This is a genomic window from Falsiroseomonas ponticola (assembly GCF_016805305.1).
In the GTDB taxonomy this organism is placed as follows: domain Bacteria; phylum Pseudomonadota; class Alphaproteobacteria; order Acetobacterales; family Acetobacteraceae; genus Falsiroseomonas; species Falsiroseomonas ponticola.
The window spans coordinates 1-52,294 of sequence record NZ_JAERQN010000018.1 but is presented as its reverse complement, the minus strand read 5'-3'; the positions used below and the strand labels follow the sequence as shown (position 1 = coordinate 52,294).

Genomic DNA, 52,294 nt, shown 5'->3' with positions numbered 1-52,294 from the left:
GCCTGCAGCAGCATGCCGCAGAGCTGGTTGGCGCCGCCGAGGCCGGAATGGGCGAGGTTCAGCCGGTCCCCCTGCTCCCGGATCGCGGCGATCAGGCCGGCCAGGTCATGCGCGGGGAAGTCGGGGCGGGCGATCAGCGTCATCGCCGCATCGGTCGCGATGCCGAGCGGGGCGAAGCCTTCCGTCACGCTGTAGGGCAGGCGGCGGTAGAGCGTCGCGCTGGCGGCGTGGCCGATATGGTGCATCAGCAGCGTGTGCCCGTCCGGCCGCGCCTGCGCGACCCGGGCCGCGGCGATGGTGCCGCCGGCGCCGGTCGTGTTCTCCACCACCACGGGCTGGCCGAGGTCGCGCGCCATGCCTTCCGCGACCAGGCGGCTGATGACGTCGGTCGGGCCGCCGGCGGCGAAGGGGACGGTGATGGTGATGGCGCGGCTGGGGAAGGCGGGCTGGGCCAGGGCGGGGGTGGCGAGGAGCGTGCCCAGGACGGCGCGGCGGGTGATGGTCATTGGCTTGTTTCCTCCGGGAGTGACAGCGAAGGCTTGGGTCAGGGCGCGCGGACTCCCACCCCGACCCGCCTTCGGCGTTGGTGCAGCGCCCCACCCCCCCGCAAGCGCGGGGGAGGGAGCGGCAGGGTCAGAGGTTGGCGCCCTTGATGGCGGCGATGACGGCTTCCGTGACCTCCGCCGTGTTCGCGGTGCCGCCGACGTCGCGGGTGCGGATGCCGGCGGCGCAGACGCGCTCCACCGCCTCCATCAGCAGGCGGCCGGCGACGGGCTCGCCGAGATGCTCCAGCATCATCGTCGCGGTCCAGAAGGTGGCGACGGGGTTGGCGACGCCCTTGCCCGCGATGTCGAAGGCGGAGCCGTGGATGGGCTCGAACATCGAGGGGAAGCGGCGGGACGGGTCGAGGTTGGCGGTGGGCGCCACGCCGAGCGAGCCGGCGACGGCGCCGGCCAGGTCGCTGAGGATATCGGCGTGCAGGTTGGTGGCGACGACGGTGTCGATGCTGCGCGGCCGCTGGATCATGCGCGCGGCCATCGCATCCACCAGCTCCTTCTCCCACGTCACCTCGGGGAAGTCCTTCGCCACCTCGGCGGCGATCTCGTCCCAGAAGACCATGCCGTGCTTCTGGGCGTTGGACTTCGTCACCACCGTCAGCAGGCGGCGCGGGCGCGCCTTCGCGATCTCGAAGGCCGTGCGCATGATCCGGGTGACGCCGGCGCGGGTGAAGATCGCGGTCTCCGTCGCGATCTCCTCGGGGTGGCCGCGATGGGCGCGGCCGCCATGGCCGGCATATTCGCCCTCGCTGTTCTCGCGCACGATGACCCAGTCGATGTCCCCGGGCTCCACGGCGCGGAGCGGGCTGGTGAGGCCGGGCAGGACGCGGGTCGGGCGGATATTGGCGTATTGGTCGAAGCCCTGGCAGATGCGCAGGCGCAGGCCCCAGAGGGTGATGTCGTCCGGCAGATCCTTGTCGCCGACCGCGCCGAAATAGATGGCGTCGAAGCGCTTCAGCGTCTCCAGCCCATCCTCCGGCATCATGCGGCCATTGGCGCGGTAGTAGTCGCTGCCCCAGTCGAAGCTCTCGACCTGCAGCGTGAAGTCGCCGCAGCGTTCGGCCAGCGCGCGCAGCACGGCGAGGCCGGCGGGGATGACTTCCTGGCCGATGCCGTCGGCGGGGATGGCGGCGATCCTGTGGGTGCGCATGGCTGTGGAGCCCTATCCGTTGGTGGTATGGATGGTGGGATGGATACTGCGTCGAGACAGGACCGGGTGCGGCCGGCCGCACCCTCCCCCGCCCGGCAGAGCCTGGCCGATGCCGCCTATGCCGCGCTGAAGGCGAGCATCCTGGAAGGGCTGCTGCCGCCGGGGCATGAGGCGGTGGAACAGGCGATCGCCGACCAGCTCGGCATGAGCCGGACGCCGGTGCATGAAGCCGTGCTGCGGCTGCAGCACGAAGGCATGGTCCGCATCCTGCCGCGGCGCGGCGTGATGGTGCTGCCGATCGACCCCGAGGACCTGCGCCAGACCTACCAGGTGCTGATCGCGCTGGAGGGCGAGGCCGCGGCGCTGCTGGCCGCGCGGGGCGATGCCGCGGCCGCCACGCTGGCCGCGATGCGGGAGGCGACGGATGTGATGGTGGCGGCGCTGGAGGGCGGCGACCGCGCCGGCTGGGCCGCGGCGGATGACCGCTTCCACCGCGCCCTGCTGGCGGGCTGCGGGAACCCGAAGCTGGCGCGGCTGGCGGAGACCGCGGCCGACCAGGCGCAGCGCGCCCGCGCCGCGACGGCGGGGCGGCGCGGCGAGCCGGAGACATCCGGCATCGAGCATGAGGCGATCATGGCGGCGCTGGCGGCGGGGCAGCCGGAGGCGGCGCGGACGGCACTCGCCCGGCACCGCGCCCGCGCCAGCGCGGATATCCTGCGGGCGCTGGGGCGCTGAACGACGCTGGACGGGGTGGGGTGGACGCCTCATCTTGCATGCGTTCTTCCATACCACGAAGAATTCCACAAGCGCGCCGGTGCCGGCCGCGGTTGATCGCCGCCGCCGGCCCGTCATGATGCGCGCATAGCCGGGGAGGCAGCATGACGGCCTGGAACGACCAAGACGCCCGCGCGGGACTCGGGAAGCTGTTCGCGGCGGCGGTGGCGAGTGCCGATCCGCGGGTGGTGCTGGCCCGGCACCTGCCGGAACCGCCCCGGGATGGGCGGGTGGTGGTGGTCGGCGCCGGCAAATCGGCCGCGGTGATGGCGGCGGCGGTGGAGGCGGCCTGGCCGGCGGTGCCGCTCTCCGGCGTCGTCGTCACGCGCTACGCCCATGGCTATCCGACGCGGCGCATCGAGGTGCTGGAGGCATCGCACCCCGTGCCGGATGCGGCGGGCGCCGCCGGCGCGAGGCGGGTGCTGGAGGCGGTGGCCGGGCTGACGGAGCGGGACCTGGTGCTGTTCCTGGTCTCGGGAGGCGGATCGTCGCTGACGACCTTGCCGGCGCCGGGGCTGACGCTCGAGGATCTGATGGCGGTGAACCGGGCGCTGCTCGCCTCCGGCGCCACCATCAACGAGATGAACTGCATCCGCCGGCACCTCTCCGCCTTCTCCGGCGGGCGGCTGGCCGTGGCGGCGCATCCGGCGCGGGTCGTGACGCTGGCGATCAGCGACGTGCCGGGGGACGACCCGACCGTGATCGCGAGCGGCCCGACGGTGCCGGACCCCTCGACGTTCGGGGAAGCGCGGGCGCTGGTGGCGCATTACGGCATGGCGCTGCCCGACGCCGTCGTCGCGCATCTGGCGCGGGGGACGGAGGAAAGCCCGAAGCCGGGGGATCCGCGCCTCGGCACGGTCGATTACCGCTTCATCGCGACGCCGCGCATGGCGCTGGAGGCGGCGGCGGAGGCGGCGCGGGGGATGGGGCTGGCGCCGCTGATCCTGGGCGATGCGCTGGAGGGCGAGGCGCGGGAGCTGGGCAAGGCGATCGCGGGCATCGCGCTCTCGGCCCGCGCGCATGGCCATCCCCTGCCCGGCCCCTGCGTGCTGCTCTCCGGCGGCGAGACGACGGTGACGATCGGGCGGGAAGGCCATGGCCGCGGCGGGCGGAATGCGGAGGCGCTGCTGGGCTGCGCCGTGGCGCTGGCGGGCGCGCCGGGCATCTGGGCGCTGATGGGCGACACGGACGGGATCGACGGGTCGGAGAGCAATGCGGGCGCGATCGCCACGCCCGATACGCTGGCCCGCGCCCGCGCCAGGGGGCTGGACCCGCGGGCGGTGCTGGCGCGGCATGACAGCTACAGCCTCTTCGCGGCGCTCGGTGACCTGCTGGAACCCGGGCCGACACTCACGAATGTCAATGATTTCAGGGCGGTGCTGGTGGCATGAGCTTCGCGACGATCCCCCTGCCGGCGGCGCCGGACGTGCTGGCGCCTGATGGGTCGGAGGTGCGGCTGCTGGTCCGCGCCGCCGGCGGCACCATGGCGCATTTCAAGCTGAACCCCGGCGAGGTCTCCATCGCGGTGACGCACCGCACGGTGGAGGAGCTGTGGTTCGTCATCGCCGGGCGCGGCGAGATGTGGCGCCGGGATGCGACGCGGGAGGAGGTGACGCCGCTGAGGCCCGGGGTCAGCCTCAGCATCCCGCTGGGGACGGAATTCCAGTTCCGCGCGGCGGAGGACGAGGCCTTCGAGGCGGTGGCGATCACCATGCCGCCCTGGCCGGGGCCGGATGAGGCGGTGCATGTGGCGGGGAAGTGGGCGCCGAAGGTGCCGGGGTAGCGGTCCGATCCATCGGTTGAATGACCGGCATCAACCGGACCAATTGACCGATTGATCCGCATCAAGCCGCCGGGTTGATGGCCGGCGCATGCTGTCCGCCATGGAAGGCGCCCCCCCTTGCCGGGGCGCCGCGCAGCCCGAGGAGGCCACCATGGCGTTCCAGAAATCCGATTTCGACGTGACCGATCCCGCCATTGCCGTGCGGCTGATGGCCGGCCTGTTCTACGTGCCGCATGCGCTGTTCAAGCTGAACGGGCTGGAGGGTGCGGCCGGGCTGTTCGGGCGCATCGGCTTCCACCCGCCGCTGGCCTGGGTGTGGCTGGCGATCGCGGCGGAACTGGCCTGCGCGGTGGCGCTGACCCTCAATATCCAGGTGAAGTGGATGGGCCTGGTCTCGGCCTTCGTCATGCTGCTGGCGGGCTATGCGGTCGTGATGACCAAGGGGCCGGCCTGGCTGTGGAATTTCGGGGGCGTCGAATACATCGCCTTCTGGGGCGTCGCCTCCCTCGCGCTGGCCGCGCAGGCCTGGAAGCGCGAATACGCGGCCTATGGGCGGGTCTTCCTGCTGTGGCCGAGCCTGGAGCGGGGCGTGGTCAGGGCCTGACGCGACAAGGGCCGGGGGAGCGATCCCCCGGCCGCGCATGGTGGCCTGGACGTCGCCGCGGGGGCAGGGCAGCCTCGCCCGATCACGATACGAGGTCGTTCCGATGATCCGCTGGTCCCGGCTGCGCGGGCTGGTGCTTTCGCCGCGCCGGGAGTGGGCCGCCATCGCCGCGGCAGAATCGCCTTCCCTCTCGCGCAGCCTGGCGCTGATGGTGCTGCCGTGGCTGCTGGTCCTGGCCTATGGCGCGATGCTGGGCGGGCCGCTCCTGCCGGTGCTGGAACAGTCCCCGGTGTTCATGCAACGGCCGGATGGCAGCCAGGTGCAGATCGGCGTGATGACCAGGGGGCGGACGGGGGGATTGCTCACCAGCCTCGGCGGCATCGCGGGGACACTGGCCTGGGTGGCGCTGCAACGCGCGATGATCCTGCGGAGCGCCACGCGGCACCTGGCCGCGCCGGATGGCGTGGCGGCGCTGAAGCTCACGCTCCATGCCTTCGTGCCGGTCTGGATCGCGCTCGTGCTGGTGCCGTTGACGCCGCTGCTGTTCCTGCCGGCGGCGATCCATGCGGTGGTGCTGACCTATCTGGGGGCGCCCATGCTGCTGCCGCCGCATCAGGGGCAGGAGAAGAGGTTCGGGAGGTCGGTCGCCTTCGGCACGGTCCTGTTCGGGCTGGTGACCATCGGCGGCGCCGTGGCCGCCGCGCTGGGGCTGGCCAGCGTGGTCCTGGGCTAGAAGGCTGCTGGGCTGGAAGGCGGGGCGGGGCCGAAGCCCCGCCCCCAGTCACGTCAGCGCAGCACGATCTCGACGCGGCGGTTCTGCGGCTCCCGCACCCCGTCGGCCGTCGCGACCAGCGGGCGGCTCTCGCCGAAGGCCTGGACGCTGATGTTGCCGCGGGCGACGCCCTGGCGCTCCAGCTCGCTCGCCACCGCCGCCGCGCGACGCTCGGACAGGCGCTGGTTGTACTGCGGCGTGCCGGCGCGGTCGGCGTGGCCGGCCACCTCGATCCGCGTGGTCTGCACGCGCGTGGAGTTCTGCGCGGCGTCCGCGATGATCTGGCGGGCACGGTCCGTCAGGTCGGCGCGGTCGAAGTCGAAGAACACCAGGTAGGTGCGCGCGGGCGCCGGCGCCTGCACGACGGGCGCGGCCGGGGCCACGACCGGGGGCGGCGGCGGCGTCTGGCCGAAGGCGTAGCGGATGCCGAGCAGGATGGAGTGGTTGTAGTTCTCGCTGCGCGTGTCGCCGCGGGAGACCGTGAAGGAACCACCGCCGCTGCTGGTATCGAGCTTGTGCTCCAGCGTGCCCATGAAGCGGTATTCCGCCGTGAAGGCCAGGCCCGGGGCCCAGGCGGTCAGCGGCACGGAGGCGCCGGCGATGGCCTGGTAGGCGAAGCGGCCATCGGTGCCGTCGGTGCGGACCTGGCCGCCCAGCACGTTGGCGCGGACATTGTCGAATTCCCGCCAGACATAGCCGGCGCCGACGCCGACATAGGGCTGGAAGGAGAAGCCGCCGAAGTTCAGGCCGAGGTCGAAATCATACAGCGCATTGGCCATCACGCCGTAGCTGCGGGCCTTGCCGGTGGCGTTGGTGGTGCCGCCGAAGCCGCTGATCTGGTCGACCTCGTTCTCGCGGTAGCTGCCCTCGATCTCGGCCCGCACGCCGTTGCCGAAGCCGTAGCCGAGGCTGACCACGCCGACCCAGCCCATGTCGAAGGAGATGTCGCCCCGCGTGCTGCGGCCGCTGGCGGCCAGCGACTGGCCGAGCTGGCCGGTGGCCGAGAGGTCGGCATCCTGCAGCCAGTTCACGCCGGCGCCGGCGCCGATGTAGAGGCCGTTCACCTGCTGCGCCTGGGCGGCCGTGATCGGCAGCGCCAGCAGCGTGGTGGCGAGGAGGGTGTTTCTGAGGCTCATCACTGTATCTCCGAGGGAAGGCCGGACGGGCTGGCCAGCGGCCTTGCGGGCCACCGTGTCCGCTGGTCCCAACGCGGTTCCCGGGAAAAGTCGCCAAGGCGAAAAATGATTCGGGGGGCCTGTGGCGGATTGGCCACACCCCAGGGTGGCCCCTTTGTAACACCCGCCAACACCCCCCGCCGAGACTTAACGATACTAAGCTACAATCCGAAACTGGCGCCGTTGGCTTAGATGACTTAAGGTAAGCCCATGCGCGACCCAGCCCTCGAAGCCCTGCTGACCCAGCGGGGCGCCGTCACCCGTATCGCAACCGCCCTCGGCATCTCCACCGCCGCCGTTTCCCAGTGGAAGCGCGTGCCGGATGACCGCGTTGCCGAAGTGGCGCGTGCCCTTGGCGTGCCGCCCACCACCATCCGGTCCGACGTGCCGGAGGTGCTGCCCGATACCCCACGCCGCGAAGGATATGCCCGAGTCATGGCCCAACGGATTCCGCTGCGGCGCCGGCGGCGCACCAAGATCATCGCGACCCTCGGGCCGGCCTCCTCCTCCGCCGAGGTGATCGAGCGGCTGTTCCGCGCCGGCGCCGACGTGTTCCGCCTCAACTTCTCCCACGGCTCCCATGCCGACCATGCGGAGCGCATCGCCATCATCCGGGCGCTGGAGCAGAAGGTGGACCGGCCGATCGGCATCCTGGCCGATGTCCAGGGCCCGAAGCTGCGCGTCGGCAAGTTCCAGGGCGGGCGGGTGCAGCTGCAGACGGGGCAGAAATTCCGCCTCGACCTCAGCCCCAACCCCGGCGATGTCCGCCGCGTGCAGCTGCCGCATCCCGAGATCATCGCCGCGGCCGGCATCGGCACCACCCTGCTGCTGGATGACGGCAAGCTGCGCCTGCGCGTCCTGCACAAGCGGGAGGACCACCTGGAGACGGAGGTCGTGGTCGGCGGCGCGCTGTCCGACCGCAAAGGCGTGAACGTGCCCGACGTGGTGCTGCCCATCCCCGCGCTGACGGAGAAGGACCGCGCGGACCTCGACTTCGTGCTGGAGCAGGGGGTCGAATATATCGGCCTCAGCTTCGTGCAGCGGCCGGAGGACGTGATCGAGGCCAAGCAGATCGCGGCCGGCCGCGCCTGGATCATGGTGAAGATGGAGAAGCCGCAGGCGGTCGAGAACCTCGACGCCATCGTGGCGCTGGCGGATTGCGTGATGGTGGCGCGCGGCGACCTCGGCGTGGAATGCCCGCCGGAGGAGGTGCCGCTGATCCAGAAGCGCATCGTCCGCACCGCCCGCGCCGCCGGCAAGCCGGTGGTGGTGGCGACCCAGATGCTGGAGAGCATGATCACCGCGCCCTCGCCCACCCGGGCGGAGGCCTCGGACGTCGCGACCGCGGTGTTCGACGGGGCGGATGCGGTGATGCTGTCAGCCGAGACGGCGGCCGGGCAGTTCCCCTTCGAGGCCGTGAACATCATGGACCGCATCATCGCGCGCGTCGAAGGCGATCCGGGCTGGCGGACGCTGACCGATGCGGAACGCCCGGCGCCCGAGAAGACCAGCGCCGGCGCCATCGCCGCGGCCGCCCGCCAGGTGGCGCAGACCATCGAGGCGGAGGTGATCGCGACCTTCACCTCCACCGGCTCCACCACGCTGCGCGTGGCGCGGGAGAGGCCGTCCTGCCCGATCCTCGGCCTGACCTCCTCGCTCCAGACCTCGCGCCGCATGGCGGTGGTGTGGGGGGTGCATCCGCTGGCCTCGGTGGAGCCGCATTCGATGACGGACATGGTCGCCAAGGCGATCCGCGCCGCCAGCCAGGAAGGCTTCGCCAAGCATGGGGACGAGGTGGTGGTGACGGCGGGCGTGCCCTTCGGCACGCCGGGCACGACCAATGCGCTGCGGGTCGCGATCGTCAAATAGGCCGACTTGACGCCAGCGGGCGGCGCGCCTTCCCTGCGCTCCGCCTGCCAGGAGCCATGACGATGAACGCCCGCCGCCTTGCCCTCGCGCTGCCGATCCTCGCCGCCATGGCCAGCCCCGCGGCGGCCCAGCGGGCGGGTGTCTATGACGTGACGGGGACCAACCTGGATGGCACGCCCTATACCGGCGTCGCGCAGATCCGGGCGGCGGGGCTTTCCTCCTTCTTCATCGCCTGGCGGATCTCGGGCCAGGTGGTGGAGGGGGTGGGCTTCGCCTCCGGCCGGACCATCTCGGTCGCCTATGGGCTGGCGTCCCGCCCGGGGCTTGGCATCTACACGCTGAACCCGGATGGCAGCATGGACGGGGAATGGACCATCGTGGGCGCCCCGGCCAATGCGCGGGAGAGGCTGGTGCCGCGGGAGCCCGCGCCCCCGGCGGCACCGCCGGCCGCCGCGCCCGCCGCGCCCCCGGCGCCCGCGCCGAACTGAGCTACCCCGCCTTCGCCCGGCGTTCGCCGGCCAGCAGCGCCGCCTTGCGGGGCACGCCCCAGCGATAGCCCGTCAGGTCCCCGCTGGCACCGATGACGCGGTGGCAGGGCACCGCCAGCGCCACCGGGTTCTGCGCGCAGGCCCGTGCCACCGCGCGCGTCGCGGCGGGCTGGCCCATGGCGGCGGCCAGGCCGGAATAGGTGCGGGTCTCGCCGAGCGGGATCGCGACCAGCGCTTCCCACACCCGCCGCTGGAATGCCGTGCCGCGCAGGTCGAGCGGCAGGGCAAGGGCGGCCTTCGGTTCCTCGATGAAGGCGGTGACCTGGCGGATGGCCTCGGCCAGGGCCTCGGGCGCTTCCTCGATGCGGGCCTGGGGGAAGCGGGCGCGGAGGTCGCCCTCCAGCGCGCCGGGCGTCTCGTTGAAGCCGATGAAGCAGATGCCGGCGGCCGTGGCGCCGACCAGCAGCGGGCCCATGGCGCTGTCGGCGCGGGCGATGCGGATCACCTCCCCCTGCCCGCCACGCCTGGCGGCGCCGGGGGTCATGCCGAGGTGGCGGGCGGTGTCCTCATAGACCCGCGATTCGCTGCCGAAGCCGGCGCCGGCCACGGCATCGGCCACCCGTTCCCCGGTGGCGAGGGCGGATTGCAGGCGGCGGGCGCGCACGCCTTCCGCGTAGCTGCGCGGCGTGACGCCGGTGATGTCCCGGAACAGCCGGAGGAAATGGTGGCGCGCATAGCCGGCGCGGGCGGCCAGCGCGTCCAGGCTCGGGATCGTCTCCGACTTCTCGATCAGGGCGCAGGCGGCGGCGACGGCATCGGCATGCAGGCGGGCGCGGTCGCCCTTGGGGTCGCAGCGCTTGCAGGCGCGGAAGCCATCGGCCTCCGCCGCCGCGACATCGGCGTAGAAGCGGGCGTTGCGGCGGAGCGGCGGGCGGGAGGGGCAGCCGGGCTTGCAGAAGACGCCCTGGGTGGTGACGGCATAGAGGAAGGGCGCGCCGGCCAGGGCGGGATCACGCGCGAGGACGGCCTGCCAGCGGAGGGCGTCGGGGTCGGGCATGGCGTCGGGCATGGGGGCCTCCGGTGTTCGGTGGCGGGATGTGACGCGATCCGGGGCTGCGGGGCCATCCGCGGGTTGCGGCGGCGTGGCCCGGGCCGCGGCTACAGCGCGTCGCCTTCCGCCCGGCGCGCCAGTTCCCGCCGGCGTTCCGCGCCGCCCGCCATGCGCGGGTGCAGCGCCAGCGCGGCATCCAGGCTGCGCAGCGCGCCGGCCAGGTCGCCCGCTTCCTCCTGCAGCTCCGAGAGCTGGAGCAGCGCGCCGAAATGGCGGGGCTCCAGGCGCAGCGCCTCCCGCAAATCGCCCGCCGCGGCGACGCGATCGCCGAGGCGCGCCTGGGCGCGGGCGCGCAGCAGCCAGGCATCCGCCGCGCCGGGGTCCAGCACCAGGGCGGCGTCGAAATCCTCCAGCGCCTCCGCGGCCTCGTTCCCCTGCAGGTTGCGCAGGCCGCGGCGCAGCAGCAGGCCCGTGGCGGGGGAGACGGCCTGGCTCCAGAGCGCGCGGATGCGGGTTTCCACCAGCTGGCCGCCCTGGGTGTCGGGTGCGGTCTTCAGCGCCTCGAACAGACGGTCGAGCTCCGCGCGCCTGGCCTCGGCCGGGTTCGCGCGGGGCGCGGGCGCGGCGGCGGGCTGCGCCAGGGCCGGCACGGCGAGGAGGAGCAGGGGCAGCGCCAGGCGGAGGACCATGCGGAGAGAATTCGGCATCGGTCCCGCCTTGCGCAAGCCTTCATACCGACGGCCGCTCGCAGCGATCGCTGGTCTTCCTTCTCGCCCCCAAGCGCCGGGCGCGTGGCTTCGCCGCATGGCAGCGGGCCGCATGCGCGGCCTCGGTCGCCTATCGCGACCGCAGGCCACTCAACGCGGCTGATGGTATGGCTTGCCGGCCTGCATCCCGCTGCGTAAAGCCGGAACAACCGCGGAGGAAATCCCACATGACGACACGACGCATGGTGCTCGGCAGCGCCCTCGCCCTGCCCGCCAGCGGCATCGCCAGCGCCCAGCCCGCCTGGCCGGAACGGCCGGTGCGCTTCGTCGTGGCCTTCGCCCCCGGCGGATTCGCGGACCTGATCGGGCGGATGCTGGGCGAATACCTGGCCGAGATCTGGCGCCAACCGGTGGTGGTGGAGAATCGCGGCGGCGCCGGCGGGAACGTGGCCGCGCAGCAGATCGCGCGCGCCGCGGCGGATGGCTACACGGCGCTGGTCACCACCGGCGCCTTCGCCATCAACCCGACGCTCTCCCGCGCGCCCGGCTACCGGCCGGAGGAATTCGCCGTGGCGGGCGTCGTCGCCGGCACGCCGAACCTCTTCGTAGTACGCGCCGACAGCCCCGTGCGCACGCTGCGGGACCTGGTGGAGCTCGGCCGGCGGCGGCCGATCAACTACGGCACCGCGGGCGTCGGCGTGGCGGCGCACCTCTCGGCGGAACTGCTGTTCAAGCGGGAGGGCGGGGTCGATGCGCAGCACATCCCCTTCACCGGCGCCGGGCCCGCCATGCTGGCGCTGCTGGCGGGGACGGTGGACATGGTCGCGACCTCCCTGCCCTCCGCCGTCTCCCAGGTGCAGGGGCGGCAGGCGCGGGGCCTGGCCGTGACCAGCGCCACCCGCAACACGACGATGCTGGACGTGCCGACGGTGGCGGAAGCGGGCTTCCCGCCCATCATCGACGTCGCCTGGGTCGCGGTGCTCTACCCCGCCGCGGTGCCGCCGGCCGTGCTGGCGAAGGTGAACGCCGATATCCGCCGCGTCATGGCCCTGCCCGCCTTCCAGCAGCGGCTGCAAGCCGCGGGGTTCGACCCGATCGGCGGTGACGTCCAGCAGGCGCAGGCCTATGTGGCCGACGAAGTCCGCAACTGGCGCGAGGTGGTGCGCGCCATCAACATCCAGATCGACTGAGCCCATGCTGATCCGAACGCCCGATGGCATCACCCTCTCCGCCGACCTGCTGGGCGACCCCGGCCGGCGGACCGTCTGCCTGGTCCACTCGCTCGGCGCCGATGGCGGCATGTGGGCGGAACAGGTGCCCGTGCTGCTCGCCGCCGGCTACCGCGTGCTGCGCATCGACCTGCGCGGCCATGGCGGCAGCGCCGCGACGTTAGGCGCCTACACGATGCGGCTGCTCGGCGACGACCTGGCCTTCCTGCTGCGGCGCCTCGACCTCGGCCCGGTGGATTATGTCGGGCTGTCGCTGGGCGGCATGAGCGGCCAGGCCCTGGCGCTGGACCACCCCGGCCTGCTGCGCAGCATCACCATCTGCGACGCGCTGCCGGAATCCCTGCCCAACGCGGACGCCATCTGGGGACCGCGGCTCGACGCCGTGCGCGCCGCCGGGTCGGTGCAGCCCGTGGCCCAGGGCACCATCGAACGCTGGCTGACCCCCGCCTTCCAGGCCGCCAACCCCGCCCGCTGGGCGGAGATCCTGGCCACCATCGAAGCCACCCCCGCCGATGGCTATTGCGGCTGCGTCGAAGCCATCATGCGCTTCAGCCACGTCGCCCGCCTGCCGCAGCTGGCGATCCCGACCCTGGTGCTCTGCGGCGAACACGACCACGCCGTGCCCCCCGCCGAAGGCCAACGCATCGCCCGCCTGGTCCCGGACGGCCGTTTCGTCAGCATCCCCGAGGCCCGCCACCTGCCGAACGTCGAGAAGCCCGGCGACTTCAACCGGGTGCTGCTGGACTGGCTGGGGGGGTGATGGCGGGGTTCCGGGGGTGGCTTTGCGAGGGACAGCGCCCCTCGCACATCACTGGCGCAACAACGCCCTCACCGCCCCAAGGCGATCCCAGCCACCCGGACGATGTCGCGGAACTTCGCGAGTTCGGCGGCCAGGAAGGCGCGGGCTTCGGCGGGGGTGTTGGGAGCGGCGGCGTCCACGCCGGCGGTGGCCATGCGGTCGCGCACCTGGGGTTCGGCGAGGGTGGCGTTCACCGCCTCGTTCAGCCGGGCGACCAGCGGCGCGGGCAGGTTCCTGGGGCCGAGCAGCATGTTCCAGGTGGTGACGTCGAAGTCGGCCAGGCCGGATTCGGCGAGGGTCGGGATTTCCGGCATCAGCGGGTGGCGGGTGCGGCCGGTGATGGCGAGGCCGCGGGAGGTGTTGTCCCGCAAATGGGGGGTGGCGGAGGCGAGGACCTCGCAGGACCAGTCCACTTCCCCGGCGGCCATGGCGGCCAGCACCTGGGCGCCGCCGCGGTAGGGGATGTGTTCGGAGCGCAGCGGGGTGGCGCCGCCGGCGCGGGCCATGAAGTATTCGCCCGTGAGGTGCCCGATGCCGCCGGCGCCGGAAGTGGCGAAGGACAGGCGACCGGGCTCCGCCCGCATGGCGGCGATCAGCTCCTGGATGGTGCGGAAGCGCGACCGGCCGGGCACGACGATGACCATCGGCCCGCCGCCCAGGATGGCGATCGAGGAAAAATCCTCCAGCGCGTCGTAGGGGGTGGTCTGCGGCAGGGCGGCGGGGTTGGTGCCGTGGGAGGAGGCGGTCGCGACCAGCAGCGTGTAGCCATCGGGGTTGGCGCGCTTGACCACATCGGCGCCGAGCGAGCCGCCGGCGCCGGCGCGGTTCTCGATCACCAGCCGGGCATTGGGGCCGAGCCTCGGCGCCAGGCGTTCGGCGATGATGCGGGCCGCGATGTCGGTGGAGCCGCCCGGGGTGAAGGGCACGACCAGGGAGACAGGCCGTTCCGGCCAGTTCGTCTGGGCGAGGGCCAGGCGGGGCGTGGCCAGCAGGGTGGTGGCGGCGATCAGGGCGCGGCGGCGCATGGACATCCTCTCGGCGTTGTTGGGCCGGGAGGAAGCGGGGCGCGCCTGGACTGTCAAGCTTGTCCGGCTGGGCGGGACTTCTTCGCCAGCGCGGTGGCGACGGCGGGGGGTGGCTCCCCGCCCGCCATCCAGTCCAGCAGTTCCACCGTATGGACCGTGGGCATGGCGCCGCCGCTGAGCTGCGTCAGGCAGCCGATATTGCCGGCGGCGATCAGGTCCGCGCGGGTGCGGTCGAGGTTGGCGAGCTTGCGGTCGCGCAGCTGCCCCGCGATCTCGGGCTGGAGGATGTTGTAGGTGCCGGCGCTGCCGCAGCAGAGGTGACCCTCCGCCGGTTCCTTCACCGCGAAGCCGGCGCGCTTCAGCAGGTCCTTCGGCGCGGCGGTGATCTTCTGCCCGTGCTGGAGGGAGCAGGCGGCGTGATAGGCAACCGTCAGGCCGGGGGCGGGGCGGGTGGCCGCATAGCCGAACTTCAGCAGGGCCTCGGAGATGTCCATGGCCAGGGCGCTGACGCGGGCGGCGCGTTCGGGCCAGTCGCCGGGCTCCGCGCGGAACATGAAGCCGTAATCCTTCACCGTGGTCCCGCAGCCCGAGGCGTTGATGATGATGCCGTCGAGGTCCCCTGCCCCGGTCCAGGCGGCGATGTTGGCGCGGGCCAGCGCCATGGCAGGGTCGTGGTGGCCCATATGGTGGTCGAGCGCGCCGCAGCAGCCCTGTTCGCGCGTCACCACCACCTCGATCCCCATGCGGGTCAGCAGGCGGATCGTGGCCTCGTTGATGGAGGGGGCGAGCACCTGCTGGGCGCAGCCGGTCAGCAGCGCGACGCGGCCGCGACGCTCCCCCACCGCCTTGTGGATGCCGGGGCGGTCCAGCGCGCTCGGACCGGGCACGCTGGCGGGTGCCAGCTTCAGCATGGCGCGCAGCCGCTGCGCGGTCATGGACGCGCCGGGGACGAAGCGGGCGAAGGGCCGGCCGAGGGAGGCGCCGATCAGCGCCAGGCGGAAGCGCGCGGGGTGGGGCAGCAGGAAGGAGAGCAGGCGGCGCAGCGCGCGCTCCGCCTTCGGCCGTTCGTAGGTTTCCTCGATATGGCGGCGGGCGTGATCGACCAGGTGCATGTAGTTCACGCCGGAGGGGCAGGTCGTCATGCAGGAGAGGCAGGAGAGGCAGCGATCGACATGCTTCACCACCTCCGCCGTGGCGGGGCGGTCATTCTCCAGCATGTCCTTGATCAGGTAGATGCGGCCGCGCGGGCTATCGAGTTCGTCGCCCAGCAGGGCGAAGGTCGGGCAGGTGGCGGTGCAGAAGCCGCAATGGACGCAGGTGCGGAGGATGCGGTTGCTCTCCGCCATGTCCGGGTCGCGCAGTTGGTCGGCGGTGAAGTTCGTCTGCATCCCGGCTTGTCCCCCTATGGCCCAGAAGATGGGGCCTGGCACGCCGCCGGGGAAGCGGGTGGGGCCCGGCGCATGGCATGCGGGTTGCGATTATCGCCTGCCCAGGACGGGCGGCTTGCAACTTGCGACGCAGGATGCCGTTTTCATGACAGTTTTCCATCGACGGAATTCGATCCGCCCCTATATCAAGGTTGGATCGGAGGAACGCAGAATGCGGAACGACCAAGCCCGGCACAGCCCGGTGAGCGCCCAACCCCTGTCCGAATCGCGTATTGCCTGGATGGGCCCCGTCGAGGCGGCCCGGCAGGAGGCCCTGCTGCGCGTGAATGGCGGGGTGAAGGCGGACCGGCGCGAGGGCGACCGGCGGCGCGGCGACCGGCGGGAACCGGCGGCGGGCTGATCCGCCGGGGCCCCGGGCGTCCGGACGGGAATCGTCCGGGCGCGAAGCGGGCCAGGCCCCCCCGAGGCTTGCAGCGCGCGGCGCCATCCGGGCGGCTGCCGCCCGCCAGGGCATTTTCAAGTCGGGCGGAATCGCCCGATGACCCGGACCATGCGTGAAAACTGACGTCCAGACCGGACTCGGCGTCGCTGCCGACGCTGAAGCCGGTCCAGGGCCTTTGGACACGTGGCCCGGGATGCGATCGGCGCGTGGATTTTCGTACCTGCCAGGCGGGGCGGCGATGGGGTTGCACCGTCGCCCTGATCCCGAGCGGAAAGACGCCGCCGAGCGCGCCCGCAGCCAGGTGTCCACAGGCCCTAGGGCCAGCGCGCCTCCGCATCCAGCGGGAAGACGGGGCGCGGCAGGCCGGTGAAGGCGAAGCGGGACAGGACCGGGCTGACCAGGCCGGGGGCATCGACCTCCCAGGTCCGGTCGGGGCCGGCGTGGAGGTCGAAGCCCGCGCGGAAATGGCCGCGGGACTTCACGACGATGGTGCGGGCGGCATCCACATCCACGCCCAGCAATTCCAGCATGGCGGGGTCCTGCAGCTGCCGGCGGAGCGATCCGACGGCGAGCAGCAGGCCGCTGCCCTCCAGTTCCAGCAGCGCGGCGGGGCCGAGGCTGAAGGCGCGGCCGGCCAGGCCACCGCGGCGGCCGATTCCATGGCCATCCGACAGGGCGCGCACGCGGGCGGTGACGCGGAAGGTTTCCGCGAAGGGGGATGGGGTGGCGTTGGCCACGGCCTCCATCCGCGCGCCCGGCCCGGCCGCATGGGCGGCGGCGGCGAGCGCCGGGTCCACCAGCACGCCGAAGACGACGCCCCGGGCGCCGGACGCGTGCAGCGCCGAGAGCAGCGCCGTGGTGTTGCCGCCGCCACCGCCGCCGGGATTATCCGCGACATCGGCCAGGATCAGGCGCGGGCGGGCGGGATCGGCGCCGGTCGCGACGGCCTCCGCCACCGCAGCCTCGATGCTGGTGAGCGTGCGGGAGAGCGCGGCGCGGTCGCGCCAGATGGCAGTGGCCAGCAACTCGGCCGCCGCGCGCGCCTTGGCCCCCTGCCCCGCCCGCGCGGTCGCCCAGACGCAGAGGCCGCATTTCGGGATGTCGGTATAGGCGAAGCCGCCGGTGACGGAGATGCCGAGCAGGTCCGGGTCCGAGTCGCGCATCGCGACCCCCTGCCGGATGGCGTCGGCATAGGGCGACCGCTCGGCGGTCAGCAGCGTGACCGTCGGCGGCGTCAGCGGCAGGCGGATGAAGTGGGTCTCGGGCTTCTGGCGCGTCGCCAGCAGGTGGCGGATGGCGTCGGCGGCCTCCGCCGCGCGCTCCCGCATGTCCACATGCGGGTTGGTGCGATACCCGATGAGGAGGTCCGCCATCGCCACCTGGCGGTCGCTGACATTGCAGTGCAGGTCGCGCGTGCCGACGATGGGCACCTCCGGGCCGAGCCGTTCGCGCAGCAGGGCCAGGATGGCGCCGTCGGTGTCCGCCTCCTCCACCGACCGGCTGGCGCCGTGGCTACCGACATAGACGGCGTCGATCGGGCCGGCGGCGTCGAGGTGCCGGGCCAGGCGGGCCATGAAATCGGGGAAGAGGCCGGGCTCCATCATGCCGCCGGGGGGCGCGCTGATCATGATGAGGGGCACGGGCTGCCAGGGCCCCGTCTCGTCCATGCGGCGGTAGAAGCCGGGCACCTCGGCGGGGGTGGCGGAGACGGCGGCGCGGCCGGCTTCCGTGATCGCCTCCCCCTCCACCCAGGACAGCGCCTCGAAATCCTGCCGGGTGGTGAGGGGGGAGAAGGCGTTGACCTCCAGGTGGAGGCCGCAGATGGCGACCCGCGGGCCGGTCACTGGCCGGCCCGCATGCGGCCGGGGTTGAACAGGCCGGCGGGGTCCAGCGCCGCCTTCACCCGCGCGGCGATGGCGGCCAGCGCCGGCGCTTCCGGCGGGATGACGGCGACGGCGGCGCGCAGCGGTTCGGGGGCGCGGAACAGGGTGTGGCTGCCGCGCGCGGCCTGGGTCGCAGCGACCACCGCCTCATGCGCGGCCTCGGTCGCGGGGCCGGCCACCCAGACCAGGCCGCCGCCCCAATCCAGCAGCGTGCGGGCGCCGAAGGCGGCTGCAAGCGTGGCGACCAGGGCGGGCGCGGCGGAGGGGCGGATGGACAGGCGCCAGATGGCATCCCCGGGCGCGGCGGCGAGCGGTTCAGCATCGCGGACCTGGCGCCAGAGGGTGCGGGATTCCTCGCCCTCCACCAGCGTGACCTGGCCCAGCCTTTCAAGGTCGGCGCGCAGGCGGCCGGCGCGGTAGGTGACCGACTCGCGAAAATCCTCGAGCCGCAGCAGGGCCACCGGGCTGTCCGGCAGCAGCGCGGCGCCGGTGACGCCATAGGGGCTGGTCAGGCCGGCGGAGAGGGCGCGGATGCCGGTGGCGAGGTCCGGCACCGCGACCTTCAGCGTGGCGGTCGCCTCGGTGGCGGGCAGGACCTTCATCGTGACCTCGGTCAGCACGCCGAGCGTGCCGTGGCTGCCGGCGAGCAGCTTGCAGAGGTCGAGGCCCGTGACGTTCTTCAGCACGCGCCCGCCGCTGCGCACCACCTCGCCCCGCCCGTTCACGAAGCGGATGCCGAGCAGGTGGTCGCGCACCGAGCCCGCATTGATCCGCCGCGGGCCGGAGAGGTTGGTGGCGACGGTGCCGCCGATGGTGGCGGGCAGCGTGGTGCCGAAGAGGGCACTGGTGTCGATCGGCTCCGGCGCCAGCATCTGGCCGCGCTCCGCGAGCGTCGCCTCGATCTCCGGTAGGGGCGTGCCGGCGCGGGCGGCCAGCACCATCTCGGTCGGCTTGTAGAGGGTGATGCCGGAGAGGTTGCGGGTGGAGAGCGTCTGCGCGGCCTGGACGGGGCGCAGCAGGCCGCGCTTCGATCCATGGCCCTCGATCGCCAGCGGTCCGGCCGCGGCGCGGATGGCGTCGGCGATGCCGGCTTCGGTATCGGGGGCGGCGATCACTGGGGCAGGGTTTCCAGCGGGAAGACCTTGTGCGGGTTCAGCAGCCAGGCGGGGTCGAAGGCGGTCTTGATGGCGCGCTGCTGGGCCAGCTCATGCGGCTGGAACTGGACAGGCATGAGGTCCCGCTTCTCCACCCCCACGCCATGCTCCCCGGTCAGGCAGCCGCCGACCTCCACGCAGAGCTTCAGGATATCGGCGCCGAAATCCTCCGCGGCGCGGAAGCTGGCGGGGTTGTTGGCGTCGAACATGATCAGCGGATGGAGGTTGCCGTCCCCGGCGTGGAAGACGTTGGCGACCTGCAGGCCGTATTGCGTGCTCATCTCCCCGATCCGCTTGAGCACGAAGGGAAGCTCCCCGGTCGGGATGGTGCCGTCCATGCAGAGATAGTCGGGGGAGATGCGGCCGACCGCGCCGAAGGCGCCCTTGCGCCCCTTCCAGATCGCCATCGATTCTTCCGCCGATGTCGCGACCTTCAGGCTGATGGGGTCGAAGCGCGCGCAGATTTCCTTGATGCGGGCCAGGAGAAAATCCTGCTCGGCGACGCTGCCCTCGACCTCGATGATCAGCATCGCCTCCGCATCCAGCGGATAGCCGGCATGGGCGAAGGCCTCGCAGGCATGGATGCAGGGCTTGTCCATGAATTCCAGCGCCACGGGGATGATGCCGGACCCGATGATGGCGTCCACGGCGGCGCCGGCGATCTCCGTGCCCTTGAAGGCGGCGAGCATGGCCCGCGCCCCCTCGGGGCCGCGCAGGATGCGGACGGTGACCTCGGTGACGATGCCGAGCATGCCCTCGCTGCCCGTCATCAGGCCGAGCCAGTCATAGCCCGCGGTGTCGAGGTGGTCGCCGCCGACCTCCACGATCTCGCCTTCCGGCGTGACGAGCTTCAGGCCCAGCAGGTTGTTGGCGGTGACGCCATACTTCAGGCAATGAGCGCCGCCCGAGTTCATGTTGACGTTGCCGCCGATCATGCAGGCGAGCTGGGAGGAGGGATCGGGCGCGTAGAAGAAGCCCTCATGCTCCACCGCCTTGGTGATGCCGAGGTTGGTGACGCCGGCTTCCACCACCGCGAGCCGGTCGTCGAAATCGATCTCCAGGATGCGGTTCATGCGCATCAGGCCGATCACCACCGCATCCGCCAGCGGCAGCGCGCCGCCGGAGAGGCTGGTGCCGGCGCCGCGGGGCACCACGCGGATGCCCTGCTGGTGGCAGTAGCGCATCACGGCCGCCACCTGCTCCGTCGTCGTCGGCAGCACCACGGCCAGCGGCGGCTGGCGATAGGCGGAGAGGCCGTCGGTCTCATAGGGCTTGAGGCGGGTCTCGTCGCCGATGACGCCTTCGCCGGGCACCAGGGCGCGGAGCGCGGCGATGATCTCATCCCGCCGGGCGAGGATGCCGGCTTTGGGCGGCGGCAGCGCGATCATGGCGACCTCGGTGTCCGGTTGGGGGTCTTCTGGTTGGCAGGAAGATGGCGGTGCCGGCGGCTTGCGGCAAGCTGGCGCGCATGCGTCCCTTACCTCTGCGTAACCGGGTTGATGCGATGAGGATGCCACCACCCAGGAACAGGAGGATCAGGATGGGACGCATGATGACGGCCGCGGCGGCGCTGGTGCTCGGCGTGGCCGGGACGGCGGTGCTGGGCACTCCGGCGGCGGCGCAGCGGGCCGGCTTCTATGCCGTGGAGGGCATGGGCGGCGATGGCAGCCGCTACACCGGCGCGGTGCAGTTCACGCCCACGGGGCCGCAGACCTGGCGCCTGTCCTGGCGCGTGGCCGGGGAGACGATCAACGGCGTCGGCGTGTCCAACGGCAAGACGCTGGCCGTGGCCTATACCCAGGGCGGCACGCTGGGCACGGTGCTGTACGAGATCGGGCCGGACGGTTCGATGCAGGGCATCTGGACGGCCGGGCGCGAGGGCGGGCTGGGCACGGAACGGCTGGTTCCGCGCTGACGGCCCGGCCCGGGACGGCACCGAAGACCGCGCCGGGTTGCCCCGGCCCCGTGGACAACGGAAAGCCGCGCCGGGTTGCCCCGGCCCCGCGGACAACGGAATGCCGCGCCGGGTTGCCCCGGCCCAGCGGACAACGGAAAGCCGCGCCGGGTTGCCCCGGCGCGGCGTTCAGAACCCCACGAAAGCATCCCGGGCGCGAAGGCCCGGGGCGCGCAGCCTCAGCCCTGGCGGGCCTTCAGGCGCGGGTTCTTCTTGTTCAGCACGTAGACGCGGCCCTTGCGGCGAACCAGGAAGCAGTTCTTGTCGCGGGTCTTGGCGGTCTTGAGGCTGTTGCGGATCTTCATGGTCGTGGTCCTGGTGGGGTGCGGCGGGATAGGTGGCGGAGGCCGGACTGTCAACCTGGCGGGGCTCAATCCGCCGCCAGCTTGCCCGCCGACTGTTCCTGCGCGATCAGCTTCAGCCAGCCGTCGCGGGTCTGCGGCAGCTTGCGGCCGAGGATCTGCTCGGCGACCTGGTTGCGCAGCACCTGCGCCGTGCCGCCGGCGATGGCGAACATGCGGGCGTCGCGCAGGTAGCGCTCCATCGGGTTGTCCCTGGAATAGCCGGCGGCGCCCCAGACCTGCAGCGCGCTGTTCGTGACCCTGATCGCCATCTCACTGGCAAAAACCTTGGCCTGGGCGGCGGCGAGGCGGTCGGGGAAGCCGGCGGGGCCGGCGCTGCGGGCGGCGCGGTGGATCAGGGCGCGGGCGGCTTCCAGCTCGATCGACATGTCGGCCAGCATCCAGCCCAGGCCCTGGAATTCCGCGATGGGGCGGCCGAACTGGCGGCGGGCGCCGGCGCGGGCGAGCGCATGGTCATGCGCCCCGGCGGCCAGGCCCAGCGCCACCGTGGCCGCGCCGACGCGCTGGCCGTTATAGGCATCGATCAGCCGGCCGAAGCCGCGCTGCCAGCCGCCGGGCGCGCGCAGCACCATCTCGTCCGCGACCTCGAGGTCCCGGAACTCCAGCTCCGCCTCCGGCATGCCGCAGAGGCCGAGGGAGGGGATGCGGCGCTTCACGACGAGGCCGGCGGGATCGCCTTCCCCGTTGCGGACGACGATGAAGCCGCCGATGCCCTTGAACTCGCCCTCCTCGATGACGCGGGCGAAGATGAGGTGGAGGCGGGAGACGCCGCCGCCGGTGATCCAGGTCTTGGCGCCGTTGATGATCCAGCGGTCGCCGCGCTTCACGGCCGTCGTCGCCATCTCCGTCGCGGCGGAGCCTGCCTCGGGTTCCGTGATGCAGATGGCGGGCTTGTCGCCGGCCAGCACGATGCCGGCGGCGAGCTTGCGCTGCGCCGGGGTGCCATAGGCCATGATGGCGCCGACGGCGCCCATATTCGCCTCCACCGCGATGCGGCCGCAGACGGCGCAGGCCTTGGCGAATTCCTCCACCACCAGCACCGCGTCCATCACGGAGCCGCCCGGCCCGCCCCATTCGCGCGGGATGGTCAGGCCCATGAAGCCGGCCTCGGTCATCCTGCGGACCATCGGCCAGGGGTATTGGCCGCTGCGGTCGGTGTCGGCGGCCTGGGCGGCGGCCTCCTTCGCCAGTTCGCGGGCGCGGTCGCGCAGCGCTGCCTGTTCCTTCGTCAGACCGTCGGCGCTCATCCCTGCAACCTCTCCTCGATCGCCGCGGCGGCGGCGCGGTCCAGCTTCATGGCGCGGGCCAGGCGGTCGAGCCAGTCCCGCTCCGGCGCCGTCACCTCCCCCATCGCGGCCACGGCGGCGGCGTAGAGGCGGGCGCGGAGCATCGGGTCCGTCGCCTCCTTCGCCAAGGCCTCCGGCGCCAGGGGCCGGTCGAAATCGGCCAGGACGAAGTCACGGTCATCCGCCTCCAGCCCGGCGGCGTCCAGCTGGGCGGCGATGGCGCGGCGTTCGGTGGCGTCCACCGTGCCATCGGCCTTGGCGGCGGCGATCATGGCGCGGATGAGGAGCAGGCTCTCCGCATCCTCGGCGCCGGGGCCCTCGGGCTCTGGCGCGGGGGCCGGGCGGTTCCAGGGGGAGGCGCCGGTGCTGGGCATGCGGCGGGGCTCGGCGGGGGCGGACCAGGGGCCCTGCACGTCCCGCACCGGCCGGGGCGCCGGGCGGGCGGCCTCTCGCGGGGCGGGGTCCGGCGCGCGCTGGCTGTTGCGGATCATGGCCTCGATCGCCGTGGCGGCGGCGGTGCCCAGGATGCGGCCCAGCTGGTTGGAGGTGCCGCGGCCGGCCCCGCCGAAGGGCGATGGCGCGGCGCGGCGCCGGCGGCGCGGGGGCGCGGCGGCGCCGCCGAGCAGGGCGCCGAGGACTCGGCCAAGGTCCATCGTTCCATTCTCCCGATTCGCAGCCGGTTATCGCAGCGCGCTGCCGCCAGGCAAGCGCCCGGCGGGCGGGCGGGCGCCGGCCTTTCCATCAGATGGACGCGACGGGGCGGGTGTTCCAGCGCCGCGGCGCCGGGGCCTAGGCTGAAGCCCCACCGCGGAAGGAGTTTTCGCATGATGATGGTCCAAGCGCGGGCGGCGATCCGCCGCCTGGCAGGGCGCTGCGCCGCGGCGGCGGCGCTCGGCCTGGTGATGGGCGCCGGCGCCGTGCTCCCCGCGGTCGCGCAGGCGCCGGGCTCCCCGACCCTGGCCGCCATCCGCGCCCGCGGCCAGGTGGTCTGCGGCGTGCAGTCCAACAACCCGCCCTTCTCCCTGCCGGACAGCCGCGGGGTGTGGCGGGGCATGGATGTCGATTCCTGCCGGGCGCTGGCCGCCGCCATCTTCGGCGATGCGGAGAAGGCGGTGATCCGCCCCGTCACGGGGATGACGCGCTTCCCGGCGGTGCAGAGCGGCGACATCGACGTGCTCTATGGCAGCACGACCTGGACGACGACGCGGGAGACGCAGCTCGGCCTCGTCTTCGCCGCGGCCAACTACTACAGCGGCCAGGGCTTCCTGGTGCGCCGCTCGCTTGGCGTCACGCGGCTGGCGCAGCTGGATGGCGCGACCATCTGCGTGCCGCCGGGATCGACGACGGAGGTGATCCTGCAGGAATGGTTCCGGGCCAACCGGCTTTCCTTCCAGCCCATCCTGATCGACGATCCGAACGAGATCATCCGCGCCTTCCTGTCCGGGCGCTGCGACGTCTACACGCGGGACATGACCGGGCTGTCGGGCTTCCGCATGACGCAGGCCAATCCCGACGACTTCCTGCTGCTGCCCGAGAACATCACCATGGAGCCGCTCGGCGCCTGGATCCGCAAGGGCGACGACCAGTGGCTGGACATCGTGCGCTGGACGCAATTCGCGCTGGTGTGGGCGGAGCAGCAGGGCGTGACGGCGGCCACGGTGGACAATCCCGGGCCCTCCCCTTCCTCCGACGTGCGGCGCCTGCTGGGGGCGGGCGATATCGGGCCGACCATGGGGCTCGACCGGCGCTGGGCGGCGAATGCCATCAAGGCCGTCGGCCATTACGGGGAGGTGTGGGAGCGGAATGCCGCGCCCTATGGCCTGGCGCGCGGCCTCAACCGGCTGTGGGACCAGGGCGGGCTGATGTTCTCGCCGCCGCTGCGCTGAGGCTCCGCCGGGCGCCTCAGCGCCCGAGCAGGCCGCGCAGCAGGTCGGCGGGCTGGGGGATGCCCGGGCGGCGTTCCGGCGCGGCCTGCGGGGCCGCCGCCGGAGGGGCGGCCTGGGGTGCGGCCTGGGGTGCGGGGCGGGCGGCGGGGACCTGCCCTTCCCGCCCGCCGCGCGCCGCGGTCAGCGCCGGGCCGCAATCCGGCAGGGGCGCCGGGCGGGCGGCGTTGTTGCCGCGCGGCGCCAGCGCGCCCAGCACGGCGCCGAGGTCGCCCCCCACCTGCCCGGCCAGGTTGCCGAGCACGGCGGCCAGGTTCTCCGCCCGCACGCCACGATAGGCGGGGCTGGCCAGGGTGCCGCCGAGATCGGCGGAGACCCGCACCTCCGCCCCCGCGGCGCGGACATCGTGCAGCATGCGCAGGCTCAGCGATTCATCGCCGAGGTTGATGCTGCCCGTGCCGGCGACCTTAGCGGCCGGGCTGTCCAGCAGCAGGGTCGAAAGCCGCGCGACGCCGCCTTCCGCATCGGCGCGGATGGCGATGCATTCGATCGGCAGGCGGTTCGGCAGCGGCGGCAGCACGGGCACGCGTTCGCGCAGCGCCGCCTGGACGGGCTGCACCAAAGCGGGCTCCGCATGGCCGCCCAGCATGGCCAGGCCCAGATGGCCGGAGAGCGTGGCGGCGACCTGGCGCAGCCGCATGCCCTGGCCGCGCAGATCGGCATCCAACTCCGCCCGGCCGGACAGGCGGTTGGGCTGCCCCGCCATGGCCTGCAGCGCCGTGAGGTCGAGGCCCGGGGAGCGGGCGACGAGGCGCAGCGCCGGCACCTCCGCCCGCGCATCGGCGGTGAGGTCGAGGGAGAGCGGGCCGGCCGGCGTCTGCGCCGTCAGCGGCGAAAGGCCGCCGCGCCCGGCATCGATCTTCACCGGCGCGACCACCTGCCGCCATTCCTGGCCGTTCAGCGTCAGGGCGGCGATCTCCAGCCGCAGCTCGGCATCCATCACCCGCAGCGCCGCCAGCGGCAGGGCGATGTCGGGGATGAGGCGGCCGTCGGCGGGCGCGGCCGGCGCCGCGGGGGCGGCTGGCGCGGCGGCGGGGGCGGGCGCGGCGGCGGTGGCGGCGCGCAGCGCATCGAGGTCGAGGCGCGGCGAGGCCAGGCGGCCGGTGATGCCGGGGCGTTCCCCCACCACCAGGGTCAGTTCGCCCGTGGCTTCCCCGGCGGAGGAGGCGAGGCGGAGGTCGCGCAGATGCGCGCCGCCGGCGAAGCCCGGGGTGCGCTCCGCCAGGCGGGTGGAGAGCCTGACCTGCCGGATCGGCGGCAGGGCCGTGCCGGCGAGGGGCGAGAGGGTGGCGAGGTCCGCGGCCTCCGCCGTGATGGCGAGGTCCACGCCGGACAGCGCGCGCGGATCGGCGATGCGGCCGGCGAGCGTCGCGGCGGCGCCGGCCGTCTCCAGCCGGATATCGACCGGCAGCGGGCCCGGCGCCTGGCCGGCGAGCTGGGCGGGGGTGCCGAGGCGGCCGGAGAGGCGCAGCGGCTGGTCGGCCAGCCGCGCCTCCGCCTGCAGCGCCAGCGGCGCGTCAGGCCGTTCGGCGGTGAGCGTCGCGCTGGCGAGGCGCAGCCCGGGGCGGAGCGTGGAGAGGTCCGATTCGCCGATGCGGAGATCGAGGCCCGAGAGGGTGGCGAGCGCCCCGCCCGTGCCGGTGGCGGCGGCGGCCAGCGCCACGTCGCGCAGGGGCGGCAGCGGCACGTCCGGCACCAGCGGCGCGAGGCGCGTCAGATCCGCGGCGCGCGCCGTGACCTGCGCCGTCCAGGCCTGGCCGGCGGCCAGCGTGCCGCGCAGCGCGACCTCCGCCCCCAGGCTGGCCAGGCGGAGATCGACGGGCCAGGGCTCCGCCGCGCCCAGGGCCGAGAGGCGGCCGCCCTGGAGGGCCAGGGAGACGGCCTGGCCGCGCAGCGCGACATCGCCCTCCGCCCGCAGCGGCCCGGCGGCAGGGGCGGCGGCTTCGATCCGCGCCAGGGCGAGGGTTTCGCTGCGGCCGCCGGGGCGGGCATCCCGCCAGGCGATGGTGCCGCGTTCCAGCCGCAGCGAATCGATGGCGAGTTGCAGGGGCTGCGCGGGCGCGGCGGGGGTGGCGGGCGCGGAGGGCGCGCCGGGCGCCGCCGGGCGGGCGAAGAGCCAGTTGCTGGCGCCATCGGCGCGCGTTTCCAGCAGCAGGTCGGGTTCTTCCACCACGACCCGCGCAACCTCGACCCGGCGGGACAGCAGCGGCAGCAGGGCGGCCTGCACCTCCACGCGCTTCGCGGTCAGCATGGCGGGGCGGCTGAAGCCTTCCGGGTTGGCCAGCGTGATGTCGCGCAGCTCGACCGTCGGCACCAGCGACAAAGCGAGGCGCATCTCGCCGAGTTCGAAGCGCCGTCCCGTCGCCTGCTCCACGGCGGCGACCAGGCGGGGGCGGAGCTTCTCGGGGTCCAGGAAGACATAGGCCGCGCCGGCCGCCACCACGGGGATGGCGACGACGACGCCCAGCACCACCCAGGGCCAGCGGCGCGTGCGGCGGGGCTGCGGGGCTGATGTGTCGGACACTGGCGGAAACTCCCGGTTTGCCGGCTTCAACGCCCCGGAGCGGAATCGTTCAGGCGGTACGGCGAGGACTATTCAGGCGCCGCGCCGCGGACTGTTCAGGCGCCGCGCCGCGGACTGTTCAGGCGCCGCGCCGCGGCTTGGGCGTGCGCGGCACCTCGAACCCCAGGAAGGCGAAGCTCTCCTTCATATGGGGCGGCAGGGGTGCCGCCACCTCCAGCATCCCGCCCGCGGGGTGCGGCAGGCGCAGCGCGCGGGCATGGAGGTGGAGCTGGTTCGGCAGCCCCTCCAGATGCGCGGCCTGGCCGCCATACTTGCCATCGCCCAGGATCGGGCAGCCCAGCGCCTCCGCCGCATGGACGCGCAGCTGGTGGGTGCGGCCGGTCAGCGGCTTCATCTCCAGCCAGGCGGCGCGGCGGCGCACGGCGTCCAGGATGCGGAAATCGGTGCTGGCGCGGGCGGCCTCTCGGTCCCCGGGCTCGGCGGGCACGGTGCGTTCGCCGCGCGGGCCGCCGGTGCGGGCCAGCGCCATCTCGATCCGCCCCGCCGGCGGCGTGGGTTCGCCGATGACGATGGCCCAGTAGGTCTTCTCCACGTCCCGGCCGCGGAAGGCGGCGGCGAGCTTGGCGGCGGCGCCCACGGTGCGGGCCAGGACCAGCACGCCCGACGTATCACGGTCCAGCCGGTGCACCAGGCGGGGGCGGTCCTCGGCCTCGAACTTCAGGGCATCGAGCATGCCATCCAGGTGCTTGGTGATGTTGGGGCCGCCCTGCACGGGCAGGCCATGCGGCTTGTCCAGCACCAGGACCTCATGGTCCTTGTAGATCACCATGCGCTCCAGCGCCTTGGCGTCCCGCTCATCCACCGGCTTCGGCGCGCGCGGGAGTTTCGCGAGCGGGTTTTCCGTGATCGGCGGGATGCGGACTTCCTGGCCGGCGAGCAGGCGGGTATTGGCCTCCGCCCGCTTGCCCTCCACCCGGATCTGGCCGGTGCGCAGCATCTTCTGCAGCGCCCCCTGGGTCAGCGCCGGCACGTGGCGCTTGAGCCAGCGGTCGAGCCTGGTGTCGTTCTCGTCGGCGGAAACTTTGCGGAGCTGCACGGTCATGGTGGCCGGGGTGTAGCACGAAGCCCCGGCTTGGCACCCGCCGATCAGCCCTGCGCATCCCCGGCGAAGGCCCGGGCGGCGGCGCAGAGCGCGGCGAGGCCCGCATCGGGCAGCGCATCGGAGGCACGGACCAGGTCCAGCAGCATGCGCGGCCGCGTCGGCAGCAGCGGGCGATAGGGGCCGACGCGCTGTTCGGTGTGCAGCCCTTCGAAGAACCAGCCGAGATCGACGCCGAGGCAGGCGGCCAGCGCGGGCAGGCGCGTGGCGGGGATGGCGTTGCGCCCGGCCTCGTATTTCCGCGCCTGGGCGGTGGAGACGCCGAGCGCCGCCGCGAGCTCGGCGAGGGAGAGGCCGCGCTGGATGCGGGCCTCCCGCAGCTTCCGGCCCACATGGAGGTCGGCGGAGGCGGCCTGGCCGGGGCCGGCGGGCAGCAGGCCGGGCCGCAGCGTGGCGGCGGCACGCGCCAGGCCGGGGCCCGGTTCGGGCACGGCTCCCCTCGCCCAACCCTCTCCCCCCGCGGGGGGGAGAGGGCTTTCGGAAGGGGTCGGGATGGGCTGGCGGCGGTTCAGATGAACCACTGGCCGGTGGCTTCGTAGTTCGAAGTCACATGCGCCGCGGCCGCGGCCCAATCGACCTGGCCGTTCACCCGGAAGGCGGCCCAGGGGTCGTCGAGGTCGGCCACGACCGGCGCGGCGGGGCTGGCGACGAGGTCGGGCAGCACGCTGTCCACGATCTCCACCACCGGATCGACCACGGTGTCCACCACGGCCTCGACCACCGGTGCGGCCACTGGCGCGGGGGCCGGGGGCGTGGCGCCATCGCCCTGGCCGGGCGTGTAGGCGGAGACGCGGACCCAATCGACCTCGATATTCACCTCGCCGGGCGTGGAGCCGTTGGGGCCGCCGCCATACCACCATTCGCTGTCGGACAGGACATGGCCCTGGATGCCGAAGGACATGGGCTGGTCCGGCACGTCATTCGTCATGCGGCCGACCTGCTGGCCATCGACGTAGAGCGTCAGGTTTCCCGGCGTCCAGTCCAGGCGATAGGTGTGCCAGTCCGCGACATCGGTGTTGATGTACTGCGTCTCCCACGGCGTGCCGTGGTTGGTGAAGGCGAAGCCCTGCCGGTCGCCGCGATGGGTCTCGACGATGTCCACCTCATCCGACCAGGTGTTGTTGCTGGGCCAGAGGAGGATGACGCCGGCGGTGCCCTGCCCTTCCTCGATCCGCGCGCGGAATTCGTAGGAGCCGTAGGTCTGGCCCTCGGGGATGGTGGAAAGGCCGCCCGCCACCCAGCCGCCGCCCTGGCGTTCGATGGAGACGTCGAGGATGCCGCTATGCACGCTGACCTGGCCCGGAGTCCAGGCGAAGGCGCCATTGCCGTATTCGCCCGAATAGAGCGTGCGCCAGGTGCCACGGTCCACGGAACCGCCGTTGAAGTCATCAAAGAACACGGTGGAGAAGTCGGCCATCGTTATGGTCCCTTCCAGCAAATTGGGACCCCCAGGGGTGGAAGGGTTCTACTCACCGCCGCGTGTAGAGGACAATGCCGCTTGTGCTTCGACAGCGGTTCAAAGCGCCGGGGTGGCGGTTTCGACTTGCAGTTGATTCGTTACTTCTTGAGGAGAGCGTAACAGACCGCAAATGCAGCGAGCCCGAGCCCCACGGAAGCCAGCACGTAGAGCGCCGCGAGCCACCAGGCGCGTTCGAACAGCGCGCCGGTTTCCAGGCTGAAGGCGGAGAAGGTGGTGAAGCCGCCGAGCAGCCCGGTGACGAGCAGCAGCCGTGCCTCCCCCTGCAGGCCGAGGCCGGCGGCCACGCCGATGGCGGCGCTGCCGGCGATGTTCACGCCGAGCGTCCCCCAGGGAAACGCCGTGCCGAGATGGGTGATGGCGAGCGTGGAGAGCCAGTAGCGGAGCACGGAGCCGGCGCCGCCGCCGAGCGACACGAGCAGCACGTTCGGCAGCGTCATCGGCGCTTCCGGGCACGCAGCCGCTGCCATTCCGCCATGCGCGCGGCGACGGCGGCTTCCGCGCCCCGTTCGGTCGGGTGGTAGAAGCGCGCGGGCTTCATGCCCTGCGGCCAGTAATCGGCGCCGGAGAAGCCATCCTCCGCATCATGGTCGTATTCGTAGCCCTCGCCGTAGCCGAGTTCCTTCATCAGCTTCGTCGGCGCGTTGAGGATATTGGCCGGCGGCATCAGGCTTCCCGTCTCCTTCGCCGCACGCAGCGCATCCTTGAAGCCGGTGTAGAGCGCGTTGGATTTGGGCGCCGTCGCCAGGTGGACGACGACCTGGGCGAGCGAGAGTTCGCCCTCCGGGCTGCCGAGGCGTTCATAGGCTTCCCAGCCCGCCATCGCGATCTGGATGGCGCGGGGATCGGCCATGCCGACATCCTCGCTGGCGAAGCGCAGCAGGCGGCGGGCGATGTAGCGCGGATCCTCGCCGCCCGTGAGCATGCGCGCGAACCAGTAGAGGGCGGCGTCGGGATCGGAACCGCGCATGGATTTGTGAAGCGCGGAGATGAGGTTGTAGTGCTCCTCCCGGTCCTTGTCGTAGAGCGCGGCGCGCTTGGCCAGCAGGGTGGCGAGCGCGCCGGGGTCGAGCGCATCGCCGCCCGGCGGCAGGGCCAGCAGCTGTTCCACCATGTTGAGGAGGTAGCGGCCATCGCCATCGGCCATGGCGGCGAGCGAGGCGCGGGCTTCGGGCGTGAGGGGCAGCGCGCGATCCTCCTCTGCCTCCGCGCGGTCCATCAGCAGCATGAGCGCGGCCTCGTCGAGGCGCTTGAGGACGAGGACCTGGCAGCGGGAGAGCAGCGCGCCGTTGAGGGCGAAGGAGGGGTTTTCGGTGGTGGCGCCGACGAGCGTGACGGTGCCGTCCTCGACAACGGGCAGAAAGCCATCCTGCTGGGCGCGGTTGAAGCGGTGGATCTCATCCACGAACAGCAGGGTGCCGCGGCCATTGGAACGGCGGGCTCGGGCCTCGTCGAAGGCGCGCTTGAGGTCGGCGACGCCGGAGAAGACGGCGGAGAGCGCCACGAAGGAGAGGCCGGCGCGCTGGGCGAGCAGGCGCGCGATGGTCGTCTTGCCGACGCCGGGCGGGCCCCAGAGGATGATGGAGGAGAGCGATCCCCGGCCGAGCATGCCGGTGAGCGTGCCGTCGGGGCCCACGAGATGGTCCTGGCCGACGACCTCCGCCAGCACCTTCGGGCGAAGGCGATCGGCCAGCGGGCGCGGGCCGGGCGGGGCCTCCGGGCGCGGGGTGTCTTCCTGGGTGCCGAAGAGGTCGGGGGGGCGGGCGGCCATCGCGCGAGCCTAGCGCCGCCGCGGCAGCCGGGCCACGGGTGGCGCGACACGGCTGCGTGGCTGGACGCGCGGCGCCGCCCGGCCGATCATCCCGGCCAGGACCACGGGGCATCACGACCCCGGGCGGAGGAGACCAGGCCATGGGCGCGACCCTGTCGGCGCTGCGCGTGACGCGCTTGCACCCCCTCTTCGTCGCGGAGGTCGAGGGGATCGACCTGCGACAGCCGCTCTCGCCCGAGGACGCGGCAGCGATCGAGGCGGCGATGGACGAGCACGCCGTGCTGGTCTTCCGCGGCCAGGACATCGATGACGACCAGCAGATCCGCTTCATCGAGCATTTCGGCCAGATGGAGGAGAACACCGGCACCATCGACCTGCACAAGCAGCGCCTGAAGCATGCGCGGATGAACGACATCTCCAACCTGGACGAGAAGGGCCAGCTGCTGGCGGCGGATGACCGGCGGCGGATGTTCAACCTCGGCAACCGGCTGTGGCACAGCGACAGCAGCTTCAAGCCGACGCCGGCCAAGTATTCGGCGCTGCATGCCCGAATCATCCCGCCGGAGGGCGGCGACACCGAATTCGCCGATATGCGCGCGGCCTGGGATGCGCTGCCGGCGGCGCAGCAGGCGGAGCTGTTGGGGCTGGTCGCGGACCACAGCCTGATCTTCTCCCGCGGCACGCTGGGCTTCGAGGCCTTCACGGAGGAGGAGCGGCACAAATTCGCCCCCGTGCCGCAGCGGCTGGTGCGGCGGCATCCGGGGTCGGGGCGGCTGTCCCTGTACCTCTCGGCCCATATCGGCCGGCTGCATGGCTGGCCGGTGCCGGAGGCGATGTGCCTGGTGCGGGACCTGGCGGAGCATGCGACGCAGCGGGAGTTCGTCTATCGCCATCGCTGGCGCCAGAATGACCTGGTGATGTGGGACAACCGCTGCACCATGCACCGCGCCCGCCCCTTCGCGGATACGCGCCACCCCCGCGACATGCGGCGCGTGACGGTGAAGGATTCCGCGCCGACGCTCGACCAGCCCCTGTGAGGGCCCCTTGAGGGGTGGCATTCTCCGCGCCAAGCCGATGGAGGATGCCATGTCTGGAAGCCTGGGGCGCCGCGCGGCGCTCGGATTGCTGGCCGCGCCGCTGGTGGCGCGCCAGGCCAGCGCCCAATGGGCGCCCGCGCGCAGCATCCGGCTGATCGCGCCCTATCCGCCGGGCGGTGGTGTGGACACCACCTCCCGGCTGCTGGGCGCGCCGATGGGGCAGTTCCTGGGCCAGCCCATCGTGGTGGAGAACCGCGCCGGCGCGGGCGGGTCGATCGGCGCGGCGGAGGTGGCGCGGAGCGCCCCGGATGGCCACACCATCATGATCGACGCCATGGCGCATACCGTGAATCCCGCACTGCTGCGGGGGCTGACCTTCGACTACGCCACCGCCTTCACGCCGATCAGCCAGGTGGTGGTGCTGCCGCAGCTGCTGGTGGTGAATGCCGCGCTGCCGGTGCGGACGCTGCAGGAATTCGTGGCCTATGTGAAGGCGCGGCCGGGGCAGCTTTCCTACGGCTCCTCCGGCAATGCCACGGCGGCGCACCTGGCGGCGGCGCTCTTCGCGGCGCGGGCGGAGCTGGACATCCAGCACGTGCCCTATCGCGGCGGCACGCCGGCGCTGGCGGACCTCATGGGCGGCGCGATCGCTTTCGTCTTCGGTACGGTGTCGTCCTCCGTCCAATTGGCGCGGGAGGGGCGCATCCGGGCGATCGCCGTCAGCACCGCTGCCCGCATCTCCTCCCTGCCCGATGTGCCGACCGTCGCGGAACAGGGTTTCCCGGGGTACGAACTGAACGAGTGGAACGGCCTCTATGCGCCGGCCGGGCTGGCGCCGGCGGTGACGGAGCGGCTGCACGCGGCGGCCCTCAGCGCGCTGGCGGATGGCGGCGTGCGGCAGCGGCTGGAGGCGCTGGGCGCCTTCCCCGTCGGCTCCTCGCCCGGCGACTTCGCGCGCTACGTCGCGGAGCAGCGCGACGCGATGGCACGGCTGGTGCGGGAGACGCGGATCGAGGTGGGTTGACCGCGGCCGCGCGCGGGCCGATCTCCCGCGCAACGAAAGCCCGGAGAACGCCGCCATGACGATGTCCCGCCGTGCCCTGCTGGGGGCTGCCGGCCTTACGCTGGCCTCCCCTGCCCTGCTCAACCCCGCCTGGGCCCAGGCCGCCTGGCCCAGCCGGTCCATCCGGCTGATCGTGCCCTTCGCCGCCGGCGGCGCGGCGGACAGCGCGGCGCGCGTCATTACGCCGCGCATGGGCGAACGGCTCGGCCAGGGCTTCGTGGTGGAGAACCGGACGGGGGCGAGCGGCAGCCTCGGGGGCGGCGAGGTCGCGCGCAGCAATGACGGCCACACCTTCCTCTGGGATGCGTCGAGCCACATCGTGAACCCGTCGCTGCTGCGGGGCCTGCCCTTCGACTACGCCACGGCCTTCACGCCGATCTCGCTGGTCGTGTCCTTCCCCTCCGCCGTCGCGGTGAAGAACGACTTCCCGGCGCGCACGCTGGCGGAGTTCGTGGCGGCGGCGAAGGCGCGGCCGGGCGTCCTCACGGTCGGCACGCAGGGCAATGCGACGGCGGGGCATCTGGGCCTGGCGGCCTTCTCCCGCCGGGCGGGGATCGAGGTGGTGCACGTCCCCTATCGCGGCGGATCGGCCGCGGCGCAGGACCTGGCGAGCGGCGCCATCGACGCCGTCTTCACCACGCTGGTCTCGGCCGGGCCGGTGGTGGATGCGGGGCGGGCGCGGTTCCTGGCCGTCGGCACGCTGGAGCGTGTCGAGAGCCGGCCGGATGTGCCGACCATCCATGAGAGCGGCTATGCCGGCTTCGACAGCAATGAATGGGCCGGCTTCTTCGGCCCGGCCGCGACGCCGCCCGCCGTGGTGCGGCAATTGTCGGCCGCGCTGACGGAGGCGGTGGCGGAGCCCACCATCCGCCAGCGCCTGGTGCAGATCGGCTGCGTGCCGCAGGCGACCAGCCCCGAGGCCTTCGCGACCTTCGTGCGGGAGGGACGCGAGGCCATGGCGACCCTGGTGCGCGAGGCGAATATCCGCGCCGAATAGGTGGCAGCCCGCGACAACCTCGCCGGCATCGCGCTGATGTCGGCGGCCGTGCTCGGCTTCTCGCTGAACGACGTGCTCGGCAAATGGCTGATGGCGACCTATTCCGTCAGCCAGGTGCTGGTGCTGCGCAGCATCGCGGCGCTGCTGATCCTGGCGCCGCTGCTGGTGCGGGAAGGCGCGGCGCCGCTGCTGCAGCCGAAGCGGCCGGGGCTGCAGGTGATGCGCGTGGTCTTCGGCACGGTGGAGGTGGCCTGCTTCTACTGGGCCGTCTCCATGATGCCGCTGGCGGATACCATGGCCTTCTGGATGGCGACGCCGATCTTCGTCGCCGTGGCCTCCGCCCTCTTCCTCGGCGAGCATCTGGACCGCTGGCGCTTCGGCGCCGTGGTGCTGGGCTTCGTGGGCGTGATGCTGACGCTGGGCGCGGGGCTGGATGCCGGGTGGAAGCCCATGGCGATCGCGATCTTCGGCGTCGTGGTCTATTCGGGCTACCTGATGTCCACCCGCGCGCTGCGCGGCACCTCCGCCCGCGTGCTCGCGACCTACCAGATGCTGGGCGCGCTGCTGTTCGGCCTGGTGATGGCGCCCTTCACCTGGGTGCCGGTGGCGTGGGTGGACGCGATCCTGCTGATGTCGCTCGGCGTCGTCGGCGTCGCGGCGCATCTGGCGGTGACGCGGTCCCTGGCCCTGGCGCCGGCGCCGGTCGTGGTGCCCTGGCAATACGCGATGATCCTGTGGGGCATCCTCTTCGGCTGGATCTTCTTCGGGGAGGTGCCGGAACCGCTCATGCTGGTGGGCGCCGCGGTCATCATCGCGGCAGGGTTCTGGCTGACGCGGATGGAGCTGCGCGACGCGCGGAAGGGGGCGTGAATGGCGGATCGCTGGGCGCCGAAGCCGGTGCAGGGCATCGCGGACGGGACGGTGCTGTATGACGGGGTCTGCGTGATCTGCTCCGCGGCCTTCCGCTTCGTCGCCGCGCGCGATCCGGAGGCCCGCTTCAGGTTCACCGCCGTGCAGGACCCGCTGGGCACGCGGATGGCCGGGCTGCTCGGGATCGACCCGGTGATGCCGGAGAGCAATGCCGTGGTGATCGACGGCACCGCCTACATGAAGTCCGACGCCGCCATCCAGGTGCTGGCGCGCCTGCCCCGCTACGGCTGGGCACGCCACCTGCGGCATGTGCCGAAGGGGCTGCGGGACTGGGTCTATGACCGCATCGCGCGCAACCGCTACCGGCTGTTCGGCAAGACGGAGACCTGCATGATCCCGGGGCCGGAACTGCGCCGCCACGTCGCGCGGGAGGAGTGAGCGCGCTGTTCGCCGCGGTGCTGGGGCCGGACGCCTACGCGGCGCTGCCCGCGGCGGTGCGCCGGCTGCATGCGGGCGGGACCTTCGCCGGGGAGGCCGAGGTCGAGGGGCCGCAGGGCGTGCTGGCGCGGATCGCGGCCTGGTTCGTCGGCTTCCCCGCCGCCGCCGCGCGCGTGCCCGTGCGCGTGTCCATCGCGGCCGATGCGGATGGCGAGGCCTGGATGCGCGACTTCGCCGGCAAGCGCTTCCGCAGCCGCATGGCGCTGGGCGCGGCGGGGCTGGAGGAGCGGTTCGGCCCCTTCGCCTTCCGCATCGCCGTGCCGGCGGATGCCGCCGGGCTGCGCGTGGTGGTGCGGGGGTGGCGGCTGCTGGGCGTGCCCCTGCCCCTGGCCCTGGCGCCCCTTGGCGACGCGGTGGAGGGCGAGGACGCGGCGGGGCGCTTCCGCTTCGATGTGCAGGTGCGGCTGCCGCTGGGCCTCGGGCGGGTCGTGCGGTACCGCGGGTGGCTGGAGCCCGGCTGACCGGCGATCAGGCCAGCATGGCGTCGAACCAGGGCTTCTGGTCCAGGATCCCATGCACGAAGACGGCCCGGTGATCCGCCCGGTCGCCGGCATCGATCGTCCGCACCGGCGCCCCGCCAAGCAGGCGCTGCGTCGCCTCCGGCAGCCCGCCGACGCTGCGGGGCGTCACCTCGTCCTGTCCGCCCGTATAGACGCGGAGCGGCGTGGCCGATTTCCACTGATAGGCCTCCGCCGCGCGCAGCACCTGCCAGTAGGGCGCATCGCCGGCGGCGCCGGTCGCGCGGAATTCCGGCCGGATGAAATCCGCCAGCCGCGGCGTGGTGGCGGCCAGGAAATCCTCCCACGCCATCGCGCTGGCGTGCAGGGCGCGGGAGGGCGCGACGAAGGCGGGGGGGAGCGCGGCCTCCAGCAGCCCGTCCTGCCGGTGGTAATGCGCCTGCGCGCCCATCTGGATGGCGACGACGCCGGGCAGGTACACCGCGTCCACGGGCTGCGGATTGCCCATCCAGCGGTTCATGGTGAGGTAGATGTCCACCGGCGCGCTGGCCACGGCGGCCGCGCGGGGCGCCAATCCGTGCCGCTCCAGGTTGCGCAGGTGCTGCATCGTCACCCAGCCCCCCTGCGACCAGCCGCTGAGGAAGAAGCGCGTCACGCCGATGCCGCGCGCGGCCAGCAGGTCCCGCGTCGCCAGCAGCATGTCGAGATTCGCCTGGCGCGTGCTGCCCGCGACCAGGTAGCTGTCCGGCAGGGTGGAGGCGCCGCGCCCGAAATAATCGGCCCCCATGACCGCGTAGCCCTGCGACGCGAAGGCCGCGAGCATCAGCCGCGTCTCCATCGAGGCATCGGGGTTGGAGGGGACGTAGCCGCGGTCGAACACCGTGCCGTGCTGGTAGGAGAGCAGCGGCAGTTGCCGCGCGCCGGAATCGGGCAGCGCCACCAGCCCGGAGGCGATGGTGGGGGCATTGCCGCGCTCCGGCACCACGGAACGGTAGGTGACCTGGAAGAGGTCCACGGCATGGCGCGGCGGGGGGAAGCGCCCCTCATAGGCCGAAGGCAGGGTGGAGGACGCCATGAAGGCGCGCAGTTCCGGCCCGGTGATCCGCGCCAGGCGATCGAGGTCATAGCGCCCGATCGGGCGGATGCCGGCCCCGGTCGCGAAGGGCGTGCTCTGGCCGCGGGCCGCGCCGGCGCCGAGGGCGGCGAGGCCCGCGCCCATCAGCGCCCGGCGGCGAAAGTCTCGGATCATGGCGCCGTGGTCTCCTGCCCCCGCTGGATGCGCCGCGGGGGGCGGGCCGGCAAGTCGAGCTTTGTCGAGCTTGTCGTGGGGCGGCCACGAAAAAGGGCGCCTCGCGGCGCCCTTCCCGTATCCCGTCGATGCAGAAGCGGCTTACGCCGCGTCCGCCTCGCTCTCCGCCTGCTCCGCCACCGGGCCGCTGTCGAGGCCCTTGGCGGCGGGGTCGCGGTCGATCAACTCGATGATCGCCATGTCGGCGGCATCGCCGTAGCGCATGCCGGCCTTCAGGACGCGGGTGTAGCCGCCGGCGCGGCCCTTGTAGCGATCCGCGATGGTGGTGAAGAGCTTGTCCACCACCTTCGGGTCGCGCACCTGGGCATAGGCCTGGCGGCGGGCATGCAGGTCGCCGCGCTTGCCGAGCGTGATGATGCGCTCGACATAGGGGCGCAGCTCCTTCGCCTTCGGCAGCGTCGTGCTGATCTGTTCGTGCTTGAGCAGCGCGGTCGCCATGCTGCGGAGCATGGCAACGCGGTGGCTGGAGGTGACGCCGAGCTTACGGCCGGCAACGCCGTGACGCATGGTCCTGTTTCCTTACTTCCCGGGGCGCCCTCAGAAGGGCTCCTCGAGCTTCTTCGCGAGGTCCTCGATGTTCTCGGGCGGCCAGCCCGGGACGGTGAGCCCCAGGCCGAGACCCATGGAGGCGAGGACCTCCTTGATCTCGTTCAACGACTTGCGGCCGAAATTCGGGGTCCGGAGCATCTCCTGCTCCGTCTTCTGCACCAGGTCGCCGATATAGACGATGTTGTCGTTCTTCAGGCAGTTCGCCGAACGGACCGACAGTTCCAGCTCGTCCACCTTGCGCAGCAGGTTGCGGTTGAAGGGGAGATCGTCGCGGATCTCCTCCACCACGCGCTGGCGCGGCTCCTCGAAGTTGATGAAGAGCTGCAGCTGCTCCTGCAGGATGCGCGCGGCGATGCCGACCGCATCCTCCGGGGAGACGGTGCCATCGGTCTCGACCGTCAGGACCAGCTTGTCGTAGTCGGTCTTCTGGCCGACGCGGGTCGGCTGCACCTGGTAGGCCACGCGGCGGACCGGGGAGTAGATGGCGTCGATCGGGATCAGGCCGATCGGCGCATCCTCGGGCCGGTTCTCGCTGGCGGGGACGTAGCCCTTGCCCGTGTCCACGGTCAGTTCCATGGACAGGCGGGCGCCGTCATCGAGGGAGCAGATGACCAGGTCCGGGTTCGAGATCTCGATGTCGCCGGTCGTCTGGATCTGGCCGGCGGTGACCTCTCCGGGGCCGGTCGCGGTCAGCTGCAGGCGCTTCGGGCCATCGCCCTGCATGCGCACGGCCAGCTGCTTCACGTTCAGGACGATGTCCGTCACGTCCTCGCGCACGCCCTGGAGGCTGCTGAATTCATGCAGCGCGCCGTCGATGCGGATGGCCGTCACGGCCGCGCCCTGGAGGGACGACAGCAGGATGCGGCGCAGCGCGTTGCCAAGCGTCATGCCGAAGCCGCGCTCCAGCGGCTCCGCCACGATCGTCGCCACGCGGGTCGGATCGGACCCGAGCTCGACGTCCTTCTTGGTCTCGATCAGCGAACGCCAGTTCTTCTCGATCACGGTCTTTTCCCTTGCCCGGCCCGGAGGGGCGCGCCTGCGATCAGGCGCGCCGCGGCAGCAGCTGCGTCCTCAGACGCGGCGGCGCTTCCGGGGACGGCAGCCATTGTGCGGGATGGGCGTCACGTCCCGGATCGCGGTGACGTAGAAGCCCACGGCCTGCAGCGCGCGGAGCGCGGATTCGCGGCCCGAGCCGGGGCCGGAGACCTGGATCTCCAGCGTCTCCATGCCATGCTCGCGGGCCTTCTTGCCGGCGTCTTCGGCGGCAACCTGGGCGGCGTAGGGCGTGCTCTTGCGGCTGCCCTTGAAGCCCTGGCTGCCGGAGGACGACCACGCGATGGCATTGCCCTGCGCGTCGGTGATGGTCACGACGGTGTTGTTGAAGGACGCCAGCACATGGGCGACGCCGGAAGAGATGTTCTTCCGTTCCTTCTTGCGCGGCCGCTGGCCGGCGCCGGCGCGGGGTTCGCGGGCCATCTTACTTCGTCACCTTCTTCTTGCCGGCGATCGCGACCGCCTTGCCCTTGCGGGTGCGCGCATTGGTGTGCGTGCGCTGGCCGCGGACGGGAAGCCCCTTGCGATGGCGCAGGCCGCGGTAGCAGGCCATGTCCATCAGGCGCTTCTTGTTCATCGCCTCTTCACGCCGCAGGTCGCCCTCGACGCGGTATTCGCGGTCGATCAGCTCGCGGATCTTGAGGATCTCGTCATCCGTCAGCTGGTTCACGCGACGGTCGTCGGGAATGCCGAGCTGGTTGCAGATGACCTTGGCGTTGGAGGGGCCAATGCCAAAGATATAGCGAAGCGAGATGAGCACCCGCTTGTTGGTTGGGATGTTCACGCCGGCGATGCGCGCCACGGTGCCTCTCTCCTCATCGGGCCGGAGCCCGCTTCTCAAAACATCGGGCACGCGGCCCGCTGGAACCCAAATCCCCATCCTGCGATGGGGGACGATCACACCGGGCCGGCGGGCCCGAGAAACACTCAAACCGGACCGCCGGGGCGGTGGAGCGCGCCAGCCTTGGCTGGCGCGACCGTCTTGGTCCAAGTTTGCAACGGCAAAGAGCGGCCGGGGTGAACCCCGGACCGCAGGCGCGGGGGGTTACACCGGCGCCGCCGGGGGAGTCAAGCGCCCGTGCTCAACCCGCCCCGAGCACCGCGGCGATCTGCCGCGTCACCTCATCCATCTCTGCCATGCCATCGACCTGGCGGAGCTTCCCCTGCGCCGCGTAGTGCGGCAGCAGCGGCGAGGTCTGCCGGTGATAGGCATCGAGCCTGGCGGCCACCGTCTCCGCCTTGTCATCCGCCCGGCGGGTGAACTCGGTCCCCCCGCAGGCGTCGCAAACACCCGGCTGGGCCGGCTGCTTGAAGGTGTCGTGGTAGCCTTCCCCGCATTTGGCGCAGGTGAAGCGGCCGGCGATGCGCTCGACCAGCGCGGCGTCGTCCACCTTCAGCTCGATCACATGGTCCAGCGGCATGGCCTTCTCGGCCAGCATCTGGTCCAGCGCCTGGGCCTGCGGGACCGTGCGCGGGAAGCCATCCAGGATGAAGCCCTTGGCGCTGGCGGGGGTGGAGACGCGGGCCGCCAGCATCGCCGTGATGATGGCGTCGGGGACCAGGTCGCCCCGCTCCATGATCGCCTTGGCCTCCAGCCCGATGGGGGAGCCCGCCTTCACCTCGGCCCGCAGCATGTCGCCGGTCGAGATCTGGGAGATGCTGTACCGCTCCTCCAGCCGCTTGGCCTGCGTCCCCTTCCCGGCGCCGGGAGGCCCCAGCAGGATCAGCCTCATCGTCCACGTCCCCCCGGTTGTGTGCCGCGGCCACCCAGCCGGGCCTTCTTGATCAGCCCCTCATACTGGTGCGCGAAGAGATGCGACTGCACCTGCGCCACCGTGTCCATGGTGACGGACACGATGATGAGCAGAGAGGTGCCGCCGAAGTAGAAGGGGACGCCGTAATTCGCAATGAGAAGTTCGGGCAGCAGGCAGACGATGGACAGGTAGATCGCCCCCACCGCCGTCAGCCTGGTCAGCACCCGGTCGAAATACTGCGCCGTCGGCTGGCCCGGCCGGATGCCGGGGACGAAGCCGCCATACTTGCGCAGGTTGTCCGCCGTCTCCTGCGGGTTGAACACCACCGCCGTGTAGAAGAAGGCGAAGAAGACGATCAGCGCCAGGTACAGCGCCATGTAGAGCGGCTGGCCATGCGCCAGCAGGTTGGTGATGTCCGTCAGCCACGAGTCGCTCGCCCGGTCCGTCTGGAAGGCCGCGAAGGTCGCGGGCAGCAGCAGGAGGGAGGAGGCGAAGATCGGCGGCATGACGCCGGCGGTGTTCAGCTTCAGCGGCAGGTGGGTGTTCTCGCCGCCGAACATCCGGTTGCCGACCTGGCGCTTCGGGTACTGCACGGGGATGCGGCGCTGCGCGCGCTCCACGAACACCACGAAGGCGATGACGGCCAGCGCCACCAGCAGGAAGAAGATGATGAAGAAGGTGGACAGTGCGCCGGTGCGGCCGAGTTCCAGCGTGCTGGCCAGCGCATGCGGCAGGTTGGCCACGATGCCCGCGAAGATGATCAGGCTGATGCCGTTGCCCACGCCGCGCGCGGTGATCTGCTCGCCCAGCCACATCAGGAACATGGTGCCGCCGACCAGCGTGATCACGCAGGCGATGCGGAAGAACCAGCCCGGATCATGCACGGCGGAGCCGAAGCTGCCGCGCAGCGACTCGAGGCCGACCGCGATGCCGTAGGCCTGGAAGATGGCGATCACCAGCGTCAGGTAGCGGGTGTACTGGTTGAGCTTCTTCCGCCCCGACTCGCCTTCCTTCTTCAGCGCCTCCCACGACGGGATCGCCGCCGTCATCAGCTGCACGATGATGGAGGCCGAGATGTAGGGCATGATGTTGAGGGCAAAGATCGTCATGCGCCCCAGCGACCCGCCGGTGAACATGTCGAACATGCCGAGGATCCCGCCGCCCATCTGCTGCAGGAGCTCGCCCATCACGGCGGCATCGATGCCGGGCACCGGCACATAGGAGCCGATCCGGTACACCAGCAACGCACCCAGCGTGAACCAGAGCCGGTTCTTCAGCTCCGTCGCCTTGGCGAGCACGCCCAGGTTCAGATTGGCCGCAAGCTGTTCGGCGGCGGACGCCATACGCGATCCCTCCTCACGACAACGGCGCCACCGGGGCCCGCCCAAAGGCAGACCCGGGACGCCGTTCCGCAACCCCCATCAATGTGCGGCCCCGCCCCCGCAGGTGCAAGGGCCACACGGCGCCCGCCGCCACGCCGGATGGCGCGCGCCGGGCCATCCGGTCAGCCTTCGGCCGCCGCCTCGGCGCCGAGCACGGTCACCTTGCCACCCTTGGCCTCGACCGCGGCGATCGCCGCGGCGGAGGCACCGGAGACGGTGATCGTCACGGCGCGGGTGATCTCACCCGTGCCGAGCAGGCGCACGCCGGCATATTTCTGCGACGAACGCACCACGCCGGCCGCCTGCAGCATCGCCTCGTCGATCGCGCCTTCGGCCGGCAGGCGGCCATCGGCGATCGCCTTGTCGAGCGAACCCAGGTTCAGCGGCGCGTAGAGCTTGCGGAAGAGGTTCACGAAGCCCCGCTTCGGCAGGCGGCGATAGATCGGGAGCTGGCCGCCCTCGAACCCGTTCAGCCGCACGCCGGTGCGCGCCTTCTGACCCTTCACGCCGCGGCCGGAGGTCTTGCCCTTGCCGGAGCCGATGCCGCGGCCGACGCGCTTGAACTTCGGGCGGGCGCCCTCGTTGTCGCGGATCTCGTTCAGCTTCATCGGATCAGCCCTCCACCTTCACCAGGTGCGCGACCTTGCGGATCATCCCGCGGACCGCGGGGGTATCCTCCAGCTCGCTCGACCGACGGATCTTGTTCAGCCCGAGCCCGATCAGCGTCTCACGCTGGCCGGGCTTGCGACCGATCGGCGACCCGGTCTGGGTCACCTTCACGGTCTTCTTGCTCTCAGACATTCGCGCCCTCCGCCGCGGCGCCATCGGCCGCCGCGTCCTTGCGCGGGCCCAGCAGGTCGGAGACCTTCTTGCCACGCCGCGCCGCGACCGCCCGCGGGCTGGTGCACTTGCCCAGCGCGGCGAAGGTCGCCTTGACCATGTTGTGCGGGTTCGTCGTGCCGGTGCACTTGGCGACGACGTCGCCCATGCCCAGAGTCTCGAACACCGCGCGCATCGGACCGCCGGCGATGATGCCGGTACCGGCGGGCGCCGCGCGCAGGATCACGCGACCCGCGCCGAATTCGCCGACCTGGTCGTGATGCAGGGTGCGACCCTCGCGCATCGGCACGCGGATCATGCCACGCTTGGCACGCTCCGTCGCCTTGCGGATCGCCTCCGGCACCTCGCGCGCCTTGCCGGCGCCCCAGCCCACGCGGCCCTTCTGGTCACCCACCACGACCAGGGCGGCGAAGCTGAAGCGGCGACCGCCCTTCACCACCTTGGCCACGCGGTTGATGGTGACCAGCTTGTCCTTCAGCTCGTCGCCGTCCTGGCGCTCCTGCCGGTTCTCGTTGTTCCGATCCCGGCCCCGGCCACGACGGCGATCACCGCCCTCGCCGCCACCTTCGCCGCCGCTCCGCGGTTCCCGTGCCATACCCGAACTCCTCAGAACGACAGGCCGCCCTCGCGGGCAGCCTCCGCGAGCGCCTTGACGCGGCCGTGGTAGATATACGGCCCACGGTCGAACACCACCTCGGTCACGCCGGCGGCGAGCGCACGCTCCGCCACCAGCTTGCCCACCGCCGTCGCCGCATCGCGGTCGGCACCGGTCTTCAGCTCCTCGCGCATCGCCTTCTCGAGCGAGGACGCGGCAGCGACCGTGCGGCCCTGCTTGTCGTCGATCACCTGGGCGTAGATGTGCTTGCCGGAACGGAAGACGGACAGCCGCGGGCGGCCGCCGGACTTCTGCTTGAGCTGGTAGCGCAGCCGCGAACGGCGGCGCTCCGTCAGTGCGAGCTTCTTGTCGGCCATTACTTCTTCTTACCCTCCTTCCGGAGGATCACCTCGTCCGTGTACCGGACGCCCTTGCCCTTGTAGGGCTCGGGGCCGCGATACGCGCGGATCTCCGCCGCAACCTGACCGACCTGGCGCTTGTCGGCGCCTTCCACCTTGATGGAGGTCGGCTTCTCGCAGGTGATCTTGATGCCCGCCGGGATCGCGTACTTGATCTCGTGGCTGTAGCCGAGCGCCAGGACCAGGTCCTTGCCCTGCACCGCCGCGCGATAGCCGGTACCAGTGATCTCCATGTTCTTCGTGAAGCCCGTGGAGACGCCCGTCACCATGCTCTGGATCAGGCTGCGGGTCGTGCCCCACATGGTGCGGGACCGGCGGTCCTCACCACGCGGCGCCACCGCGACCGTGCCGGACTCGATGGTCACATCGACCTCGTCCGTCAGGTCGAGCTTCAGCTCGCCATTCTTGCCCTTGGCGACCACGGTGCGGCCCTGCAGCGCCACCTGGACGCCGGCAGGAACGGGAACCGGGTATTTTCCGACGCGAGACATATCTTCCCTCCCGTCAGAACACGCGGCAGAGGACTTCGCCGCCAACATTGGCGGTGCGAGCCTCATTGTCGCTCATCACGCCCTTCGGCGTGGACAGGATCGAGATGCCGAGGCCGGAGTAGAACTTCGGCAGCTCCGCGATCTTGGAATAGACGCGGCGGCCGGGCTTCGACACGCGCGCGATCTCCTTGATGGCGGGCTCGCCCTCGGAATACTTCAGCTCGATGCTGATCACCTTCACGCCGGCGCGCACCTGTTCGGTGGACCAGCCGCGGATGTAGCCTTCGCGCTTCAGGACCTCGAGCACGTTCTCACGCAGCTTGGAGGCAGGCGCCACGCAGCGGCTCTGCCGCGCGCGCTGCGCATTGCGGATGCGGGTGAGCAGGTCACCCAGCGGATCGGACAGCGACATTCGCGGCCCTCCTTACCAGCTCGCCTTGACCAGGCCGGGGATCTGGCCGGTGTTGGCCATCTCCCGGAGCTGGTTCCGGCAGAGCTTGAATTTGCGGTAGTTGCCGCGGGGACGACCGGTCAGCTCGCAACGCAGGCGAACGCGGTTCTTCGCACCGTTGCGGGGGAGCTGCGCGAGCTTCAGCGTCGCCTCGAAGCGGTCTTCCACCGGCAGCGTCCGGTCCATCACGATGCCCTTGAGGGCAGCGCGCTTCCCGGCGTGCAGCTTCGACAGCTTCTCACGACGCTTGTTCTTCTCGACAGACGAGGTCTTGGCCATGCCGTCTTAAACCCTCCGGAACCTGCCGGGCCGTGCCCGGCGGTTTTCCAAAATCAGTTGGCGAAAGGAAGCTCGAACGCCTTCAGCAGGGCCTTCGCTTCCTTGTCGGTCTTCGCGGTCGTCACGAACTGGATGTCCATGCCGCGGATCGTGTCCACCTTGTCGTAGTTGATCTCGGGGAACACGATCTGCTCCTTCAGGCCCATGGCGTAGTTGCCACGGCCGTCGAAGCCACGATTACCAGGAATACCGCGGAAGTCACGCACGCGCGGCAGCGCGATCGTCACCAGGCGGTCGAGGAACTCGTACATCCGCGCCTTGCGCAGCGTGACCTTGCAGCCGATCGCCTGGCCTTCGCGGATCTTGAAGCCCGCGATGGCCTTGCGGGCCTTGGTCTTCACCGGCTTCTGGCCCGCGATCGCCATCAGGTCGGACACGGCGGCGTCCAGCTTCTTCTGGTCCCCCGCGGCCTCGCCCACGCCCATGTTGATGACGATCTTCTCGAGCTTCGGAACCTGCATCGGGTTCGCGTAGCCGAATTCGTCGGACAGGCGCTTGATGACGACCTCGTCGTAGAACTTGCGCAGGCGCGGCGCCGTCTCCGGCGACGCGGCCGCGGGGCCGGCCTTGGCGACGGCGGCGGCCGCCGCGGGGGCGACCCGCTGCTCGCCCTTCGCCGGCGCGCCGGCGGCGGGCTTCTTCGCGGCGGGCTTCGCGCCCTTGCCGCCCTTCTTCGAATCGCTCATCGGTCGATCACCTCGCCGGAGGCCTTGGCCACGCGAACCTTGCGGCCATCCTCAAGCACCTTGAAGCCAACCCGCGTGGGCTTGTCGGACTTCGGGTCCAGCAGCGCCAGGTTGGAGAGGTCGATCGGACCCTCCTTCTCGACGATGCCGCCCGGCTTGCCCATGCCCTGCGGCTTGGTGTGGCGCTTCACCATGTTCACGCCCTGCACGAAGGCGCGGTTCTCCTCGGGCACCACGCGGATGACGTCACCGCGCTTGCCCTTGTCGCGACCGGCCAGGACCTGGACCCGGTCGCCCTTCTTGATCTTAGCGGCCATGGCCTTACAGGACCTCCGGCGCCAGCGAGATGATCTTCATGAACTTCTTGCCGCGCAATTCGCGCACGACCGGTCCGAAGATGCGGGTGCCGATCGGCTCGCCCTGCTTGTTGATCAGCACGGCGGCGTTGTTGTCGAAGCGGATCGCGGAACCGTCGATGCGCCGCACGGGATAGGCCGTGCGGACGATGACGGCGCGATGCACCTCACCCTTCTTCACCTTGGCGCGCGGGATCGCTTCCTTGATGGAAACGACGATCACGTCGCCGACCGACGCCGTCTTCCGCTTCGACCCGCCCAGCACCTTGATGCACTGGACGCGGCGCGCACCGGAATTGTCGGCGACGTCGAGGTTGGATTCGACCTGGATCATGTCCTGCTCCCGGCCTCAGACCGCGGCCGTTTGCGTCGCGGGCGTGTCGGCGACGACGGGGGCCGAGAAGCCCTCCGGCCGTTCGACGGCGGCGCCGTTCCGCACCACGACCAGCCAGGTCTTGGTCTTGCTGATCGGGCGGCACTCCTCGATCGACACGACATCGCCTTCCTTGCACAGGTTGGCTTCGTCATGCGCGGCATACTTCTTCGAGCGCCGGATGAACTTCTTGTAGAGCGGATGCATCACGCGACGCTCGACAAGGACGGTCACCGTCTTGTCGGTCTTGTCGCTGACCACCCGGCCCGTGAGGACGCGCCTCGGCATCGTCCGGCCCCCTTAAGCTTGCTTCGCCGCAGCGCGGGTGCGCTCGGCCATGATCGTCTTCACCCGCGCGATGTCGCGCCGCACCTGCTTGATGCGGCCCGTCGCCTCGAGCTGGCCGGTCGCCCGCTGGAAGCGCAGGTTGAACTGCTCCTTCCGAAGGCCCACCAGCATCTCCTGCAGCTCGTCCGGGGACTTGGCCCGGACGTCCGCGATCTTGGTCTCAGCCATCTCAGGCCTCCGCCGGCGAAGCGCCGAGGCGCGTCACGATCTTCGTCTTGATCGGCAGCTTCGCGGCACCGAGCGCGAGAGCCTCGCGCGCGATGTCGTTGGAAACGCCGTCCAGCTCGAACATGATGCGGCCCGGCTTCACCCGTGCCACCCAGTATTCGGGCGCGCCCTTGCCCGAGCCCATCCGGACCTCGGCCGGCTTGGTGGAGACGGGCACATCCGGGAAGATCCGGATCCACACGCGCCCCTGGCGCTTCATCGCACGCGTGATCGCGCGGCGGGCCGCCTCGATCTGGCGCGCGGTCACCCGCTCGGGCTCCAGCGCCTTCAGGCCGAACCCGCCGAAGGTCAGCGTGAAGCCGCCCTTGGCGACGCCCTTGATGCGGCCCTTATGGGCCTTTCGGTAAGTAGTCCGCTTCGGCTGCAGCATGTCACGTCATTCCTCAGCGCTGCGGGGCCTGTTCCGCGGCGCGCTTGTCCTGCGCCATCGGATCGTGGGCCATCACCTCGCCCTTGAAGATCCAGACCTTCACACCGCAGGTGCCATAGGTCGTCTTCGCCGTCGCGGTGCCGAAATCGATGTCGGCGCGCAGCGTGTGCAGGGGCACGCGGCCCTCGCGGTACCACTCCATGCGCGCAATTTCCGCCCCGCCCAGACGGCCGGAGCAGTTGATGCGGATGCCGCCGGCGCCGAGGCGCATGGCGGACTGCACGGCGCGCTTCATCGCGCGGCGGAAGGCCACGCGGCGCTCCAGCTGCTGCGCGATGCTCTCCGCGACCAGCGTGCTGTCGATCTCCGGCTTGCGGATCTCGACGATGTTCAGCGAGACCTCGGCCCCGGCCATCTTCGCCAGGTCCTTGCGCAGGTTCTCGATGTCCGCGCCCTTCTTGCCGATCACGACGCCCGGGCGGGCGGCATGGATCGTCACGCGGGGCTTCTTCGCCGGACGCTCGATCACCACGCGGGACACGCCCGCGCCCTTCAGCCGGTCGCGCAGCGTCTTCCGGAGCTTCAGGTCCTCATGCAGCATCCGCGCATAGTCGGCGCTGGCGAACCAGCGGCTGTCCCAGGTGCGGTTGATGCCGAGCCGGAGCCCGATCGGATTGACTTTGTGACCCATGTTACGCGGCCTCCTGCTGTGCCGCCGGCGCCTGCACCGTCTGCTCGGCCACCACGATCTTGAGATGGCTGAACCACTTCTCGACGCGCGCCGAACGACCGCGGCCGCGGGCGTGGAAGCGCTTCATGACGACGGCGCGACCAACCTCGGCCTTGGTGACGACCAGGCGGTCGACGTTCAGGCTGTGGTTGTTCTCGGCGTTCGCGATGGCGCTCTCCAGCGTCTTGCGGACGGTCTGGGCGATGCGGCGCTTGGAGAAGATCAGCGTCGCGACGGCGTCCTGCGCCGTGCGGCCGCGGATCAGCCCCGCCACCAGGTTCAGCTTGCGCGGGCTGACACGAATGTTCTTCGTGATCGCCTGCGCCTCGGTCTCCTCGAGACCGCGCTCGTGCTTCGGCTTGCTCATGTCAGCCCCGCTTGGCCTTCTTGTCGGCCGAGTGGCCGGTGAAGGTCCGCGTCGGCGAGAACTCGCCGAACTTGTGGCCCACCATGTTCTCGTTCACCTGCACCGGGATGAACTTCTTCCCGTTGTAGACGCCGAAGGTCAGGCCGACGAACTGCGGCAGGATCGTGCTGCGGCGGGACCAGATCTTGATGATCTCGTTCCGCCCCGAACCACGGGCCGCCTCTGCCTTGTTGAGCAGGTAGCCGTCGACGAACGGCCCCTTCCAGACGCTGCGCGACATCGCCGATCAGCCCTTCGTCGCGTTACGGCGCCGGACGATGAGCCGGTCCGTGCGCTTGTTGTTGCGGGTCTTGGCACCCTTGGTGGGCTTGCCCCACGGGGTGACCGGGTGGCGACCGCCGGAGGTCCGGCCTTCACCACCACCATGCGGGTGGTCGACCGGGTTCATGACGACGCCGCGGTTGTGCGGGCGGAAGCCCATCCACCGCATGCGGCCGGCCTTGCCGATCTGCTGGTTGCTGTTGTCCGGGTTGGACACGGCGCCGATCGTCGCGATGCACTCGGAGCGCACCAGGCGGAGCTCCCCGGACATCAGCTTGACCTGCGCGTAGCCCGCATCCTTGCCGACCAGCTGGCAATAGGTGCCGGCGGCGCGCGCCACCTTGGCACCGGCGCCCGGCTTCATCTCCACGCAATGCACGATCGTGCCCACGGGGATGTTGGCCAACGGCATCGCATTGCCCGGCTTGATGTCGGCGCGCTCGCTCGCGATCACCGTGTCGCCCGCCTTCAGGCGCTGCGGCGCGATGATGTAGGACAGCTCGCCATCGGCGTACTTCAGCAGCGCGATCCAGGCCGACCGGTTGGGGTCGTATTCCAGGCGCTCGACCGTCGCGGCGACGTCGAACTTGCGGCGCTTGAAGTCCACGATGCGGTAGGACTGCTTGTGTCCGCCGCCCCGGAACCGGACCGTCGTGCGGCCGAGGTTGTTGCGGCCGCCGGAATGCGGCTTGCCCTCGGTCAGGCCCTTGACCGGCTTGCCCTTCCACAGCTCCGACCGGTCCACGAGGACGGTCGCGCGCAGCGAGGGGGTGACCGGGTTGAAGTTCTTCAATGCCATGGCGTCACGCAAGCCCCGTCGTGAGGTCGATGGTCTGGCCCGCCTGGAGCGTCACCACCGCCTTCTTCCAATCGGAACGCTGGCCGGGACGGCCGCGGAACCGCTTGGTCTTGCCCTTCATGACCAGCGTGTTCACCGCCTCGACCTTGACGTTGAACAGCTTCTCGACCGCCGCCTTGATCTCGGGCTTGGTCGCATCCGTCGTCACCTTGAAGGTGACCTGGCTGGCCTCGTTCAGGCGCGTCGCCTTCTCCGTCACCACCGGCGACAGGATGACCTGGTAGACGCGCTCCGCAGACAGCTGCACGCCGCGCGGCTTGGTTGCGGTCTCGCTCATTCCGCGGACTCCTTGGCCGTGCCGTTCAGGCGCGCCGACAGGGCCTCCACGCCGGCGCGCGTCACCGCGAGCACGTCATGGTTCAGGATGTCGTACACATTGGCGCCGACCGTCGGCATCACCTGCACCTTCGGGATGTTGCGGGTGATGCGGGCGAAACCCTCATCCACCGTCGCATCCACGACGAGCGCGCTGGTCCAGCCGAGCTTCTTCAGCTGGGCGGCAAGCGCCGCGGTCTTCGCACCCTCGCCGGCCGCCGCGGCATCGAGCACGACCAGCTTGCCCGCCGCCTGCTTGGCGGAGAGCGCGCTGATCAGGCCGAGGCGCCGGACCTTCTTGTTCAGGCTGTACTCGTGGCTGCGCACGACGGGGCCATGCACGACGCCGCCCTTGCGGTACTGCGGCGCACGGAGCGAGCCCTGGCGGGCACTACCCGTGCCCTTCTGCCGGTACGGCTTCTTGGTCGTGCCGGAGACCTCGCCCATGCCCTTGGCCTTGTGGGTGCCGGCGCGGCGCTTGGCCAGCTGCCAGTGGACCACACGGGCCATGATGTCGGCGCGCGGCGCGGCGCCGAACAGCGCCTCCGGCAGCTCGATCTCGCCCGCGGGGGCGTTGTCGAGCGTGATGACGGGAACCTGGATCGCCATGGTGATTACCCCTGCGCCCCGGCTTCGGCCGCCAGACCGGCGGGGAACGGCGCCTCGGCCGGGCGGGCGCGCTTCACCGCGTCCTTCACCAGCACGTAGCTGCCCGTGGCACCCGGGATCGCGCCCTTGACCAGCAGCAGGCCGCGCTCCGCGTCATGACCGGCGACCACCAGGTTCTGGGTGGTCACGCGCTCGACGCCGAGATGCCCGGCCATCTTCTTGTTCTTGAAGGTCTTGCCCGGATCCTGGCGATTGCCCGTGGAGCCGTGCGACCGGTGGCTGATCGACACGCCGTGAGAGGCTTCGAGGCCCGAGAAGTTCCAGCGCTTCATGGCGCCGGCAAAACCCTTGCCCTTCGTCACGCCGGTGACGTCGACCTTCTGGCCCTTCACGAAATGCTCGACCGAGAGCTTCGCGCCCGGCGCCAGCACCGCGTCGTCGGCGACGCGGAACTCGACCGTCTTGCGCGGCGCCTCGACGCCAGCCTTGGCGAAGTGGCCCTTCTGCGGCTTCGTCACGTTCTTCGGCTTCGCGCGGCCGATACCGATCTGGAGGGCGACGTAGCCATCCTTCTCGGCCGTGCGCTGCGCGACCACCCGCACCTCATCGAGGTGCAGGACGGTGACGGGGACGGTCGAGCCGTCCTCATTGAACAGCCGGGTCATCCCCAGCTTGCGGGCGATCAGCCCTGTGCGACCCACTTGGGCGGGCATGGTCCTGGTCCTCTCCCGCCGCTCAGAGCTTGATCTCGACGTCCACGCCCGAGGCGAGGTCGAGCTTCATCAGCGCGTCCACGGTCTGCGGGGTGGGGTCGACGATGTCGAGCAGGCGACGGTGCGTGCGGATCTCGAACTGCTCGCGCGACTTCTTGTCGACATGCGGCGAGCGGTTGACGGTGAAACGCTCGATCTGCGTCGGCAGCGGGATGGGCCCGCGCACCCGCGCACCCGTCCGCTTGGCCGTGTTGACGATCTCCCGCGTGCTGCCATCGAGCACGCGGTGATCGAACGCCTTGAGGCGAATGCGGATGTTCTGGCTGTCCATGGCGCTCTGGCCCGTATCCCTTCGCGTCGCCGCTTACTTGACGATCTGGGCGACGACGCCGGCGCCGACGGTGCGGCCGCCTTCGCGGATCGCGAAGCGCAGGCCCTGATCCATCGCGATCGGCGCGATCAGCTCCACATCCATCGTGATGTTGTCGCCCGGCATCACCATCTCGACGCCCTCGGGCAGCTTCACGATGCCCGTCACGTCCGTCGTCCGGAAGTAGAACTGCGGACGGTAGTTCGTGAAGAACGGCG

The 52,294-nt window shown here is 71.6% G+C and carries 66 protein-coding genes (1 of these 66 cut by a window edge); 18 read left to right on the top strand and 48 right to left on the bottom strand.

The window, feature by feature from the left end; genetic code table 11:
- Positions 1 to 506 carry the 5' portion of a tripartite tricarboxylate transporter substrate-binding protein gene (locus JJI54_RS30190; RefSeq protein WP_203077135.1) on the bottom strand. The gene continues 460 nt to the left of window position 1, outside the view, so the window shows 506 of its 966 coding nt (coding positions 1–506); the start codon lies at positions 504 to 506; its stop codon lies off the left edge, out of view.
- 127 nt (positions 507 to 633) lie between these two features.
- Positions 634 to 1,707: a tartrate dehydrogenase gene (locus tag JJI54_RS30185; protein WP_203077134.1), complete on the bottom strand. Its 1,074-nt coding sequence runs from the start codon at positions 1,705 to 1,707 to the stop codon at positions 634 to 636.
- Positions 1,708 to 1,746: 39 nt separating this feature from the next.
- On the opposite strand from JJI54_RS30185, the gene JJI54_RS30180 reads away from it, so the two are divergent.
- The 5 genes from JJI54_RS30180 to JJI54_RS30160 all read left to right on the top strand — a co-directional run bounded on the left by JJI54_RS30180 (position 1,747) and on the right by JJI54_RS30160 (position 5,601).
- Complete coding sequence (locus tag JJI54_RS30180) at positions 1,747 to 2,442, top strand: GntR family transcriptional regulator (RefSeq protein ID WP_203077133.1); 696 nt, start codon at positions 1,747 to 1,749, stop codon at positions 2,440 to 2,442.
- Positions 2,443 to 2,585: 143 nt separating this feature from the next.
- Complete coding sequence (locus JJI54_RS30175; RefSeq protein ID WP_203077132.1) at positions 2,586 to 3,872, top strand: glycerate kinase type-2 family protein; 1,287 nt, start codon at positions 2,586 to 2,588, stop codon at positions 3,870 to 3,872.
- Entirely contained in the window at positions 3,869 to 4,264 is a 396-nt protein-coding gene (locus tag JJI54_RS30170; protein WP_203077131.1) for a cupin domain-containing protein, read from the top strand. Before JJI54_RS30175 ends, JJI54_RS30170 begins: the two co-directional genes overlap by 4 nt.
- Positions 4,265 to 4,415: 151 nt before the next feature.
- Positions 4,416 to 4,868 carry a DoxX family protein gene (locus tag JJI54_RS30165; RefSeq protein ID WP_203077130.1) on the top strand — a complete coding sequence of 151 codons (453 nt, stop codon included), beginning with the start codon at positions 4,416 to 4,418 and terminating at the stop codon, positions 4,866 to 4,868.
- A 103-nt stretch (positions 4,869 to 4,971) separates the two neighbouring features.
- Positions 4,972 to 5,601: a hypothetical protein gene (locus JJI54_RS30160; protein ID WP_203077129.1), complete on the top strand. Its 630-nt coding sequence runs from the start codon at positions 4,972 to 4,974 to the stop codon at positions 5,599 to 5,601.
- A 53-nt stretch (positions 5,602 to 5,654) separates the two neighbouring features.
- Here JJI54_RS30160 and JJI54_RS30155 read toward each other — a convergent pair whose 3' ends face one another.
- The gene (locus JJI54_RS30155) at positions 5,655 to 6,776 is read right to left on the bottom strand and encodes an OmpA family protein (RefSeq protein ID WP_203077128.1); all 1,122 of its coding nucleotides are present in this window, start codon (positions 6,774 to 6,776) and stop codon (positions 5,655 to 5,657) included.
- Positions 6,777 to 7,250: 474 nt separating this feature from the next.
- Between JJI54_RS30155 and pyk the strand changes: the two genes are divergently transcribed.
- Together pyk and JJI54_RS30145 are read left to right on the top strand one after the other, a co-directional pair.
- The gene (gene pyk / locus JJI54_RS30150) at positions 7,251 to 8,684 is read left to right on the top strand and encodes a pyruvate kinase (protein ID WP_203077153.1); all 1,434 of its coding nucleotides are present in this window, start codon (positions 7,251 to 7,253) and stop codon (positions 8,682 to 8,684) included.
- A 62-nt stretch (positions 8,685 to 8,746) separates the two neighbouring features.
- Positions 8,747 to 9,172, top strand: a complete 426-nt coding sequence (locus tag JJI54_RS30145) for a hypothetical protein (RefSeq protein ID WP_203077127.1) — start codon at positions 8,747 to 8,749, stop codon at positions 9,170 to 9,172.
- Between the two features lies 1 nt (position 9,173).
- Here JJI54_RS30145 and ada read toward each other — a convergent pair whose 3' ends face one another.
- Together ada and JJI54_RS30135 are read right to left on the bottom strand one after the other, a co-directional pair.
- The gene (ada, locus tag JJI54_RS30140) at positions 9,174 to 10,241 is read right to left on the bottom strand and encodes a bifunctional DNA-binding transcriptional regulator/O6-methylguanine-DNA methyltransferase Ada (RefSeq protein ID WP_203077126.1); all 1,068 of its coding nucleotides are present in this window, start codon (positions 10,239 to 10,241) and stop codon (positions 9,174 to 9,176) included.
- 89 nt (positions 10,242 to 10,330) lie between these two features.
- A complete protein-coding gene (locus JJI54_RS30135) occupies positions 10,331 to 10,930 on the bottom strand; it encodes a tetratricopeptide repeat protein (protein ID WP_203077125.1) in 600 nt (199 codons plus the stop codon).
- A 227-nt stretch (positions 10,931 to 11,157) separates the two neighbouring features.
- Here JJI54_RS30135 and JJI54_RS30130 point away from each other — a divergent pair, with 227 nt between their 5' ends.
- Together JJI54_RS30130 and JJI54_RS30125 are read left to right on the top strand one after the other, a co-directional pair.
- Positions 11,158 to 12,120 (top strand): Bug family tripartite tricarboxylate transporter substrate binding protein, encoded by a 963-nt coding sequence (locus tag JJI54_RS30130; RefSeq protein ID WP_203077124.1) that lies wholly within the window; start codon positions 11,158 to 11,160, stop codon positions 12,118 to 12,120.
- Positions 12,121 to 12,124: 4 nt separating this feature from the next.
- A complete protein-coding gene (locus JJI54_RS30125) occupies positions 12,125 to 12,919 on the top strand; it encodes an alpha/beta fold hydrolase (RefSeq protein WP_203077123.1) in 795 nt (264 codons plus the stop codon).
- Positions 12,920 to 12,987: 68 nt separating this feature from the next.
- Here JJI54_RS30125 and JJI54_RS30120 read toward each other — a convergent pair whose 3' ends face one another.
- The gene (locus JJI54_RS30120; protein WP_203077122.1) at positions 12,988 to 13,983 is read right to left on the bottom strand and encodes a Bug family tripartite tricarboxylate transporter substrate binding protein; all 996 of its coding nucleotides are present in this window, start codon (positions 13,981 to 13,983) and stop codon (positions 12,988 to 12,990) included.
- Between the two features lie 53 nt (positions 13,984 to 14,036).
- Positions 14,037 to 15,371 (bottom strand): glycolate oxidase subunit GlcF, encoded by a 1,335-nt coding sequence (gene glcF, locus JJI54_RS30115; protein ID WP_203077121.1) that lies wholly within the window; start codon positions 15,369 to 15,371, stop codon positions 14,037 to 14,039.
- A gap of 211 nt (positions 15,372 to 15,582) precedes the next feature.
- On the opposite strand from glcF, the gene JJI54_RS30110 reads away from it, so the two are divergent.
- Positions 15,583 to 15,771, top strand: a complete 189-nt coding sequence (locus tag JJI54_RS30110) for a hypothetical protein (RefSeq protein ID WP_203077120.1) — start codon at positions 15,583 to 15,585, stop codon at positions 15,769 to 15,771.
- 356 nt (positions 15,772 to 16,127) lie between these two features.
- On the opposite strand, the gene JJI54_RS33070 is transcribed toward JJI54_RS30110, so the two are convergent.
- From JJI54_RS33070 to JJI54_RS30095, 3 genes are read right to left on the bottom strand one after another with little or no spacing between them, the layout of a single operon-like run.
- Positions 16,128 to 17,657: a M81 family metallopeptidase gene (locus JJI54_RS33070; protein WP_203077119.1), complete on the bottom strand. Its 1,530-nt coding sequence runs from the start codon at positions 17,655 to 17,657 to the stop codon at positions 16,128 to 16,130.
- Positions 17,654 to 18,811: a glycolate oxidase subunit GlcE gene (gene glcE / locus JJI54_RS30100; RefSeq protein ID WP_318987611.1), complete on the bottom strand. Its 1,158-nt coding sequence runs from the start codon at positions 18,809 to 18,811 to the stop codon at positions 17,654 to 17,656. Before glcE ends, JJI54_RS33070 begins: the two co-directional genes overlap by 4 nt.
- The gene (locus JJI54_RS30095) at positions 18,808 to 20,238 is read right to left on the bottom strand and encodes an FAD-linked oxidase C-terminal domain-containing protein (protein ID WP_203077118.1); all 1,431 of its coding nucleotides are present in this window, start codon (positions 20,236 to 20,238) and stop codon (positions 18,808 to 18,810) included. Before JJI54_RS30095 ends, glcE begins: the two co-directional genes overlap by 4 nt.
- Positions 20,239 to 20,399: 161 nt before the next feature.
- Between JJI54_RS30095 and JJI54_RS30090 the strand changes: the two genes are divergently transcribed.
- Positions 20,400 to 20,765: a hypothetical protein gene (locus JJI54_RS30090; RefSeq protein WP_203077117.1), complete on the top strand. Its 366-nt coding sequence runs from the start codon at positions 20,400 to 20,402 to the stop codon at positions 20,763 to 20,765.
- A gap of 218 nt (positions 20,766 to 20,983) precedes the next feature.
- Here JJI54_RS30090 and ykgO read toward each other — a convergent pair whose 3' ends face one another.
- The 3 genes from ykgO to JJI54_RS30075 all read right to left on the bottom strand — a co-directional run bounded on the left by ykgO (position 20,984) and on the right by JJI54_RS30075 (position 23,105).
- Complete coding sequence (gene ykgO / locus JJI54_RS30085; protein ID WP_092961043.1) at positions 20,984 to 21,109, bottom strand: type B 50S ribosomal protein L36; 126 nt, start codon at positions 21,107 to 21,109, stop codon at positions 20,984 to 20,986.
- 65 nt (positions 21,110 to 21,174) lie between these two features.
- Positions 21,175 to 22,413: a 3-sulfinopropanoyl-CoA desulfinase gene (acdA, locus tag JJI54_RS30080; protein WP_203077116.1), complete on the bottom strand. Its 1,239-nt coding sequence runs from the start codon at positions 22,411 to 22,413 to the stop codon at positions 21,175 to 21,177.
- Positions 22,410 to 23,105, bottom strand: coding sequence for a DUF533 domain-containing protein (locus JJI54_RS30075; protein WP_203077115.1), 696 nt, complete (start codon positions 23,103 to 23,105; stop codon positions 22,410 to 22,412). The genes acdA and JJI54_RS30075 overlap by 4 nt, the downstream gene beginning before the upstream one ends.
- Positions 23,106 to 23,276: 171 nt before the next feature.
- Between JJI54_RS30075 and JJI54_RS30070 the strand changes: the two genes are divergently transcribed.
- Positions 23,277 to 24,338 carry an amino acid ABC transporter substrate-binding protein gene (locus JJI54_RS30070; RefSeq protein ID WP_226382246.1) on the top strand — a complete coding sequence of 354 codons (1,062 nt, stop codon included), beginning with the start codon at positions 23,277 to 23,279 and terminating at the stop codon, positions 24,336 to 24,338.
- Positions 24,339 to 24,354: 16 nt separating this feature from the next.
- On the opposite strand, the gene JJI54_RS30065 is transcribed toward JJI54_RS30070, so the two are convergent.
- The 6 genes from JJI54_RS30065 to JJI54_RS30040 all read right to left on the bottom strand — a co-directional run bounded on the left by JJI54_RS30065 (position 24,355) and on the right by JJI54_RS30040 (position 31,326).
- A complete protein-coding gene (locus JJI54_RS30065) occupies positions 24,355 to 26,919 on the bottom strand; it encodes an AsmA family protein (RefSeq protein WP_203077114.1) in 2,565 nt (854 codons plus the stop codon).
- A 118-nt stretch (positions 26,920 to 27,037) separates the two neighbouring features.
- Entirely contained in the window at positions 27,038 to 28,021 is a 984-nt protein-coding gene (locus tag JJI54_RS30060) for an RluA family pseudouridine synthase (RefSeq protein WP_203077113.1), read from the bottom strand.
- A 44-nt stretch (positions 28,022 to 28,065) separates the two neighbouring features.
- Positions 28,066 to 28,509 carry a helix-turn-helix domain-containing protein gene (locus JJI54_RS30055; protein ID WP_203077112.1) on the bottom strand — a complete coding sequence of 148 codons (444 nt, stop codon included), beginning with the start codon at positions 28,507 to 28,509 and terminating at the stop codon, positions 28,066 to 28,068.
- Positions 28,510 to 28,586: 77 nt separating this feature from the next.
- A complete protein-coding gene (locus JJI54_RS30050; RefSeq protein WP_203077111.1) occupies positions 28,587 to 29,495 on the bottom strand; it encodes a glycoside hydrolase family 16 protein in 909 nt (302 codons plus the stop codon).
- 140 nt (positions 29,496 to 29,635) lie between these two features.
- A complete protein-coding gene (locus tag JJI54_RS30045; protein WP_203077110.1) occupies positions 29,636 to 29,995 on the bottom strand; it encodes a fluoride efflux transporter FluC in 360 nt (119 codons plus the stop codon).
- Positions 29,992 to 31,326 (bottom strand): replication-associated recombination protein A, encoded by a 1,335-nt coding sequence (locus JJI54_RS30040; protein ID WP_203077109.1) that lies wholly within the window; start codon positions 31,324 to 31,326, stop codon positions 29,992 to 29,994. Before JJI54_RS30040 ends, JJI54_RS30045 begins: the two co-directional genes overlap by 4 nt.
- A gap of 140 nt (positions 31,327 to 31,466) precedes the next feature.
- Here JJI54_RS30040 and JJI54_RS30035 point away from each other — a divergent pair, with 140 nt between their 5' ends.
- From JJI54_RS30035 to JJI54_RS30010, 6 genes are read left to right on the top strand one after another with little or no spacing between them, the layout of a single operon-like run.
- Complete coding sequence (locus tag JJI54_RS30035) at positions 31,467 to 32,363, top strand: TauD/TfdA dioxygenase family protein (protein WP_203077108.1); 897 nt, start codon at positions 31,467 to 31,469, stop codon at positions 32,361 to 32,363.
- A 49-nt stretch (positions 32,364 to 32,412) separates the two neighbouring features.
- Positions 32,413 to 33,387, top strand: coding sequence for a tripartite tricarboxylate transporter substrate-binding protein (locus JJI54_RS30030; RefSeq protein ID WP_226382243.1), 975 nt, complete (start codon positions 32,413 to 32,415; stop codon positions 33,385 to 33,387).
- A 55-nt stretch (positions 33,388 to 33,442) separates the two neighbouring features.
- Entirely contained in the window at positions 33,443 to 34,423 is a 981-nt protein-coding gene (locus tag JJI54_RS30025; protein ID WP_203077107.1) for a Bug family tripartite tricarboxylate transporter substrate binding protein, read from the top strand.
- Positions 34,424 to 35,293 (top strand): DMT family transporter, encoded by an 870-nt coding sequence (locus JJI54_RS30020; protein ID WP_203077106.1) that lies wholly within the window; start codon positions 34,424 to 34,426, stop codon positions 35,291 to 35,293.
- A complete protein-coding gene (locus JJI54_RS30015; protein ID WP_203077105.1) occupies positions 35,294 to 35,731 on the top strand; it encodes a thiol-disulfide oxidoreductase DCC family protein in 438 nt (145 codons plus the stop codon).
- Positions 35,728 to 36,252: a DUF4166 domain-containing protein gene (locus JJI54_RS30010; protein WP_203077104.1), complete on the top strand. Its 525-nt coding sequence runs from the start codon at positions 35,728 to 35,730 to the stop codon at positions 36,250 to 36,252. Before JJI54_RS30015 ends, JJI54_RS30010 begins: the two co-directional genes overlap by 4 nt.
- Positions 36,253 to 36,259: 7 nt before the next feature.
- Here JJI54_RS30010 and JJI54_RS30005 read toward each other — a convergent pair whose 3' ends face one another.
- From JJI54_RS30005 to JJI54_RS29865, 29 genes are all read right to left on the bottom strand, one after another.
- The gene (locus JJI54_RS30005; protein WP_203077103.1) at positions 36,260 to 37,498 is read right to left on the bottom strand and encodes an alpha/beta hydrolase family protein; all 1,239 of its coding nucleotides are present in this window, start codon (positions 37,496 to 37,498) and stop codon (positions 36,260 to 36,262) included.
- Between the two features lie 141 nt (positions 37,499 to 37,639).
- Positions 37,640 to 38,065: a 50S ribosomal protein L17 gene (gene rplQ, locus JJI54_RS30000; RefSeq protein ID WP_203077102.1), complete on the bottom strand. Its 426-nt coding sequence runs from the start codon at positions 38,063 to 38,065 to the stop codon at positions 37,640 to 37,642.
- A gap of 30 nt (positions 38,066 to 38,095) precedes the next feature.
- The gene (locus JJI54_RS29995; protein ID WP_092961058.1) at positions 38,096 to 39,109 is read right to left on the bottom strand and encodes a DNA-directed RNA polymerase subunit alpha; all 1,014 of its coding nucleotides are present in this window, start codon (positions 39,107 to 39,109) and stop codon (positions 38,096 to 38,098) included.
- A 69-nt stretch (positions 39,110 to 39,178) separates the two neighbouring features.
- Positions 39,179 to 39,583 carry a 30S ribosomal protein S11 gene (gene rpsK, locus JJI54_RS29990; protein WP_092961059.1) on the bottom strand — a complete coding sequence of 135 codons (405 nt, stop codon included), beginning with the start codon at positions 39,581 to 39,583 and terminating at the stop codon, positions 39,179 to 39,181.
- 1 nt (position 39,584) lies between these two features.
- A complete protein-coding gene (gene rpsM, locus JJI54_RS29985) occupies positions 39,585 to 39,962 on the bottom strand; it encodes a 30S ribosomal protein S13 (protein WP_203077101.1) in 378 nt (125 codons plus the stop codon).
- Between the two features lie 280 nt (positions 39,963 to 40,242).
- Positions 40,243 to 40,893, bottom strand: a complete 651-nt coding sequence (locus JJI54_RS29980) for an adenylate kinase (RefSeq protein WP_203077100.1) — start codon at positions 40,891 to 40,893, stop codon at positions 40,243 to 40,245.
- On the bottom strand, positions 40,890 to 42,257 hold the full coding sequence (gene secY, locus JJI54_RS29975) for a preprotein translocase subunit SecY (RefSeq protein WP_203077099.1): 1,368 nt from the start codon (positions 42,255 to 42,257) through the stop codon (positions 40,890 to 40,892). Before secY ends, JJI54_RS29980 begins: the two co-directional genes overlap by 4 nt.
- Before the next feature lie 161 nt (positions 42,258 to 42,418).
- Positions 42,419 to 42,904: a 50S ribosomal protein L15 gene (gene rplO, locus JJI54_RS29970; protein ID WP_203077098.1), complete on the bottom strand. Its 486-nt coding sequence runs from the start codon at positions 42,902 to 42,904 to the stop codon at positions 42,419 to 42,421.
- A gap of 4 nt (positions 42,905 to 42,908) precedes the next feature.
- Positions 42,909 to 43,097 (bottom strand): 50S ribosomal protein L30, encoded by a 189-nt coding sequence (rpmD, locus tag JJI54_RS29965; protein ID WP_164698155.1) that lies wholly within the window; start codon positions 43,095 to 43,097, stop codon positions 42,909 to 42,911.
- Positions 43,090 to 43,731, bottom strand: a complete 642-nt coding sequence (gene rpsE / locus JJI54_RS29960) for a 30S ribosomal protein S5 (protein WP_203077097.1) — start codon at positions 43,729 to 43,731, stop codon at positions 43,090 to 43,092. Before rpsE ends, rpmD begins: the two co-directional genes overlap by 8 nt.
- 11 nt (positions 43,732 to 43,742) lie before the next feature.
- A complete protein-coding gene (gene rplR, locus JJI54_RS29955; protein ID WP_164698153.1) occupies positions 43,743 to 44,108 on the bottom strand; it encodes a 50S ribosomal protein L18 in 366 nt (121 codons plus the stop codon).
- Positions 44,108 to 44,641 carry a 50S ribosomal protein L6 gene (gene rplF / locus JJI54_RS29950; RefSeq protein ID WP_203077096.1) on the bottom strand — a complete coding sequence of 178 codons (534 nt, stop codon included), beginning with the start codon at positions 44,639 to 44,641 and terminating at the stop codon, positions 44,108 to 44,110. Before rplF ends, rplR begins: the two co-directional genes overlap by 1 nt.
- Before the next feature lie 13 nt (positions 44,642 to 44,654).
- Complete coding sequence (gene rpsH / locus JJI54_RS29945) at positions 44,655 to 45,053, bottom strand: 30S ribosomal protein S8 (RefSeq protein ID WP_164698151.1); 399 nt, start codon at positions 45,051 to 45,053, stop codon at positions 44,655 to 44,657.
- A 12-nt stretch (positions 45,054 to 45,065) separates the two neighbouring features.
- Positions 45,066 to 45,371: a 30S ribosomal protein S14 gene (rpsN, locus tag JJI54_RS29940; RefSeq protein WP_092961069.1), complete on the bottom strand. Its 306-nt coding sequence runs from the start codon at positions 45,369 to 45,371 to the stop codon at positions 45,066 to 45,068.
- 53 nt (positions 45,372 to 45,424) lie between these two features.
- Entirely contained in the window at positions 45,425 to 46,117 is a 693-nt protein-coding gene (gene rplE, locus JJI54_RS29935) for a 50S ribosomal protein L5 (protein ID WP_203077095.1), read from the bottom strand.
- On the bottom strand, positions 46,114 to 46,434 hold the full coding sequence (gene rplX / locus JJI54_RS29930; RefSeq protein WP_203077094.1) for a 50S ribosomal protein L24: 321 nt from the start codon (positions 46,432 to 46,434) through the stop codon (positions 46,114 to 46,116). Before rplX ends, rplE begins: the two co-directional genes overlap by 4 nt.
- Before the next feature lie 4 nt (positions 46,435 to 46,438).
- Entirely contained in the window at positions 46,439 to 46,807 is a 369-nt protein-coding gene (rplN, locus tag JJI54_RS29925; RefSeq protein WP_164698148.1) for a 50S ribosomal protein L14, read from the bottom strand.
- 15 nt (positions 46,808 to 46,822) lie between these two features.
- Complete coding sequence (rpsQ, locus tag JJI54_RS29920; protein WP_203077093.1) at positions 46,823 to 47,134, bottom strand: 30S ribosomal protein S17; 312 nt, start codon at positions 47,132 to 47,134, stop codon at positions 46,823 to 46,825.
- Between the two features lie 12 nt (positions 47,135 to 47,146).
- A complete protein-coding gene (gene rpmC / locus JJI54_RS29915) occupies positions 47,147 to 47,362 on the bottom strand; it encodes a 50S ribosomal protein L29 (RefSeq protein WP_164698146.1) in 216 nt (71 codons plus the stop codon).
- A gap of 1 nt (position 47,363) precedes the next feature.
- Positions 47,364 to 47,792, bottom strand: coding sequence for a 50S ribosomal protein L16 (gene rplP, locus JJI54_RS29910; RefSeq protein ID WP_092961075.1), 429 nt, complete (start codon positions 47,790 to 47,792; stop codon positions 47,364 to 47,366).
- Positions 47,793 to 47,805: 13 nt separating this feature from the next.
- Complete coding sequence (gene rpsC, locus JJI54_RS29905; RefSeq protein WP_092961076.1) at positions 47,806 to 48,483, bottom strand: 30S ribosomal protein S3; 678 nt, start codon at positions 48,481 to 48,483, stop codon at positions 47,806 to 47,808.
- A 1-nt stretch (position 48,484) separates the two neighbouring features.
- On the bottom strand, positions 48,485 to 48,889 hold the full coding sequence (gene rplV, locus JJI54_RS29900) for a 50S ribosomal protein L22 (protein WP_203077092.1): 405 nt from the start codon (positions 48,887 to 48,889) through the stop codon (positions 48,485 to 48,487).
- Between the two features lies 1 nt (position 48,890).
- Positions 48,891 to 49,169: a 30S ribosomal protein S19 gene (gene rpsS, locus JJI54_RS29895; RefSeq protein WP_092961078.1), complete on the bottom strand. Its 279-nt coding sequence runs from the start codon at positions 49,167 to 49,169 to the stop codon at positions 48,891 to 48,893.
- 6 nt (positions 49,170 to 49,175) lie between these two features.
- Positions 49,176 to 50,009, bottom strand: coding sequence for a 50S ribosomal protein L2 (rplB, locus tag JJI54_RS29890; RefSeq protein ID WP_203077091.1), 834 nt, complete (start codon positions 50,007 to 50,009; stop codon positions 49,176 to 49,178).
- Between the two features lie 4 nt (positions 50,010 to 50,013).
- A complete protein-coding gene (locus JJI54_RS29885) occupies positions 50,014 to 50,346 on the bottom strand; it encodes a 50S ribosomal protein L23 (protein ID WP_092961080.1) in 333 nt (110 codons plus the stop codon).
- Complete coding sequence (rplD, locus tag JJI54_RS29880) at positions 50,343 to 50,987, bottom strand: 50S ribosomal protein L4 (protein WP_203077149.1); 645 nt, start codon at positions 50,985 to 50,987, stop codon at positions 50,343 to 50,345. Before rplD ends, JJI54_RS29885 begins: the two co-directional genes overlap by 4 nt.
- An 11-nt stretch (positions 50,988 to 50,998) precedes the next feature.
- On the bottom strand, positions 50,999 to 51,706 hold the full coding sequence (gene rplC / locus JJI54_RS29875; RefSeq protein ID WP_203077090.1) for a 50S ribosomal protein L3: 708 nt from the start codon (positions 51,704 to 51,706) through the stop codon (positions 50,999 to 51,001).
- Positions 51,707 to 51,728: 22 nt separating this feature from the next.
- A complete protein-coding gene (gene rpsJ, locus JJI54_RS29870; RefSeq protein ID WP_092961082.1) occupies positions 51,729 to 52,037 on the bottom strand; it encodes a 30S ribosomal protein S10 in 309 nt (102 codons plus the stop codon).
- 33 nt (positions 52,038 to 52,070) lie between these two features.
- Positions 52,071 to 52,294, bottom strand: a 224-nt coding sequence (locus JJI54_RS29865) for an EF-Tu C-terminal domain-related protein (RefSeq protein ID WP_456305621.1), incomplete at its 5' end; no start/stop codon positions are given.

Coding starts and splice junctions, on each gene's coding strand:
- JJI54_RS30185 (WP_203077134.1), bottom strand. CDS start 1,707: ATGCGCACCCACAGGATCGCCGCCATCCCCGCCGACGGCATCGGCCAG.
- JJI54_RS30180 (WP_203077133.1), top strand. CDS start 1,747: ATGGATACTGCGTCGAGACAGGACCGGGTGCGGCCGGCCGCACCCTCC.
- JJI54_RS30175 (WP_203077132.1), top strand. CDS start 2,586: ATGACGGCCTGGAACGACCAAGACGCCCGCGCGGGACTCGGGAAGCTG.
- JJI54_RS30170 (WP_203077131.1), top strand. CDS start 3,869: ATGAGCTTCGCGACGATCCCCCTGCCGGCGGCGCCGGACGTGCTGGCG.
- JJI54_RS30165 (WP_203077130.1), top strand. CDS start 4,416: ATGGCGTTCCAGAAATCCGATTTCGACGTGACCGATCCCGCCATTGCC.
- JJI54_RS30160 (WP_203077129.1), top strand. CDS start 4,972: ATGATCCGCTGGTCCCGGCTGCGCGGGCTGGTGCTTTCGCCGCGCCGG.
- JJI54_RS30155 (WP_203077128.1), bottom strand. CDS start 6,776: ATGAGCCTCAGAAACACCCTCCTCGCCACCACGCTGCTGGCGCTGCCG.
- pyk (WP_203077153.1), top strand. CDS start 7,251: ATGGCCCAACGGATTCCGCTGCGGCGCCGGCGGCGCACCAAGATCATC.
- JJI54_RS30145 (WP_203077127.1), top strand. CDS start 8,747: ATGAACGCCCGCCGCCTTGCCCTCGCGCTGCCGATCCTCGCCGCCATG.
- ada (WP_203077126.1), bottom strand. CDS start 10,241: ATGCCCGACGCCATGCCCGACCCCGACGCCCTCCGCTGGCAGGCCGTC.
- JJI54_RS30135 (WP_203077125.1), bottom strand. CDS start 10,930: ATGCCGAATTCTCTCCGCATGGTCCTCCGCCTGGCGCTGCCCCTGCTC.
- JJI54_RS30130 (WP_203077124.1), top strand. CDS start 11,158: ATGACGACACGACGCATGGTGCTCGGCAGCGCCCTCGCCCTGCCCGCC.
- JJI54_RS30125 (WP_203077123.1), top strand. CDS start 12,125: ATGCTGATCCGAACGCCCGATGGCATCACCCTCTCCGCCGACCTGCTG.
- JJI54_RS30120 (WP_203077122.1), bottom strand. CDS start 13,983: ATGCGCCGCCGCGCCCTGATCGCCGCCACCACCCTGCTGGCCACGCCC.
- glcF (WP_203077121.1), bottom strand. CDS start 15,371: ATGCAGACGAACTTCACCGCCGACCAACTGCGCGACCCGGACATGGCG.
- JJI54_RS30110 (WP_203077120.1), top strand. CDS start 15,583: ATGCGGAACGACCAAGCCCGGCACAGCCCGGTGAGCGCCCAACCCCTG.
- JJI54_RS30095 (WP_203077118.1), bottom strand. CDS start 20,238: ATGATCGCGCTGCCGCCGCCCAAAGCCGGCATCCTCGCCCGGCGGGAT.
- JJI54_RS30090 (WP_203077117.1), top strand. CDS start 20,400: ATGATGACGGCCGCGGCGGCGCTGGTGCTCGGCGTGGCCGGGACGGCG.
- ykgO (WP_092961043.1), bottom strand. CDS start 21,109: ATGAAGATCCGCAACAGCCTCAAGACCGCCAAGACCCGCGACAAGAAC.
- acdA (WP_203077116.1), bottom strand. CDS start 22,413: ATGAGCGCCGACGGTCTGACGAAGGAACAGGCAGCGCTGCGCGACCGC.
- JJI54_RS30075 (WP_203077115.1), bottom strand. CDS start 23,105: ATGGACCTTGGCCGAGTCCTCGGCGCCCTGCTCGGCGGCGCCGCCGCG.
- JJI54_RS30070 (WP_226382246.1), top strand. CDS start 23,277: ATGATGATGGTCCAAGCGCGGGCGGCGATCCGCCGCCTGGCAGGGCGC.
- JJI54_RS30060 (WP_203077113.1), bottom strand. CDS start 28,021: ATGACCGTGCAGCTCCGCAAAGTTTCCGCCGACGAGAACGACACCAGG.
- JJI54_RS30050 (WP_203077111.1), bottom strand. CDS start 29,495: ATGGCCGACTTCTCCACCGTGTTCTTTGATGACTTCAACGGCGGTTCC.
- JJI54_RS30045 (WP_203077110.1), bottom strand. CDS start 29,995: ATGACGCTGCCGAACGTGCTGCTCGTGTCGCTCGGCGGCGGCGCCGGC.
- JJI54_RS30040 (WP_203077109.1), bottom strand. CDS start 31,326: ATGGCCGCCCGCCCCCCCGACCTCTTCGGCACCCAGGAAGACACCCCG.
- JJI54_RS30035 (WP_203077108.1), top strand. CDS start 31,467: ATGGGCGCGACCCTGTCGGCGCTGCGCGTGACGCGCTTGCACCCCCTC.
- JJI54_RS30030 (WP_226382243.1), top strand. CDS start 32,413: ATGTCTGGAAGCCTGGGGCGCCGCGCGGCGCTCGGATTGCTGGCCGCG.
- JJI54_RS30025 (WP_203077107.1), top strand. CDS start 33,443: ATGACGATGTCCCGCCGTGCCCTGCTGGGGGCTGCCGGCCTTACGCTG.
- JJI54_RS30015 (WP_203077105.1), top strand. CDS start 35,294: ATGGCGGATCGCTGGGCGCCGAAGCCGGTGCAGGGCATCGCGGACGGG.
- JJI54_RS30005 (WP_203077103.1), bottom strand. CDS start 37,498: ATGATCCGAGACTTTCGCCGCCGGGCGCTGATGGGCGCGGGCCTCGCC.
- rplQ (WP_203077102.1), bottom strand. CDS start 38,065: ATGCGTCACGGCGTTGCCGGCCGTAAGCTCGGCGTCACCTCCAGCCAC.
- rpsK (WP_092961059.1), bottom strand. CDS start 39,583: ATGGCCCGCGAACCCCGCGCCGGCGCCGGCCAGCGGCCGCGCAAGAAG.
- JJI54_RS29980 (WP_203077100.1), bottom strand. CDS start 40,893: ATGAGGCTGATCCTGCTGGGGCCTCCCGGCGCCGGGAAGGGGACGCAG.
- secY (WP_203077099.1), bottom strand. CDS start 42,257: ATGGCGTCCGCCGCCGAACAGCTTGCGGCCAATCTGAACCTGGGCGTG.
- rplO (WP_203077098.1), bottom strand. CDS start 42,904: ATGAAGCTGAACGAGATCCGCGACAACGAGGGCGCCCGCCCGAAGTTC.
- rpmD (WP_164698155.1), bottom strand. CDS start 43,097: ATGTCTGAGAGCAAGAAGACCGTGAAGGTGACCCAGACCGGGTCGCCG.
- rpsE (WP_203077097.1), bottom strand. CDS start 43,731: ATGGCACGGGAACCGCGGAGCGGCGGCGAAGGTGGCGGCGAGGGCGGT.
- rplR (WP_164698153.1), bottom strand. CDS start 44,108: ATGGCCGACAAGAAGCTCGCACTGACGGAGCGCCGCCGTTCGCGGCTG.
- rplF (WP_203077096.1), bottom strand. CDS start 44,641: ATGTCTCGCGTCGGAAAATACCCGGTTCCCGTTCCTGCCGGCGTCCAG.
- rpsH (WP_164698151.1), bottom strand. CDS start 45,053: ATGTCGCTGTCCGATCCGCTGGGTGACCTGCTCACCCGCATCCGCAAT.
- rpsN (WP_092961069.1), bottom strand. CDS start 45,371: ATGGCCAAGACCTCGTCTGTCGAGAAGAACAAGCGTCGTGAGAAGCTG.
- rplE (WP_203077095.1), bottom strand. CDS start 46,117: ATGAGCGATTCGAAGAAGGGCGGCAAGGGCGCGAAGCCCGCCGCGAAG.
- rplX (WP_203077094.1), bottom strand. CDS start 46,434: ATGGCCGCTAAGATCAAGAAGGGCGACCGGGTCCAGGTCCTGGCCGGT.
- rplN (WP_164698148.1), bottom strand. CDS start 46,807: ATGATCCAGGTCGAATCCAACCTCGACGTCGCCGACAATTCCGGTGCG.
- rpsQ (WP_203077093.1), bottom strand. CDS start 47,134: ATGCCGAGGCGCGTCCTCACGGGCCGGGTGGTCAGCGACAAGACCGAC.
- rpmC (WP_164698146.1), bottom strand. CDS start 47,362: ATGGCTGAGACCAAGATCGCGGACGTCCGGGCCAAGTCCCCGGACGAG.
- rplP (WP_092961075.1), bottom strand. CDS start 47,792: ATGCTGCAGCCGAAGCGGACTACTTACCGAAAGGCCCATAAGGGCCGC.
- rpsC (WP_092961076.1), bottom strand. CDS start 48,483: ATGGGTCACAAAGTCAATCCGATCGGGCTCCGGCTCGGCATCAACCGC.
- rplV (WP_203077092.1), bottom strand. CDS start 48,889: ATGAGCAAGCCGAAGCACGAGCGCGGTCTCGAGGAGACCGAGGCGCAG.
- rpsS (WP_092961078.1), bottom strand. CDS start 49,169: ATGTCGCGCAGCGTCTGGAAGGGGCCGTTCGTCGACGGCTACCTGCTC.
- rplB (WP_203077091.1), bottom strand. CDS start 50,009: ATGGCATTGAAGAACTTCAACCCGGTCACCCCCTCGCTGCGCGCGACC.
- JJI54_RS29885 (WP_092961080.1), bottom strand. CDS start 50,346: ATGAGCGAGACCGCAACCAAGCCGCGCGGCGTGCAGCTGTCTGCGGAG.
- rplC (WP_203077090.1), bottom strand. CDS start 51,706: ATGCCCGCCCAAGTGGGTCGCACAGGGCTGATCGCCCGCAAGCTGGGG.
- rpsJ (WP_092961082.1), bottom strand. CDS start 52,037: ATGGACAGCCAGAACATCCGCATTCGCCTCAAGGCGTTCGATCACCGC.